The sequence below is a fragment of the Psychrobacter sp. GW64-MNA-CIBAN-0177 genome (assembly GCF_040309585.1).
GTDB classification, from domain to species: Bacteria; Pseudomonadota; Gammaproteobacteria; order Pseudomonadales; family Moraxellaceae; genus Psychrobacter; species Psychrobacter okhotskensis.
In genome coordinates this window covers 1-57,671 of the sequence record NZ_JBEOOY010000019.1, presented here as the reverse complement: position 1 = coordinate 57,671, position 57,671 = coordinate 1, and the positions used below count along the sequence as shown (strand labels likewise).

47 protein-coding genes (1 of these 47 running past the window's edge) are annotated in these 57,671 nt (G+C 42.8%); 23 read left to right on the top strand and 24 right to left on the bottom strand.

What is annotated here, in order from left to right:
• The 8 genes from AAEY79_RS11315 to AAEY79_RS11280 form a co-directional block, all read right to left on the bottom strand.
• On the bottom strand, positions 1-1,815 hold the 5' portion of the coding sequence (locus tag AAEY79_RS11315) for an FdhF/YdeP family oxidoreductase (RefSeq protein ID WP_201576392.1). The gene continues 528 nt to the left of window position 1, outside the view; the window shows 1,815 of its 2,343 coding nt (coding positions 1-1,815); it begins with the start codon at positions 1,813-1,815; its stop codon lies off the left edge, out of view.
• Positions 1,816-2,273: 458 nt separating this feature from the next.
• Positions 2,274-3,068: an ABC transporter ATP-binding protein gene (locus AAEY79_RS11310; RefSeq protein WP_025651418.1), complete on the bottom strand. Its 795-nt coding sequence runs from the start codon at positions 3,066-3,068 to the stop codon at positions 2,274-2,276.
• 61 nt (positions 3,069-3,129) lie between these two features.
• The gene (locus AAEY79_RS11305) at positions 3,130-4,032 is read right to left on the bottom strand and encodes an ABC transporter permease (RefSeq protein WP_025651417.1); all 903 of its coding nucleotides are present in this window, start codon (positions 4,030-4,032) and stop codon (positions 3,130-3,132) included.
• A gap of 494 nt (positions 4,033-4,526) precedes the next feature.
• The gene (locus AAEY79_RS11300) at positions 4,527-5,564 is read right to left on the bottom strand and encodes an ABC transporter substrate-binding protein (protein ID WP_173240394.1); all 1,038 of its coding nucleotides are present in this window, start codon (positions 5,562-5,564) and stop codon (positions 4,527-4,529) included.
• An 87-nt stretch (positions 5,565-5,651) separates the two neighbouring features.
• Entirely contained in the window at positions 5,652-6,701 is a 1,050-nt protein-coding gene (locus tag AAEY79_RS11295; protein WP_025651415.1) for an ABC transporter substrate-binding protein, read from the bottom strand.
• 479 nt (positions 6,702-7,180) lie between these two features.
• Positions 7,181-7,465, bottom strand: coding sequence for a hypothetical protein (locus AAEY79_RS11290; RefSeq protein ID WP_025668361.1), 285 nt, complete (start codon positions 7,463-7,465; stop codon positions 7,181-7,183).
• Between the two features lie 37 nt (positions 7,466-7,502).
• The gene (gene metG, locus AAEY79_RS11285; RefSeq protein ID WP_198015418.1) at positions 7,503-9,608 is read right to left on the bottom strand and encodes a methionine--tRNA ligase; all 2,106 of its coding nucleotides are present in this window, start codon (positions 9,606-9,608) and stop codon (positions 7,503-7,505) included.
• 388 nt (positions 9,609-9,996) lie between these two features.
• On the bottom strand, positions 9,997-11,412 hold the full coding sequence (locus AAEY79_RS11280; protein WP_350588287.1) for a GntP family permease: 1,416 nt from the start codon (positions 11,410-11,412) through the stop codon (positions 9,997-9,999).
• A gap of 346 nt (positions 11,413-11,758) precedes the next feature.
• Between AAEY79_RS11280 and AAEY79_RS11275 the strand changes: the two genes are divergently transcribed.
• The 8 genes from AAEY79_RS11275 to dcd all read left to right on the top strand — a co-directional run bounded on the left by AAEY79_RS11275 (position 11,759) and on the right by dcd (position 19,804).
• Positions 11,759-12,472, top strand: a complete 714-nt coding sequence (locus AAEY79_RS11275; RefSeq protein ID WP_201576410.1) for a CoA transferase subunit A — start codon at positions 11,759-11,761, stop codon at positions 12,470-12,472.
• Between the two features lie 177 nt (positions 12,473-12,649).
• Positions 12,650-13,279, top strand: a complete 630-nt coding sequence (locus tag AAEY79_RS11270) for a CoA transferase subunit B (protein WP_201576412.1) — start codon at positions 12,650-12,652, stop codon at positions 13,277-13,279.
• Positions 13,280-13,406: 127 nt separating this feature from the next.
• Entirely contained in the window at positions 13,407-14,207 is an 801-nt protein-coding gene (locus tag AAEY79_RS11265; protein WP_350588284.1) for a 3-hydroxybutyrate dehydrogenase, read from the top strand.
• Positions 14,208-14,550: 343 nt separating this feature from the next.
• Positions 14,551-15,903, top strand: coding sequence for a magnesium transporter (gene mgtE / locus AAEY79_RS11260; RefSeq protein WP_025651407.1), 1,353 nt, complete (start codon positions 14,551-14,553; stop codon positions 15,901-15,903).
• Positions 15,904-16,121: 218 nt separating this feature from the next.
• A complete protein-coding gene (gene apbC, locus AAEY79_RS11255) occupies positions 16,122-17,354 on the top strand; it encodes an iron-sulfur cluster carrier protein ApbC (RefSeq protein ID WP_025651406.1) in 1,233 nt (410 codons plus the stop codon).
• A 102-nt stretch (positions 17,355-17,456) separates the two neighbouring features.
• Complete coding sequence (locus AAEY79_RS11250) at positions 17,457-17,882, top strand: hypothetical protein (RefSeq protein ID WP_025651405.1); 426 nt, start codon at positions 17,457-17,459, stop codon at positions 17,880-17,882.
• Between the two features lie 23 nt (positions 17,883-17,905).
• On the top strand, positions 17,906-19,072 hold the full coding sequence (locus AAEY79_RS11245; protein WP_350588282.1) for a DUF2804 domain-containing protein: 1,167 nt from the start codon (positions 17,906-17,908) through the stop codon (positions 19,070-19,072).
• Positions 19,073-19,228: 156 nt separating this feature from the next.
• Positions 19,229-19,804 carry a dCTP deaminase gene (gene dcd / locus AAEY79_RS11240; protein ID WP_011513914.1) on the top strand — a complete coding sequence of 192 codons (576 nt, stop codon included), beginning with the start codon at positions 19,229-19,231 and terminating at the stop codon, positions 19,802-19,804.
• Positions 19,805-19,945: 141 nt separating this feature from the next.
• Here the strand turns inward: dcd and AAEY79_RS11235 are convergent, their stop codons facing one another.
• From AAEY79_RS11235 to AAEY79_RS11210, 6 genes are all read right to left on the bottom strand, one after another.
• Positions 19,946-20,383, bottom strand: a complete 438-nt coding sequence (locus tag AAEY79_RS11235; RefSeq protein WP_025651403.1) for a ClpXP protease specificity-enhancing factor — start codon at positions 20,381-20,383, stop codon at positions 19,946-19,948.
• Between the two features lie 132 nt (positions 20,384-20,515).
• Positions 20,516-21,130 carry a glutathione S-transferase N-terminal domain-containing protein gene (locus tag AAEY79_RS11230; protein ID WP_352288390.1) on the bottom strand — a complete coding sequence of 205 codons (615 nt, stop codon included), beginning with the start codon at positions 21,128-21,130 and terminating at the stop codon, positions 20,516-20,518.
• A gap of 205 nt (positions 21,131-21,335) precedes the next feature.
• Positions 21,336-22,049 carry a cytochrome c1 gene (locus tag AAEY79_RS11225; RefSeq protein WP_352288387.1) on the bottom strand — a complete coding sequence of 238 codons (714 nt, stop codon included), beginning with the start codon at positions 22,047-22,049 and terminating at the stop codon, positions 21,336-21,338.
• Complete coding sequence (locus AAEY79_RS11220) at positions 22,049-23,269, bottom strand: cytochrome b N-terminal domain-containing protein (protein ID WP_025651400.1); 1,221 nt, start codon at positions 23,267-23,269, stop codon at positions 22,049-22,051. The genes AAEY79_RS11225 and AAEY79_RS11220 overlap by 1 nt, the downstream gene beginning before the upstream one ends.
• Positions 23,270-23,276: 7 nt before the next feature.
• Complete coding sequence (petA, locus tag AAEY79_RS11215) at positions 23,277-23,861, bottom strand: ubiquinol-cytochrome c reductase iron-sulfur subunit (protein ID WP_025651399.1); 585 nt, start codon at positions 23,859-23,861, stop codon at positions 23,277-23,279.
• A 541-nt stretch (positions 23,862-24,402) separates the two neighbouring features.
• On the bottom strand, positions 24,403-26,346 hold the full coding sequence (locus AAEY79_RS11210; RefSeq protein ID WP_025651398.1) for an ATP-binding cassette domain-containing protein: 1,944 nt from the start codon (positions 26,344-26,346) through the stop codon (positions 24,403-24,405).
• Positions 26,347-26,587: 241 nt separating this feature from the next.
• Here AAEY79_RS11210 and AAEY79_RS11205 point away from each other — a divergent pair, with 241 nt between their 5' ends.
• The 3 genes from AAEY79_RS11205 (at position 26,588) to AAEY79_RS11195 (ending at position 30,139) form a co-directional block, all read left to right on the top strand.
• Entirely contained in the window at positions 26,588-26,869 is a 282-nt protein-coding gene (locus AAEY79_RS11205; RefSeq protein ID WP_025651397.1) for a SlyX family protein, read from the top strand.
• A 235-nt stretch (positions 26,870-27,104) separates the two neighbouring features.
• Complete coding sequence (locus tag AAEY79_RS11200; protein ID WP_201616206.1) at positions 27,105-28,316, top strand: OmpP1/FadL family transporter; 1,212 nt, start codon at positions 27,105-27,107, stop codon at positions 28,314-28,316.
• A 395-nt stretch (positions 28,317-28,711) separates the two neighbouring features.
• Positions 28,712-30,139: an outer membrane protein transport protein gene (locus AAEY79_RS11195; RefSeq protein ID WP_352288384.1), complete on the top strand. Its 1,428-nt coding sequence runs from the start codon at positions 28,712-28,714 to the stop codon at positions 30,137-30,139.
• Between the two features lie 559 nt (positions 30,140-30,698).
• Here the strand turns inward: AAEY79_RS11195 and putP are convergent.
• Complete coding sequence (gene putP / locus AAEY79_RS11190; RefSeq protein WP_352288382.1) at positions 30,699-32,201, bottom strand: sodium/proline symporter PutP; 1,503 nt, start codon at positions 32,199-32,201, stop codon at positions 30,699-30,701.
• Positions 32,202-32,719: 518 nt separating this feature from the next.
• The gene (locus AAEY79_RS11185; protein ID WP_025651392.1) at positions 32,720-33,592 is read right to left on the bottom strand and encodes a LysR family transcriptional regulator; all 873 of its coding nucleotides are present in this window, start codon (positions 33,590-33,592) and stop codon (positions 32,720-32,722) included.
• Positions 33,593-34,103: 511 nt separating this feature from the next.
• Here AAEY79_RS11185 and leuC point away from each other — a divergent pair.
• From leuC to AAEY79_RS11155, 6 genes are all read left to right on the top strand, one after another.
• Positions 34,104-35,522 (top strand): 3-isopropylmalate dehydratase large subunit, encoded by a 1,419-nt coding sequence (gene leuC, locus AAEY79_RS11180; protein WP_201567785.1) that lies wholly within the window; start codon positions 34,104-34,106, stop codon positions 35,520-35,522.
• Between the two features lie 24 nt (positions 35,523-35,546).
• Positions 35,547-36,011 carry a hypothetical protein gene (locus AAEY79_RS11175; RefSeq protein ID WP_201567787.1) on the top strand — a complete coding sequence of 155 codons (465 nt, stop codon included), beginning with the start codon at positions 35,547-35,549 and terminating at the stop codon, positions 36,009-36,011.
• 46 nt (positions 36,012-36,057) lie between these two features.
• A complete protein-coding gene (gene leuD, locus AAEY79_RS11170; protein ID WP_201567789.1) occupies positions 36,058-36,708 on the top strand; it encodes a 3-isopropylmalate dehydratase small subunit in 651 nt (216 codons plus the stop codon).
• Positions 36,709-36,834: 126 nt separating this feature from the next.
• Positions 36,835-37,551 carry a hypothetical protein gene (locus tag AAEY79_RS11165; RefSeq protein ID WP_025651389.1) on the top strand — a complete coding sequence of 239 codons (717 nt, stop codon included), beginning with the start codon at positions 36,835-36,837 and terminating at the stop codon, positions 37,549-37,551.
• A gap of 197 nt (positions 37,552-37,748) precedes the next feature.
• A complete protein-coding gene (gene leuB, locus AAEY79_RS11160) occupies positions 37,749-38,852 on the top strand; it encodes a 3-isopropylmalate dehydrogenase (protein ID WP_201567791.1) in 1,104 nt (367 codons plus the stop codon).
• 458 nt (positions 38,853-39,310) lie between these two features.
• Positions 39,311-40,582 carry a L,D-transpeptidase family protein gene (locus tag AAEY79_RS11155; RefSeq protein WP_201567793.1) on the top strand — a complete coding sequence of 424 codons (1,272 nt, stop codon included), beginning with the start codon at positions 39,311-39,313 and terminating at the stop codon, positions 40,580-40,582.
• A 403-nt stretch (positions 40,583-40,985) separates the two neighbouring features.
• On the opposite strand, the gene infA is transcribed toward AAEY79_RS11155, so the two are convergent.
• The 7 genes from infA to dinB all read right to left on the bottom strand — a co-directional run bounded on the left by infA (position 40,986) and on the right by dinB (position 50,100).
• Positions 40,986-41,207 (bottom strand): translation initiation factor IF-1, encoded by a 222-nt coding sequence (infA, locus tag AAEY79_RS11150; protein ID WP_010199824.1) that lies wholly within the window; start codon positions 41,205-41,207, stop codon positions 40,986-40,988.
• 121 nt (positions 41,208-41,328) lie between these two features.
• Positions 41,329-42,168, bottom strand: a complete 840-nt coding sequence (gene truA / locus AAEY79_RS11145; RefSeq protein ID WP_201584498.1) for a tRNA pseudouridine(38-40) synthase TruA — start codon at positions 42,166-42,168, stop codon at positions 41,329-41,331.
• A gap of 44 nt (positions 42,169-42,212) precedes the next feature.
• A complete protein-coding gene (locus AAEY79_RS11140; RefSeq protein WP_227675076.1) occupies positions 42,213-43,298 on the bottom strand; it encodes an asparaginase in 1,086 nt (361 codons plus the stop codon).
• A gap of 176 nt (positions 43,299-43,474) precedes the next feature.
• Positions 43,475-45,130: a FimV/HubP family polar landmark protein gene (locus tag AAEY79_RS11135; protein ID WP_352288375.1), complete on the bottom strand. Its 1,656-nt coding sequence runs from the start codon at positions 45,128-45,130 to the stop codon at positions 43,475-43,477.
• 58 nt (positions 45,131-45,188) lie between these two features.
• Entirely contained in the window at positions 45,189-47,123 is a 1,935-nt protein-coding gene (locus tag AAEY79_RS11130) for a FimV family protein (RefSeq protein WP_201584492.1), read from the bottom strand.
• 136 nt (positions 47,124-47,259) lie between these two features.
• Positions 47,260-48,465, bottom strand: coding sequence for a tRNA preQ1(34) S-adenosylmethionine ribosyltransferase-isomerase QueA (gene queA, locus AAEY79_RS11125; RefSeq protein WP_201567754.1), 1,206 nt, complete (start codon positions 48,463-48,465; stop codon positions 47,260-47,262).
• A 549-nt stretch (positions 48,466-49,014) separates the two neighbouring features.
• Positions 49,015-50,100, bottom strand: coding sequence for a DNA polymerase IV (dinB, locus tag AAEY79_RS11120; protein ID WP_101210894.1), 1,086 nt, complete (start codon positions 50,098-50,100; stop codon positions 49,015-49,017).
• A gap of 496 nt (positions 50,101-50,596) precedes the next feature.
• Between dinB and AAEY79_RS11115 the strand changes: the two genes are divergently transcribed.
• On the top strand, positions 50,597-50,842 hold the full coding sequence (locus AAEY79_RS11115) for a hypothetical protein (protein WP_201567755.1): 246 nt from the start codon (positions 50,597-50,599) through the stop codon (positions 50,840-50,842).
• A 769-nt stretch (positions 50,843-51,611) separates the two neighbouring features.
• Here AAEY79_RS11115 and AAEY79_RS11110 read toward each other — a convergent pair.
• A complete protein-coding gene (locus AAEY79_RS11110; RefSeq protein ID WP_201567757.1) occupies positions 51,612-52,511 on the bottom strand; it encodes an XRE family transcriptional regulator in 900 nt (299 codons plus the stop codon).
• Positions 52,512-52,748: 237 nt separating this feature from the next.
• Between AAEY79_RS11110 and AAEY79_RS11105 the strand changes: the two genes are divergently transcribed.
• From AAEY79_RS11105 to AAEY79_RS11085, 5 genes are all read left to right on the top strand, one after another.
• Complete coding sequence (locus AAEY79_RS11105) at positions 52,749-53,015, top strand: helix-turn-helix domain-containing protein (RefSeq protein WP_201567759.1); 267 nt, start codon at positions 52,749-52,751, stop codon at positions 53,013-53,015.
• 62 nt (positions 53,016-53,077) lie between these two features.
• Positions 53,078-54,400, top strand: coding sequence for a DUF1376 domain-containing protein (locus tag AAEY79_RS11100; RefSeq protein ID WP_201567761.1), 1,323 nt, complete (start codon positions 53,078-53,080; stop codon positions 54,398-54,400).
• Positions 54,397-54,951, top strand: a complete 555-nt coding sequence (locus tag AAEY79_RS11095; protein WP_201567762.1) for a hypothetical protein — start codon at positions 54,397-54,399, stop codon at positions 54,949-54,951. Before AAEY79_RS11100 ends, AAEY79_RS11095 begins: the two co-directional genes overlap by 4 nt.
• 2 nt (positions 54,952-54,953) lie before the next feature.
• Positions 54,954-56,483, top strand: a complete 1,530-nt coding sequence (locus AAEY79_RS11090; protein WP_352288369.1) for a hypothetical protein — start codon at positions 54,954-54,956, stop codon at positions 56,481-56,483.
• A gap of 62 nt (positions 56,484-56,545) precedes the next feature.
• A protein-coding gene (locus AAEY79_RS11085; protein WP_350541748.1) for an IS3 family transposase occupies positions 56,546-57,671 on the top strand; the annotation gives its coding sequence in 2 pieces (ribosomal slippage) (positions 56,546-56,804 and positions 56,804-57,671; 1,127 coding nt annotated over the 2 pieces). This gene is flagged as partial in the annotation.

Below are 57,671 nucleotides of genomic sequence, written 5' to 3'. Positions count from 1 at the left end.
GCGATGACGAGCCGCATGATATAAATGAAAGCCGCGCTCAGCCTCACGGATACGCACGTTGAAGTTCTCAAAGCCATCGATAGCTTGGGCGATATAATCACGAATCAAATCGAAGTCTTCTGCCATCGCTTGCCAAGGAATGGCTGAGTCAGAGCCAAACATCTGGGTTGCAATATCGGCGACTATCTGTGCTTCAGATTTTAGCGTATCGCTGATGGGCTTGAGGCTACCTTGAGTGGGTACTATCTGACACATTGAATCTTCAATTGTGGCAAACTGCTCACCTTTAGCCGTGATTAAGTGTTCGGTACGACCGACACAAGGTAGAATGAGGTTATTTTCACCCGGATACAGCATGGTTTCGTTTAGCTTGGTGCCAACAAAGACGTTAAGCTTATTTTTGGTCAATGCTCGTTGGATGTTATTTGAGTCAGGCGCTGCAACCGAGTAGTTGCCACCCATACTAAAGAAAGCCTTAATATCACCTTGTATCATCGCTTTTGCCCCTGCAACGACATCAAGACCGTTGTCTTGTGGCATTGGGTGCTCGAACACACGTTCTAGGCTATCAAGTAAGCTTTGCTTGGGACGCTCATGAATACCCATGGTGCGATCGCCTTGCACATTGGAGTGACCCCGCACAGGTGACGCACCCGCACCGTCAATACCTATCATACCCATCAACAGTAGCAAATTGGTAATCATAGCGACATTGTCATCGCCCTGCACATGCTGGGTTATGCCCATACCCCAAGTGCAAATAGTCGCTGGACTGGCGGCCACCAGCTTAGCAAGATTAATAATTTCTGCTTGAGAAATACCGCAACCAAGCTGAATATCTGCCCATGATTGTTCGGTCAACCACTGTTTCAATGGCTCAAAACCAGAGGTATGGGTTGTAATAAAGTCAGTATTAATTTTATCATTCTCAATCAGCCATTTAGCCAAACCCGTCAGTAGAGCCGCATCACCACCGATTTGAATTTGAACGACCTCATCGACCATGTCATCACTCTGTCCTGCCGCCATATGAGTTGGTTTTTGCGGGTTTCTAAACTTACTTAAGCCTTGTTCACGCATAGGATTTATCGAGATGATTCGACATCCTTGCTCGTGAGAGTGGGCAAGCATCTCAAGCATACGGGGATGGTTGGTTGCCGGGTTTTGTCCAAACATCAATATCAATTTGGCTAGCTCAAAATCCTCTAGTTTCACCGTCGCTTTACCGATGCCTAATTGCTTGCCAAGCATGACCGAGGTTGGTTCGTGACACATGTTAGAGCAGTCTGGTAGGTTGTTAGTACCAAAACAGCGGACGAATAACTGAAACATAAAGGCAGGCTCGTTAGTGACGCGACCTGAGGTATAGAACAGTGCTTCGTCAGGTGAATTAAGCTGTTCCAACTGCTCAGCGACATGCTCATAAGCGGCTTGCCAAGAGATGGGTAGATAATGATCTTGCGTGGCATCGTAGTATAGCGGTTCGGATAATCGACCGATATGTTCTAACTCATACCCTGACCAACCTTGTAGCTCTGTGACCGAGTGCTTGGCAAAAAACTGTGCATCTGCACGGGTAGACATGGTTTCACTTGCCAGCACCTTGATGCCTGTCTCACAGACATCTAGCGCTTTGTGTGACTTGTGATCTGGCCATGCGCAGCCTGGACAATCAAAGCCACCCTTGGGTTGATTGCTGTTTAATACGCTCAAGCTACCACGCAAAAAAGCCTTATAATCCATGAGTTTGCGAGTAGAGGCAATCAGAGCAGGCCAACCAGCAGCAGGATGAGTATAAACAGGGATTTTGCGCATGGCAGACCTCATAGATAAATAGCGATAAGAATAATAAGTAGGTTTTGATATAGGTATTGATATAGCAACTATATAATGACTGACCAAAACTTGGTAGGATCATTAACTATTGATAACAAAAAACGCCTGCTATTAAACAGGCGTTTTTATATTTAGCTCCAAAGTATCTGCTAGGGTCTGTTGAACATTCAAATATTAGGACTGCTGATCCCTAAAGTTGCCCCAAACCTTTTATCAAATCAGGCGTAAACCGACGATAATGTCGAGACCTTAGCTAGGTTTACAACAACGTTTGGGACGATTTTAGTATCAGCCTTTCAGGGCAGGGCTATTTTTTGCCAATACATGGCGAAATTATCTAACCTAGAATGACTAGGCGTCAAGAGTTTCACTGCGTATTGTCTAAAAAATAGCCACTGCCAGTGCCACATTTGAATGTTCAACAGACCCTAAATTATTTAACTCAATATTAAGCTATCATCTTCAACTTTTTCGCCGCGTGTTTGCTCAAACATATCAAGTAAATCATGCACTGTCATATCTTTACGAATATCACCAGCGACATCTAGTACGACTTGCCCTTGGTGCAGCATGACGGTACGTGTGCCATGTGCCAATGCTTGCTGCATTGAGTGGGTGACCATCATGGTTGTGAGCTTATTGTCAGTCACAATCTTATCCGTTAACTCTAAGACAAAAGCAGCGGTTTTAGGGTCAAGGGCAGCAGTATGCTCATCTAGCAATAAAATCTTAGAAGGCTGTAAAGAGGCCATGAGCAGACTGACTGCTTGGCGCTGACCACCGGATAGTAGACCCATACGGTCGGTTAGACGGTTCTCTAAGCCCAATTTTAAAACGGCCAGTTTTTCGCGAAACAAATCACGGTTATTCTGATTTAGCGCAAAGCTCAGACCGCGTTTGCCACCACGTTTATAGGCCAATGCCATGTTTTCTTCAATGGTCAGAGCTTCACAAGTTCCAGCCATTGGGTCTTGAAAGACACGCGCGACCCAATGAGCGCGTTGATGGGCAGTTTTCTTAGTGACATCAATACCATTTAATAAAATTGACCCACTATCGACGCGCGTGGTGCCGCTTACAGCGTTCAAAAATGTCGATTTACCAGCACCATTGGTACCAATGACGGTCACAAATTCACCATCAGCGATGTTTAGATTAATACCACGCAGTGCAGGGTTTTCGATAGGCGTGCCCGGGTTAAAGGTCAACCGTAAATCAGTGGCTTGCATCATAATCGTTATTCCTTATTGTCTCTTCAAGCTTAATACGGTTATTTACCGTCTGTATTGGCTGTCATTGAACGCGAACTTTGCGTGATAAAAACTTGGTTTTCGCTTTTGGTAATACCAAAGCCAATACCACGAGTAGAGCGGTAATCAAGTTTAAATCTTGCGGGCCAAAACCAATACTACGCAGCGTGTCGCTCGATAGCGCGACCTGAATAAACAGCTTGTATAGTACCGCACCGACGATGACCGCAAAGGTAATGAGCCAGATACGTTTGGCTGGAATGATAGTCTCACCGATGATAACGGCTGCTAGACCAATGACAATAGTACCAATACCGATAGAGATATCTGCGCCACCTTGGGTCTGCACAAACAACGCCCCTGCAAGTGCAATTAGGCCGTTAGAGACGGCCATACCGATAATGGTCATCCAAGAGGTATTAATGCCTTGCGCTTGGGCCATACGGAGGTTTGAACCAGTTGCACGCATAGATAGGCCAGTTTCAGTGCTATAAAACCAATCTAAGAATAACTTGGCAAGCAGTATGACCACACCAATAATCAGACAGCGCATCCAATAGCCGTTGCCATCTGTCACTAAGGTACTAAATACCGTGGTTTCACCCAGTAGTGGCAAGTTCGGCGCACCCATGATGCGTAGGTTGACAGAATATAGAGCGACCATCACTAAGATACTGGCAAGTAGTTGCAGGATGCCAAGTTTGACGTGCAACCATGCAGTGACGATACCAGCGACTGAACCTGCTAGCATACCAAAAGCGCATGCCAACCATGGATTGACACCAGCGACGATAGAGATGCCCGCGACGGCGCCGCCTAATGGAAAGCTACCATCAGCGGTCAAGTCAGGAAAGTCGAGGGTGCGGAATGAGATCAGCACACCAAGTGCCACTAGGCCATAAATCAGACCACTTTCAAGCGCACCAAAAAAAGCAATTAAAGACATAAGAGATCAATAAGTCATAACCAAGCGTTCAGCAATGCATGTTCTGATCATTAATTCATAAAATAAATAGCGTATAAACGCGCACTTATCTATAAATCTAACAGTCAGCTTTCGCTAAACGGCTAAGCGGTGAATTTAACAGATTAAGCAATCTGCGGTTAGGGTAAACCAAAACATATCACGATGAAAAACTATCATAAGCTACCTTGGTTCAAAGCTTTTATTCATAAATATTAGAGACTTAGATACTGCACAATGACTGTATAAGCAAACACGGCCTTATAAGCAATGCCTTAAATAAAAAGCCATTAAGCAACAACCAGTCAAACCAGCACTGCTTAAACAAGAAGCCCAGCCTACTGACTCATAGCTGGGTTTCTTGTTTAAGCATTTGGCATCATAGCCTGACGTTAAGCGATAAAATTTGATTATATTATATAGTCGAATTATCGTTTACCTAGCAGCTGCTAATAAAAGCCAAGTATAAAGGTGCGCTATTCTACCACTTCTTTTGCTTTATCGATAACTGCTTGTGGCAAAGTAACGCCTTGTTCTTTGGCATGATTTGGACTGACGTACAAATCAAGCATTTGCGGCGTATAGACAGGGATAGCGCCCGCTTTTTCACCATTTAGGATGCGTACCACGATTTTACCAGTTTCGCGGCCAAGATCGTAATAGTTTACGCCTAAGGCAGCAATCGCGCCGCGTTCAACCGAGCTGGTATCAGACGCAATCAGTGGGATTTTGCTTTCTTTAGCGACTTGATATAGTGACTCATAGGCCGATACGACATTGTTATCGGTTGAGGTATAGATCATATCGACCTTACCTTCGAGGCTACGAGCGGCCATGGCAATATCAGTACTACGCTGAGCAGGCGCTTCGAGGACATTGATACCTAGTGGTGTCAGTTTCTCTTTTAAGTTTTTTAAGATAATTGTTGAGTTAACTTCGCCCGGACTATAAACATAGCCGACGTTCTTTAAGCTAGGAATGATTTGACGCATCAATTCGATTTGTGGCTCATAAGGCAGTGCATCAGAGCCGCCAGTGACATTGGTACCAGAGCCATCTAGTTTTGTGACTAGTTTGGCTGCGATTGGGTCAGTGACTGCCGAAAATACTAAAGGAATGGTGCTAGTCGCCGCAGCTACTGACTGCGCTGATGGCGTACCAATCGCGATGATAACATCTGAATTGTCTGCGACGAATTGCTTGGCAATCTGTCCTGCAGTCGCTGTATTGCCTTGGGCGCTTTGGAAGTTCACCGTTAAGTTTTCACCGTCCTTAAAGCCGGCCTCATTAAGCTCATCGATGACGCCTTTGCGCACATCATCAAGTGCTGGATGCTCAACGATAGCAGTGATAGCCACCGTCTTCATTTCTGTGGCAGTATCGCCATTAGCGGCAGCATCAGTGCCGCTAGCATCTTGCGCTGGTTGATTACAGCCAGTCAAGATAGCGGTACAAACGCCGCCTAGTAGTAGCGCCTTACTAAAATTAAAACGTCCAAAATTTTGATACAACATAGGTCTCACTCCTGAAAATAATAATGTGTCCGTACATTATTTAATAATTAAAAATTAAGGGCAGCTGTCTATACAGATGGCTGACTGTTATTTGTCCGCACTCTGCGCTTTTTCGTCGACATTAATGGCATTTTTTAACAAGTCATCTGTCAAGCTCACCCCTTGCTCTGCCGCGTGTTTAGGGCTTGCGTACAAGGTTAAGGTATTCATCACTTCAGGCTTGATCGTATTGATCGCTTCGCCATTTAATACGCGATAGACCATTTTGCCCGTGGTACGGCCAAAGTCATAATCGTTGACACCTAGCGCCGCTGTCGCACCGCGTCTCACACTAAACTCGTCTGAGGCAATAACCGGAATATCAAGCTCATTGGCAGCACCAGCCATTGCTTCAAACCCTGACACAACGTTGTTATCTAATGAGGTATAAATGACATCGACGCGACCAGCAAGACTACGAGTCGCCATCGCAACGTCAGTTGGGCGATTGGCTGTCACATCTAAGATTTTCAGACCACGCGCTGGTGCGAGTTTTTTAAGCTGATTGAGCACCACTACAGAATTGATTTCACCTGGGCTATAGACGTAGCCAATGGTTTTTGCATTGGGTACAATCTTTAGAATGTTGTCTAACTGCGGCTCAATCGGTAACTCGCTTGATAGTCCTGTCACATTAGATTGGATAGGCACGTTGTTTTCATTAATGAGCTTCGCTGCGACAGGATCAGAGATAGCCGTATAAATAACCGGAACCGTTTTGGTTGAGGCCACAATTGATTGGGCAGAGGGCGTCGAGATTGCGACGATGGCATCGGGATTGTCTCCTGCAAACTGCTTGGCAATCTGTCCTGCTGTCGCTGTATTACCTTGGGCGCTTTGAAAGTTGACCGTTAGGTTTTGGCCTTCGACATAGCCATTATCAGCCAGCTCATCAATGATACCGCGGCGCATCTCATCTAATGAAGGATGCTCGACGATTTGCGTGATGGCCAAAGTCTTGGCGGGCTTATCGGTATCAGCGACTGCACTCTCACTATTGGAGGCAGTGTCGGTAGAGTTTGAGCAGCCAATCAATCCAAGGGTGGCGCTGATAGCAGCACCATAGAGGCTTAAGCGTAAAGTAGAAGCAATAGTCATTATTATAGTAACTCATCGGTTATATCAATCATAAAAACCACACCAACATTCTCGGATTCGTTAAAACTACTCAGGGTAGTGTTTGGATTCGTCTTCGCTGTGTTTGATTTTTACAGATAGTATTGGAAAATGCAGGTTAGCCGAGTCAATGCTATGTTGATGCCAAGATAGCAGGCTAACAATAAGGTAATCGTTCCGTCGATCATTATGTTCATATTATGACAGTAATGTAAGTTATCGCAATAAAAAATTAAAGCGTATTCGTCACCCGTATTATTCAGCCATATAAGGATGGTTTTACTGAGCAGCTTCTGCATCTTTATGCTAGGGTCTGTTGAGCATTCAAATATGGTACTGGTAATCGCTTGCACTTGGTTTGCTTGTATCGAAATTATTGCCATTCCACTATCTATATAAATGACATAAAAAAAGACGCTACTTAGGGCGTCTTTTTTTATATTTAATCTATCGCTTAACTGTCAATCGAAGACCCGCCATAAACTACGAAATAGCCAGCCAATCACATAAAGAGGAATCTCTAGTATGTCGATAAAGTACAACCAATCCCAGATACTCGAAGGCTCTGAACGACGGTTACGCCGTGACTGTTTGATATCTGTGGTGATAATAAATAACAACGCGCTGATAACACCACTAGCAATGGCTATAAATAGTGCCGTTATATCTTCGATAAAATACCAGTAAACCAGCAAGCCTACTGTTAAATAAAGGAGAATATCTGCTAACAATCTCAGCAATACCACTATCATTCTCCAATATTTCGTGCATCAGCCATGTTAATTAAGCAAGCACATCACCAATGACGCAATCATCAGGCAAGGTAACGACCGTTAAGCCTGTCTTTGGATTGCCAGTTGATAGCACCATGCCTTCTGAGACACCAAACTTCATCTTACGCGGCGCAAGATTGGTCACGCAAATGACCTTTTTATTCAGTAATTGCTCAGGCTCATAAAACTTACGGATACCGCTGAATACATTGCGCGGCTTGTCTTCGCCAACATCTAGGGTGAACTGCAATAGCTTGTCCGCGCCTTCGACATGGTTACACTCTAAGACGTGCGCGACTTTCATCTCAACTTTGGCAAAGTCTTCGATACCGATATAGTCAGCCTGCTCATTATCACTACCAGTATTAGCCTCTTTCGCTGAGGGAGTGTTTTTCTTTGCTGACGTATTATCAGCATTAGCAACTGGAGTCGCAGTTTGAGCCAAAGATTCCTTTGACGCTTCAACCATCGCTGCGACGTCTTTTTCTTCGATACGCTGCATCAACGGTTTAAACTTATTGATTTTATGACCAAGCAACCATTGGTTACGGCTGGCAAAGCTTAGATCGTCAATGTTCAAAAACGCTTTAGCGTTGGCGGTTAGCTCAGGCAATACTGGCGCAAGATAAACCATTAATTGACGGAAGATATTAATCGCGACCGAGCAAACATCTTGAACTTCTTGCTCTGCGCCTTCGACCTTAGCAAGCGCCCATGGTTTTTTCTCATCGATATATTCATTGGCTTTATCAGCACATTGCATAATCAAACGCATGGCACGCGAGAACTCACGGTTTTCGTACGCGGCGGCAATTTCATCACCCGTTTTGGTGATGTCTTCTAATAAGTCTGACTCTACGCAAACCTCCGACAGCATACCGTCGTATTTTTTCACTAAGAATCCAGCACTACGACTGGCAATATTGACCACTTTACCAACTAGATCAGAGTTAACCTTTTGCATGAAATCTTCTAAATCAAGGTTGATATCCTCGACTTTATCAGACAATTTACTAGCAAAATAATAACGCAAGTACTCAGGATGTAAGTGATCAGCATACGTTTCGGCTTTAATGAAAGTACCACGCGACTTACTCATTTTTTCGCCATTGACCATCAAGAAGCCATGGGCAAAGACGCCGGTCGGCGTACGCAGCTCGCTACCCGCTAGCATCGCTGGCCAAAATAGCGCATGGAAGTAAACGATGTCTTTACCGATGAAATGATAAACCTCGGTCTTATGCTCGTTTTCTTGCATCCAATAACGATCAAAATCTAATTCGTTTTCAGTACCTTTGCGCTTATCACACAAGTTTTGAAAGCTCGCCATGTAACCGACCGGTGCATCGAGCCAAACATAGAAGTACTTGTCTGGCTCATCGCTTGGGGTATCTGGAATTTGGAAACCGAAATAAGGTGCATCACGTGAGATATCCCAGCTGGTCAGGCCAGCGTCAAACCATTCTTGCAATTTATTAGCGACCGATGTTTGCAAGCGATTGTCACTACGTGTCCAATCTTTTAAGAATTGCTCAAATTCTGGTAAATCAAAGAAATAATGCTTAGAGGTTTTTAGAATGGGTGTGGCATCAGACAACGTCGAGTATGGATCTTTGAGATCTGTCGCATCATAAGTGGTACCGCACACTTCACAGTTATCGCCATATTGATCCAGCGCACCGCATTCAGGGCAAGTACCTTTGACAAAACGATCCGCTAAAAACAACTGCTTTTCAGGATCAAATAATTGCTCAACGTCTTTAGTACTGATATGTCCAGCACTACTAAGACGACGATAAATCAGCTCAGAAAAATGCTTGTTTTCTTCTGAATGGGTGGTGTGATAATTGTCGAAGTCAATCAAAAACTTAGCAAAGTCCGCTTCATGCGAAGCTTTAACCGAGGCGATTTGCTCTTCGGGTGTTACACCATTGGCTTCTGCTTTGAGCATGATAGCCGTACCGTGTGCATCATCCGCGCAGACATAAGTGACCTGATGGCCTTGCGCTTTCATCGCACGCGCCCAAATGTCGGTCTGAATATATTCTACAAGATGCCCCAAATGGATATAGCCATTGGCGTAGGGCAGCGCACTGGTTACTAGAATCTCACGCACTTTTGTCACCTATATTTTTATATAAACGGGTTGGTTATCAAACGTCTTGAGCGCTTTATGGCGAGCGGACGCGATATTGTCAATACTAAAGCTTTTAAAATTTCTAAAAAAGGAAAAACCAAAAAAGTGTGCCTATGATACCGTAATTCGGCCAAATTTGTGACATTCCTCAGTAATTAATACGTTAATCAATATAATCATTGGCTCTATTATGCCGATAGATTTCTATGCATTTATCAGGTGTCAATAACCTATTTTATTTAAAGAACATAGTCGTAAAGCGGCGATAAAAAACCCACCAAGCAATCTGCCAAGTGGGTTTTGAGTTTGCACATTAAAACTCATCGATATTCAAAGCTCAAGAAATTGCTTGAAGCTTAAACGGTTTCTAAAATGAGCCAAACATCGTCCCTAGAATAATAACCGCGACTACCGCAATTAATGGAATAATCATCGTGACCATCGCAAGATTCAAGTAGGATTGCTTATGGGTCAAGCCACAAATCGCGAGTAGGGTGATGACCGCACCACTATGAGGGAGCGTATCCAAACCACCCGCTGCCATGACAGCAACACGGTGCATCAGTTCTGGATCAATACCAGCGGCAACCGCCATTCTTAAATAATCTTCACCCAACGTCGATAGGGCAATACTCAAACCACCAGAAGATGAGCCAGTAATACCAGCAAGGGTGGTCATCGCGACCGCTTCTGAGATAAGTGGGTTATCAGGCGTTAGGTTTAAGATGCTGTCACGAATAATAAGAAAGCCTGCCAATGAAGCAATGACCGCGCCGTAACCCACTTCTGAGGCGGTGTTAAAGATGGGCAACATCGAATCATAAGTACCACGGTTGATGGTTTTTTGTAGATTATTCCAATGACCGATACGCATGACTATCAATACGATAATAGCCACTACCAATGAGATAATAATAGACCACAGCCCCAGCGAACCGGCGATATTTAAATCCGGGAACTGAGCTTGTAAGCCGCTAAAGTCTAGTGAAGGGAACACTGCATAAGTTAATAAAGCGTTTAAGGCGATAACCAATACCAGCGGAATCATCGCAACGGTAAATGAGGTGTGATGCGTATCTAGCACTTCGTTTTGTTTTTTTACTGCACCAACGCCGCCTACATCCTCTTCGTCATGCTGACCATAGCCTTCACCTGCTGCGTTGGCTTTTCTGGCCCGTGACTGTAACCATAACCAACCACAGATAAACATGATCGTACCGCCAATAATACCCAAAATAGGCGCAGCAAAGACGTTGGTATTATAATAAGGAATCGGAATGGCGTTCTGAATGGCTGGTGTGCCGGGTAATGCCGTCATGGTAAAGGTAAATGACCCTAAGGCAATCGCTGCTGGAATTAAGCGCTTAGGAATGTCCGCCGCCTTAAACAAGTCTTTGGCGATTGGATAGATAGCAAATGCTACGACAAATAAAGAGACGCCGCCGTAGGTTAAAATAGCGCAAACTAAGATAACGGCTAAAATAGCTTTGCTGGCCCCAAGCTTTTCTACCACGGTTTTGGCAATCGCTGTTGCTGCGCCAGAATCTGCCATCAAACGCCCAAACAGCGCGCCTAGTAAGAAGATAGGGAAAAACTTGAGTAAAAACCCACTCAATGCACCCATAAAGATATCGGTGTAGGCAGGGATACTACTTAAGAAATCACCAGATAGGAATACCGCCAATATCGCCATAATTGGTGCTAAAATCAGCACGGAATAACCGCGATACGCAAAGAACATCAATAGTAATAAAGTAATGACAATAGCAAAGGTACTAAACATGATCGCCCTCCTTGGCAAAATTAAGGCAGCGAGTATGTAGGGCATATTAATATCGGTCAATAAAATGAATCAAAATAGATATTATTTAATAATTTATCAAATATAAGTCTGTCTTAAGACGACATTGTCCTACCATCTATGCCGCTACTGCGCTGGCCTGTATGTTCTTGTTGTTATTCTCTTCTCGCTAAGAGAATAATATGTTAACTTAGCATAAGAATCTTATAGATGATATATCGATAGAAATTGTATTAATATAGATATTGAAATATTGAGTAAAGTAACCCATTCATAATCATTGATGATAGAAGTTAATAACAAAAAATAGACTTGCAAGGAGATAAGCATGAGTCATTCTAAAGTATATAGCAGTGCTGAAGAAGCACTAAAAGGTATCGTCAACGATGGACAAACCCTCGCTATTGGTGGTTTTGGTCTGTGCGGTATTCCTGAAGCATTAATCGAAGCATTACGTGATAGTGGGGTAAAGGATTTAACTTGTATCAGCAATAACGCTGGTGTCGACGGCTTTGGTTTAGGCTTGCTATTACAAACGCGCCAAATTAAAAAAATGATTTCATCCTATGTCGGTGAAAACAAAGAGTTTGAGCGTCAATACTTGGCAGGCGAGTTAGATGTTGAATTAACGCCGCAAGGTACTTTAGCGGAAAAACTACGTTCAGGCGGTGCTGGTATTCCTGCTTTCTATACCGCAACTGGCGTTGGCACACTGGTCGCTGAAGGCAAAGAAACCCGTGATTTCGATGGACGTACTTATGTGCTCGAACATTCATTACGTGCTGATGTGTCATTAATCAAAGCGCAAAAAGCAGATAAAGCAGGTAATTTAATATTCAATAAAACGGCTCGTAACTTCAATCCAGACTGTGCAATGGCAGGCAAAATCACCATTGTCGAAGTTGAAGAAATCGTAGAAACGGGCACACTTAACCCTGATGAGATTCATCTACCGGGTATTTTTGTACAGCGTATTGTATTAAATAGCAATCCTGAAAAGCGTATCGAAAAAACCACGACCAAAGCAGTCGAAGGCGCTTAGAAGCAGAGTTTGTCAAAACCTTTTAAAAGATGACATTAATAATAGAGTATTGTAATACTATTCCTAAAAATTTGAGTGGCAAGAAAAACGAGTGAAAGTGCTACATTTAGTAGACTAAGCGAATTTGACACCATTAATCATATTTGTTGGGGTGGTCATAAAAATAAGGAAATTACCATGGCATGGACAAGAGAACAGATGGCACAGCGGGCTGCACAAGAATTAGAAGATGGCTATTATGTCAATTTAGGTATCGGTCTACCAACGCTAGTCGCCAATTATATCCCTGAAGACGTGGATGTTTGGTTGCAGTCAGAAAATGGTCTATTAGGTATTGGCGAATTTCCAACGGCAGAAAACGTCGATGCAGATTTGATCAATGCGGGTAAGCAAACCGTGACCGCAGAGGCGGGTGCTAGTTATTTTGGTAGTTCAGAATCCTTTGCGATGATTCGCGGCGGGCATGTTAATCTGGCTATATTGGGCGCGATGGAAGTGTCAGAAAAAGGCGATTTGGCCAACTGGATGATTCCCAAAAAGATGGTCAAAGGCATGGGCGGTGCGATGGACTTAGTCGCAGGTGTACAACGCGTGATTGTATTGATGGAACAGGTCAATAAACACGGCGATCCAAAAATTCTTGCCAATTGTGAGCTACCATTGACAGGCAAAGGGGTGGTTGATCGTATTATCACCGAGCTTGCAGTATTAGATGTCACCGACAATGGTCTAAAACTGGTCGAGCTAGCAGAGGGTGTCACTTTTGAAGAACTACAAGAAAAAACGCCAGTGAGCATTATTCAATAGCATTGCTCAATAGTTTTGATGTTATAACGACTGTTTACTGCTTTATTTAATAGCCACTATATTCTAGTGGCTTATTTACTGGTTGACCTCATCACTTCCCATCACTACCTATTATTAAGGACAATATATGGCGACCCAATTACAACAGGATTTGACGGGCAAAGTGGCCTTGGTCACAGGTGCTGCCAGCGGTATCGGACGTGATATCGCTGAAACTTATGCCAAAGCAGGCGCAGCGGTAGGTATTGCAGATATCAATATTGAAATGGCTCAGAAAACCGTTGATGCTATTGAAGCGGCAGGTGGACGCGCACTTGCCATTGCCATGGATGTAACGTCTGAGGCTGCCGTAAATAATGGTGTACAAAAGCTAGTAGATACCTTTGGCGGTATTGATATCTTAGTCTCTAATGCCGGTATTCAGATCATTGATCCGATTAACAAAATGTCGTTTGATGACTGGAAAAAAATGCTCGCTATTCATTTGGATGGGGCATTTTTAACCACCAAAGCGGCTGTACAGCATATGTATAAAGAGGATAAAAGTGGCACCGTCATCTATATGGGTTCTGTGCACTCGCATGAGGCATCAATGTTTAAGGCACCTTACGTCACTGCCAAGCATGGTCTACTTGGGCTGTGTCGTGTATTAGCAAAAGAAGGCGCTGAGCATAATGTACGGTCGCATGTGATTTGCCCAGGGTTTGTCAAAACGCCGTTGGTCGAAAAGCAAATTCCGCAACAAGCGGCTGAAAAGGGCATCAGCGAAGAATCTGTAGTCAATGATATTATGCTGGTGAATACGGTAGATAAAGAATTCACGACGGTAGACGATATTGCCCAATTGGCGCTATTTTTGGCAGCCTTCCCAAGCAATGTATTCACTGGTCAATCTATCGTTGCCAGTCATGGTTGGTTTATGAACTAGGACGTGTCCTCAATTCCAGCGATTGTATCTAAATGGGCTAAAAATGGCTAAATTTTGCCAAACATCGTCAAATAGCTGATTAATATCCCGATATTATTTCCGCTATTTTCCTCACTTGACTGCAATTTATCTCATTTTTATGAGCATTTTTAAAATGAGAACACGCCTTAGCTGAATGACGGATTAATAGGTTTGTTCGGGCGCTTTGATTGGTTTAAGAATCATTGGCTTGCTAATAAAAGCCCATTGCCTTAGCATCTTGTTTATATTAATTGGAGCCAATTAGATTGGCTCTTTTTTGTGAGTATTTGCTGCACCGTTTTGGGTTGCACGGAGTAACATGATGAATAATAAAGACCTTGCAGAGACTTTTGCAACCAAACTAAGCCGTGCCATCGAGCAGCAGCAATTCGAGCAAGCGATTAATCAAGTGCAAGAGTTGCGCCCCATTGATATCGCGGATGTGCTTACGCTCATGGCATCTAAACTTGCTTGGCAGCTGCTAGAACGTTTGCCCAATCGTTCTACGGTATTTGCTTATTTAGAGCCTAATATTCAAGTCGCTATGGCGCATGAGTTTCCTCGCGAAAGTATGGCAATACTAGTGGGCGAGATGCCCGCAGATGAACGCACTGATTTATACAAACATCTAAATCAGGATCAGCGTGATGCCTTATTGCCAGCATTAGCACAGGCGCAGCGTGAAGATATTCGCAGGCTTTCTGCCTATGAAGAACGTACTGCTGGGGCGTTGATGACATCTGACTATGCAACGTTAGCGGCGCATATGACCGTCACTGAAGCATTAGCGGCGCTACGATTAGAAGCACCTGATGCCGAGACCATTTATCATACTTATGTAATTGATGATGAGCGTAAGTTGTCAGGGGTAGTGTCATTACGAGCATTAATACTAGCCGCTCCTGAACAATTAATTAATGACATTATGCTGAGCACTGTGGTCTCTTGCAATGTCAATGACGATCAAGAAGATGTCGCCAAAGTTGTGGCTCGTTATGACTTGATTGCCCTGCCAATTACTGATGACCATGGCGCTTTGGTCGGTATCGTGACCCATGATGATGCCATGGACGTTGCCAGCGATGAGGCTACTGATGACTTTCACAAGTCGGGTGGTGTCACGACGATGGTTGGCAGGCTTAAAGATGTCAGCATTAAAGTGCTGTATCGTAAGCGCGTATTCTGGCTAGTGTTTTTGGTATTTGGAAACTTGCTCTCTGGCTTTAGCATTGCTAACTTTGAAGAGGTGATAGCAGCCAATCTAGTGCTGGTATTTTTCTTACCACTACTGGTAGATAGTGGCGGTAACGCCGGCTCTCAGTCTGCTACGTTGATGGTGCGTGCGCTAGCGACGGGCGATGTCGTCATGCGTGATTGGCTCTCGCTATTAGGACGAGAAGCCATCGTCGCCCTGATGCTGGGTGCGACGATGGCCGTTGCTATCTCTATCATCGGTTATGTGCGCGGCGATGCTATTGTGTCACTGGTGCTCGCGCTTAGTATGATGTCCGTAGTCATGATTGGCTGCGTGATTGGCATGAGCTTGCCTTTTGTATTGAACAAAATAGGACTTGACCCTGCCACTGCCAGTGCACCGCTGATTACCTCAGTGTGTGATGCTTCTGGCGTGCTGATTTATCTGTTTATTGCTTCACAGTTTTTGTCTATAGGATAGCGCACGGCAAACGGTCGCAGTAGCGCAAATAGTAACACCTGATACCAAGCTCGGTCTTACTGGCGTTGTGGTTTTTTTATACTTGTAATTCAGCTACACTGTCACGATAAAAGGTTTGGCCAAAAAGCTTATGGGCTATAATATTTATCCTATGCGCTACAGTATTCACTGAGTTGTTTGACCATACCCACCCACTTGTATAGGCAGTAACGGTAGCTATGTTTAACTTTATGAAGAAAAAAACCACTCACAATGAAACCCCGCAGCAAAAAGCAGAACGCGATAGTGCCGTGGACAAGGTACTGCTCGGCTATGAAGTAGGCACTATCAGCATTGCCACTATGGTCACGGGTCTTGAGCGCGACGGCGATCAGCTCACTTTAGATTTGCGTCTACCTGTAAATAGTAATCCTGAAGCCATTCAACAAGAGCTTGGAAAGCTGCTCTATCCGCACGGTATCAAAGCGATCCATATGAACGTCCGTCTGCCAGCACCAGCGAAAGGGACAGGGTCAAGCTTACCGAAGGCCATGCCCAAGACCACCAATGCAATGGACGCCCAGAATCAGTCAGCATCAAAGCCTGATAGTGGCACTAAAACTGATACTGCTGCCGAACCGCCGATTACCAAAGCCGCGCCGACACAAGCATCATTGACAGCGCATCCGCGTATTCGCCATATTATCGTGGTGGCGTCGGGTAAAGGTGGTGTTGGTAAATCAACGACTACCGTGAATATCGCTTTGGCATTACAAAAGCTAGGCAACCGTGTTGGCGTGCTCGATGCTGATATTTATGGTCCTAGTATGCCAACCATGCTGGGCGTAGATAATGTCAGACCTGAGCTAGAAAATGAGCAGTTTATTCCTATCAATGCGCATGGCATGGCGATGTTATCGATTGGTAGCTTACTCGATGGTGACAATACGCCTGTCGCGTGGCGTGGACCAAAGGCTACTGGGGCGTTGATGCAGCTCTATAATCAAACCAATTGGCCGCAGTTAGATTACTTGGTCATTGATATGCCACCGGGTACCGGTGATATTCAGCTCACGCTAGCCCAGCGTATCCCCGTGACTGGTGCGGTGATTGTCACGACGCCGCAGCATATCGCCTTACTTGATGCGCAAAAAGGCATTGAGATGTTTAACAAGACTAATATTCCGGTACTTGGTGTGGTTGAAAACATGGCGCTGCATACCTGTAGTAATTGTAATCATACCGAAGCCATCTTTGGTACAGGTGGCGGTGAAAAAATCGCTGAGCAATACCATGTGCCGCTATTGGGACAACTGCCGCTTGCCAGTGGTATTCGTGCACAAGTAGATAAAGGTGAACCAAGTGTTTTGGCAGATGATGAGTTTGCGCCGTACTATCTAAACATTGCTAAAAATATCGAAGCCAATATTAGTAAGTTTGCAAAGCCTGTCGATGATAAGCGTATTTTTTAATGGTTTTCTAATGGCTCTTAATAGTGCTAATGGCTTTTATTAATAGCAAAATAGCCTAAGCATATAAAGTTTGAAAGGCTTGAATTTTAAACGGGGAATAGTATGAGCTTATTGATTTATCAACGTCATTTAGATGATACTCCAAAGCAATACAGGCTCTTAAAATTATTCCGCCCGCCGATATACGTGATTGAGCTCTCGAACAATCAAGCGAGTGCCGTTTGCTACTATAAAGATGGCAGTAGCAAACGCTATGAAGTCCATGCGGATTTTAGCAATCGCCGACTGGTGATTGCTGATTTTTTTAAAGCGGTACAAGCGATGACTGATCTACTGCTTAAATTTCCCAAACATCCATTTGGCATCAGTGCTTTTGCCATAGAAAATGTGACTGAGGAGCTGGCAGATGGATTGACATTCATAGAGATTAAAGCCATTAGAGAAACAGTTTGGGCAGCATCAGGACAGGCAAAAAGAAGGATTATAGGTACCACCGTCAGCTACCAAGGACAGGTAGTCTCTCAATGAACCATGGCTAGGATGCCTCAATCATGAATCAAAGTCGCAACGACCAAAACCAACAAGACTCATCAGCCAGCTCAAAACCAATGATACTTGATCAATTGATCCAAAACGGTCAGCCTATTTTTGGCATCTTTGCTCAAGTCAAAAGCATCAATTATCTGGATTATCACAGTTATCTTATTTCGCAAAAGTCCTTATCCAATTGGCGCAAAGAACTAAAAGCCAATCAATTCTGCTTTATTCAAATTATTCAGCCGCCGTATCGAGTCTGTTTAGCAGTAGCGACCATTAAGCTGGCGACCAGTGCCTTTGTATACCTTTATAACGATGAGACTGGTGAGCTGGAGGTATGTGAAGCCTTGCAACCTTTGACTCGCCATACGCAACTACAAGGTGATTGCTATCAAGGGCAAATGGTATTTACCCATGCCAAACTGACCGTTACTTTAGATTTTATGCCTGCACAAGTTAAAGTAGTGCTGGACAGCCAATACCTTGCACTCCATGCAACATTAGCACGGCAATCACAGCCACTTGCTATCTGTACACCAACGGGCAGACGCGGCTGGACGTTTACCCAAAAAGAGCCATTAACCGCTGTATCTGGACATATACTCGTTAAGGGCAATTCAAAATTTAATGCTGATGCTGATGCTGTTGGTGCTTCCGACACTCAGGCTCAGCAAATAGACTTTACTGACACCACTATAGCCAATCTAGATTGGACACTTGGCTATATGCGCCACGAGACCAATTGGTTTTGGAGCTGTATTAATAGCTATTTGCCAGACCGTCGTCATTTTGCCCTAAATCTAGCAATGGGCGTCAATGAAACAGGGGTTAGCGAAAATGCGTGCTGGCTGGATGGGCATATTTATTATTTACCGTCTGTGATGTTTGTCCGTGATGGTTTAAATTTGCCAGCTAATGAGCAAGATGATAATGCTAAAACCATAGATAATACGCGACAGCCTTGGCGTATTTATCATCAAAACCTCGGTTGGAGTAATGTAGATATTGATTTAACCTTTACACCGATTAGCGTCTATAAGAAAACCGATAACTTTGGTATGCTTGCCAGTATCTTCGAGCAATGGCTAGGCTTTTATAGCGGTGAGATTCGCATCAAAGATGAGGTGATTAAGATTGATAAGGTAATGGGGTTAGCGGAAGACCATTTTGCTAAATGGTAGATTGTAAAATATAAGGTGAGGATCATTAGGTTATGGAACGTATTCATTTTAAAGTCGCCATTGCTCTATAAATTGAGCCTTCAATTCCGTATAATCGTCGCTATCAAAATACGATTCATATCATAAATTTTATTTTATAGCTGCTAAGGAACAACAATGTCTATCAAGTCTGACCGCTGGATTCGTAAAATGGCTGAAGAACACGGCATGATTGAGCCGTTTGAAGCGGGTCAAGTACGTTTTAATGATGCAGGCGAACGTTTGGTTAGCTACGGCACCTCAAGCTATGGTTATGATGTACGCTGCGCGCCTGAATTTAAAGTTTTTACCAATGTTCATTCAGTGATTGTAGATCCAAAAAACTTTGATGAAAAAAGCTTTATTGATGTCATTGGTGACGAGTGTATTATTCCACCGAACTCGTTTGCGCTAGCACGCACCATGGAGTATTTTCGTATTCCGCGCGATGTATTGACCATTTGCCTTGGTAAATCAACGTATGCGCGCTGCGGTATCATTGTGAATGTGACGCCGCTTGAGCCTGAGTGGGAAGGGCACGTGACTTTAGAGTTTAGTAATACTACCAATTTGCCAGCGCGTATTTATGCGGGTGAAGGCGTGGCACAGATGTTATTTTTTCAAAGCGATGCCGATGATGTTTGTGAGACCAGCTATAAAGATCGCGGTGGTAAATACCAAGGTCAACGCGGTGTGACACTGCCAAGAACATAATCGCCAAGAGCTAATTGCCAAGAGCTAATTGCCAAGAGCTAATCGTTTGAAAGCTATTAATCTTTTAGACTGACAATAAAAAAGCTGGACGTATTCAATACGACCAGCTTTTTTATGCGTTACGGTTTATTCACTGCATCTTTATTTTAAGACTTTTAAGCCCGCTTTATTATCACGCTTTGGCTTGGGTGCGGCTGTTGGACTTTTCTTAGCAGCAGCAGTCGAATCTTCTTCAGGCTGATAGTTGTCATATTCATTCGGATCAAAAAACATCCCTTGCGAGTTCTCTTTGGCATAGATACCGAGCACCGCTGTCAGTGGTACCCAGATCTCTTGTGACACGCCGCCAAAACGCGCACTGAAATGTATATAGTCATTTTCCATACTCATATTACCAGTGGCGCGGCTGGCGATATTTAAGACGATACGACCGTCTTGCACGTGTTCGGTTGGGATTTGCACATTTTCAGCTGTCGCATCGACCATCAGATAGGGCGTCAGAGCATTGTCTTCTATCCATTGGTATAGCGCGCGTACCATGTAGGGACGGGTTGGCGTAATAGAGGTGGTTTCGCTCATCTGATGATTTCCTATACTAATGATTTTTTATAATTAAAAAATAGTTATTTCAGCAATTTATCAGAGGATAAATGCTACTGAATGTCTGTTTCACTGGTACTAATTTTAGGACAGTTTTTTAGACTTGTCTAATTAACGCACGCTTTTTTGGAAGCTACTACGCTCAAACACTCTCGTTTGGTATTCGAACAATGGACGGCTAATGGCGCGCGGCAGTTCGATATCCATCTCCTCAAGCCGCCATAATAAAGGAGCGAGCAGCACATCACACCAGCCAAACTCATCCGCCATAAAGTACGGCTTATGAGCAAACAGTGGGGATAAGGTAATCAATGAATCAGCCAATTGTTTTTTTGCCAATGCGGCTTGTGCTTTGTTAAAGCTGTCTGGATGCGTAAGCAGTCGCTTACCGAGGACCAGCCAATCGCGCTGAATACGCCAGGCCAGCTGTCGAAACTGTGCTCGCTCTTGCGGGGTGTCAGGTAGCAGTTTGTTGGCATGATAACGTTCTTCAAGGTATTCAAAAATAACGTTAATCTCATAGAGTGCAATCTCACGCTGCTGCAGGACAGGCAAGGTATGATAAGGGTTGAGCTCGGTCAGATCTTCAGGACGCTCAGAATGCAAACGTGATAAATAATAAGCGAGCTTCTTTTCTTCAAGCAATAGGCGCACCACATGACTGTCGTAGCCGTCATCAGCATATAAAATCAGCTGACTACTTGGAATGTCATTCGCATCAATCATGAAAGCCTAATGTTAATAGTGAAGGCTGTCATCGTAAACAAAGTCGCTGTGTTTATCAAGGCAACTCGCGTAAATGTTGCTGTTGAGCGCCTTATTTGTCTGCTTTCTTGAGGTTTTATTAGGATAGTAAAACAGTAGTGCATAAAAAAGCACTACCGAAGTAGTGCTTTATATCATGCTCAATTTTTATACCATCAACTTCTATTTATTTTACGTCTTTCCAGAACTCTTTATTGAGCAAGTAAACTGGGATGAGTAGGACCAATAAGAAGATAATGACGAAGAAACCAATCACTTGACGGTCGTGACGAGCAGGTTCGCCCATCCACGCCATAAAGTTAACCAAATCGCCAACCTCAGACTCAAACTCTTCTTGACTCAATGTCTCTTGCATATTATGCAAGACGTGAGGCATAGCAGCGTTTGCGAGTACTAGGTTATTAGCACCCCAAGGACGACTTGGATCTTCATAAAACGACAATAGGTAAGTGTAAACCCAATCATCACCACGCAGTCTAGTCTCTAGAGACAAGTCTGGTGGTGCGGCACCAAACCATGAAGCTTGAATCTCAGGGTCAATCTCAGCAGTGATATGATCACCGATTTGATCGGTTGTCACCATCAAATACTTTTCAACCAACTCAGGTGGAATCTCTAAATCTTTAGCAATGCGCGAATGACGAACGTACTTGGCTGAGTGACACCCAGCACAGTAGTTCATAAAGATCTTCGCGCCGTTTTGTAGTGAGCCCTTATTGGTAAAATCAATAGGAGCTGTACTACAAGCCAGGTGTTCATCAACGCCATCTGCATTGGTGAATGTACCGCAGCCACTGCCTGAAGCCATTGCCGTACCAGCAGTCAACGTCAATGCCGCGCCTAAGCCTAGACCAGCTAGGGATTTAATTAGCGTGTTCATTAGTGACCTCCGGTAACGCGTTCTGGTGGCTGTTTACACTTCTCAATCGCAGTGTAGAACGGCATCAGTAAGAAGAACAAGAAATATAGAATCGTGAATACACGAGCCATGATGGTTGCCGTTGGGGTAGCAGGCGTCGCACCCAAGTAACCCAATACAACAAAGCTAATAGCAAAGACGGTCAGCGCAATCTTAGATAATATACCTTTGTAACGTATAGAGCGCACAGGAGACCTATCAAGCCATGGGATCAAGAACAGTACGGCAATCGCACCACCCATCGCAATCACGCCACCAAGCTTGTCAGGAACCGCACGTAAAATAGCGTAGAACGGCGTGTAGTACCATACTGGTGCAATATGTGCTGGTGTTTTCAGTGAGTTCGCTGTCTCAAAGTTTGGTGGTTCAAGGAAGAAACCGCCGCCTTCTGGGAAGAAGAATACCACTGCAAAGAAGCAGATAAAGAACACAACAATACCAACCATGTCATGCACAGTGTAGTACGGATGGAATTCGATACCGTCTAATGGCACGCCATTTTTGTCTTTTAGCTTTTTGATGTCGATACCATCAGGGTTGTTCGAACCCACATGGTGCAACGCCACAATATGCATAAATACTAGGCCCACGAGTACTAATGGAATAGCAACAACGTGTAAGGCAAAGAAACGGTTTAGGGTAATACCAGAGATGATATAGTCACCACGTACCCATTCAGCAAGGCCATCACCAATAACAGGTAGCGCTGCAGGTAAGTTCAAGATAACCTGAGCACCCCAGAATGACATGTTGCCCCAAGGTAGTAGGTAACCGAAGAAACCTTCTGCCATAAGTGCTAGGTAGATACCCATACCGATGAGCCAAATAAGCTCACGAGGTTTTTGGTATGAACCGTATAGCAATGCGCGGAACATATGCAAATATACGACAACGAAGAACGCAGAGGCCCCCGTCGAGTGCATATAGCGAATGAGCCAACCGCCTTTGACATCACGCATGATGTATTCAACCGACGCAAATGCCCCTTCGGCACTTGGGTTGTACATCATGGTTAGCCAGATACCCGTCACCAATTGGTTGACCAGTACGACCATAGATAACACGCCGAAGAAGTACCAAAAGTTGAAGTTTTTTGGTGCGTAGTACTTGGACATGTGGTATTCATAGGTTTCGGTCGCAGGAAAGCGCGCGTCCACCCAGTGCATGATTTTTTTACCCATACTCATATTAAGCCTCCCCAACCGTCAAGATGGTACCATCCATGTTATATTCTGGGATAGGTAAGTTAAGCGGTGCTGGAACGCCACTAAAGACGCGACCTGCTAAATCATACTTAGATCCGTGGCAGGGGCAGAAAAATCCGCCATACCAGTCATTACCGCCTAAATCAGCAGCACCAACATCAGGGCGATAGTTCGGCGCACAGCCCAAATGCGTACACACGCCTTCAACAACCAACACAGCTGGTTCTAAAGAGCGCGTAGGATTCGCACAGTATTCAGGTTGTAATGATGCACTAGAGTCAGGGTCAGACAGCATTGGCTTGACTGACTCTAATCCTGCGATCATCTCTTCGGTGCGCTTAACCACATAAATAGGTTTACCACGATATTTGATGACAATCATTTGTCCATCTTCGATAGAACCGATATCTTGGGTAACAGCCGCCCCTGCAGCTTCAGCTTTTGCGCTTGGCGTCCAAGAACGGACAAAAGGTGTCGCCACTGCAGCTACCCCAGCTGCACCAATCGCGGCAGTCGAGGCAATAAGAACTCTACGGCGTTGTACATTAACGCCTTCGGCATGGCTCATTAATACTTCCTCCAGGTGAATGAAATGGGATTATCCCACACTGGGTTTGTGGCTTAGAGAATATTGGCTTAAAAATATAGATACAATATCAAGCCACTTTAGCTGTGCCTAATTTTGCTAATTGTTGCTATTCTAAGCTATTTTGGTCATAAAATAAATTATTGCGTTAAAAATAAAGCAACCTTGATAGGGCATACTATGCGGTTGAAGCGGATGATTCGTGCCAGATGGCGTGAATATCGACGTGTCATTACCGTTTTTATACCAGCAAGGTGAGTCAGTGTGATGACCTTATAATTAATAAGGGTATTCAACAATAGCGAATGATACTTGAAATTGAGGTAATGTTCACTAACTTTCAGTCCCTAATCTCTATGTAAGTAGTCGTAAAGCAATTATCACCACACTATTAATAGCATGTAATAGCATGATGATAATTTTTGTTCCCTTAAAGACCAACGTCACAATGAAAATTTAATCTCTCTATCCATTGCGTGTGTTTATTAAAGCATCTATTAAAGGTAGGCTTTAGCGATTCACATTAGCCTTCAAGTGTGCTCCAACGCTCAAGCTTACTCATCATCTCATCTTCAATCACCAGTAAACGCTCACTAGCCGCTGTTGCCGCATCGAAGTCTTTAGTAAACCACGAGCCATCAGCCAATTTTTCTTGTAGCGCATTTTGTTCAGCTTCAAGCGCCGCAATCTCTTTTGGCAAATTGTCCAACTCACGTTGTTCATTATAGTTGAGCTTTTTAGCAGCTGTATTGGGTTTGGCAGCTTGAGTAGGCTTATTAGCAGGTTTATTGTTCGTGGCACTGTTATTTGGCGACCTAGCAGCACGTGTGGCTTCTTCACGGTTTTTTTGTACCAGATACTCTTGATAACCACCGACGTACTCTTTGACGATGCCTTTGCCTTCTTCATCAGTATCGAACACCCAGGTAGAGGTGACGACATTGTCCATGAACGAGCGGTCATGGCTAATCAGCAAGATAGTACCGTTAAAGCTGCTGACCGATTCTTCTAAGAGCTCAAGGGTGGCCATATCCAAGTCGTTGGTTGGCTCATCAAGTACCAAAATATTGGCAGGCTTTAGCAACTGCTTGGCAAGTAGGACGCGGTTACGCTCACCACCCGACAATGCTTTGACTGGCGTACGTGCACGCTCTGGGGCAAACAAGAAGTCTTGTAAGTAGCTCATGATGTGAGTTTTGCGGCCACCCACTTCGACGAAGTCAGAACCTTCAGAGACGTTTTGCGCGACACTGGCTTCTAGATCTAACTGATCACGTAGCTGATCGAAGAAGGCGATTTTTAGGTTAGTGCCTAGCTCAACGCTACCTGTTTTGGTCACTTCATCGTCAGACATATCGAGTAGGGCTTTAATCAACGTGGTTTTACCAGCACCGTTGGGACCAACGATACCAATCTTGTCACCACGCATAATCATGGTACTAAAGTTATCAACCAGTACGTTGCCATCATATTCCAGATGCAAGTTTTTAACCTTACAAACCAGCTTGCCACTTTTTTCGCCTTCACCCATAGTGATGTTAACGTTACCGACTTGCTCACGGCGACCGCTACGCTCTTCACGCAGTGCTTTTAGCTCACGTACACGGCCTTCGTTACGGGTGCGACGAGCTTTGATGCCTTGGCGAATCCAAACTTCTTCTTGGGCCAGTTTTTTATCAAAGTTGGCATTGTTTTTTTCTTCAGCGAGTAACTGTAGCTCTTTTAGTTCTTGATAGCGTGCATAACCTTTAGCACCTTGAGTGACGTCATAGCTTGTCAGCTGACCACGGTCAAGCTCAACAATACGCGTCGCGAGCTTATTGACGAATGCTCTATCATGGGTCACGAATAACAAGGTCAATCCTTGCCAATCTAACAAGAAGCGCTCTAGCCATTCGATACTTTCGACGTCCAAATGGTTGGTCGGCTCATCTAGTAGCAAGACATCAGGCTTGGTAACCAGTGAGCGCGCGAGTAGCACACGGCGCTTACGACCACCAGATAGCGACGATAAATCATCTTCTGGATCAAGTCCCATGGTCGTAATCAGTCGCGTGGCATCACGCTCTAGATCCCAGCCATGTACTGCATCGATATCATGCTGCAAGTTCGCCATATGCTCACAAGCATCCATATCGCCATCGGCACACATATCGACCTGCTTATTATAGTCAATCAGCAGATCCGCGGTGCGACGGCTACCACCCATGACGATATCTAATATACGGCCACTGGTTTCGGGGACGTCTTGTTCTAGCATAGCGACACGCATACTACTGTTGGTAATAATCTCACCGCTGTCAGGCTGCAACGAGCCATTGATTAACTTAAACAGCGTGGATTTGCCTTCGCCATTGCGACCAATCAAACACACGCGCTCGCCAGCATCGATTGCAAAATCAATACCATCGAGGACGGGAGCGACGCCAAATGCGAGGTGAATATCTTTTAGATGTATCAGTGCCATAAAATATCTTAAGCTTATATAATAGTGAGGTAGGGGTTGTTGCAAAATTGGCAGCAGTATAACATGCCACCACCTGACTGTAGTGCGAGTAAATGCTTTATCAGCACTATTTTTCGCTTCTATCAATAGCAAATAGGCTGTCAATGTTATCGCTATTTAACGGCTACTATTTAACGGTCATCAATCACTAATATATATTCCTTCAAACACCTCACATAAATACAATCACTTAGAGAAAAATATGGATCAATCTGTACCACCAACGAAACCGTTACTCGACTCTCAAGGCGATACATCTGCCGACCAAAGCGAGCTACATGCTCAAGTGATCGAATTACAGATGAATATGTCTCATTTGGAGCTGACGGTAGAGCGGCTCGATGAAGTAGTCGCTCGGCAAGATAAGCATATCCAGACCCTGCAACGTCAGCTGCAGCTTATATATAAACAAGTTGAAAGCCAAGATACTGAAGGGGGGATTGCGCCGTTTGATGTGATGGCTGATAGACCACCTCATTATTAAATACCTATGAGCCTTTAAAGGCCACTAATTATATCTGTATATTTCAAGCTAAAATTATATCCACATTTTTAGATACAGTTACTAGTCGATGACTGTCTAGTCATAATTCGGTAATAATGTATTTTTACAGTTGTCTTAAGGTGAAAAAGCCATTAGTATCCTTCCCCTTAGCTGCTGCCTACTTATCAATCCCTCGGTATGGCGGTAAAACAATGCGGATGTTTGGAGATACACAATGCGGGCCACTTTTCACCTAAAAACCCTTACGGTAGCTGTTGCTGCTCTTTCTGTTGCTAGCGTCGCTAGTGCTGCTGGTCTTGATCGTTCAGGTCAGGATATCACCGCATTCTTACAAGATGGAACCTATGCCGAAACCGTTTATACTTATATCGATGCCGATGTGAGTGGCAAGGATTCATCAGGCAATAAAATTGATGACATCGCAGAAGATTATGACTTTTTTCGTTATGGCGTAAAAGCAGATATCAATGATACATTCAGTGTTGGTATCTTATACGACGAGCCTTTCGGTGCTGCTGCTGATTATAGCGGCGACAACAATTTTATAGATGCAAATGGTGAAGGTACCAATGTAGAAGTGCGTACAGAAAGCATTACTGGTATTCTTGGTGCAAAATTTGGCGAAAATAAAAGCTTTCAAGTCTATGGTGGTCCAGTAGCCCAACGTGTAAAAGCTGACGTAAAATTACGTGGTACTGCTTATAGTGCTGCTAACGGTTATACCACTCACATTAGTGCCGATCAGGACTATGGTTATCTTGCAGGTTTTGCTTACAGCAAGCCTGAAATTGCATTGAAAGCCGCCTTAACCTACCGTTCAGAAATCGAACATAATGCACAATCAGCAGAAATTTATCCTGTTGTCGGTTCTGGTCTTATCCCAGCTCCTGTTGTAACTGCATTGGGTCTTTCAACAACTAGAAGCGAAAGTATTGAAATTACCACACCTGAATCAGTCAACTTTGATTTTCAAACGGGTATTAATCCAACGACACTAGCAACGGCTAAAGTGCGCTGGGTACCTTGGAGTGACTTTGCTATCGTACCCTCGTTATACAACGATGTGAGTAAAGTTTCTACACAAGACGATAAAGGTTTGGCATTAGTTAGTTATGATGAAGACCAGTGGCAGGTTGAGTTAGGTCTTGCTAAGCGTCTAGCCCCACAGTTTGCAATTAGCGGTACGGTTGGTTGGGATAGTGGTGCAGGTAATCCTGTCACTTCACTTGGCCCAATTGAAGGCTATTACAGTGTCGGTCTAGGTGGTAAATATGACATCACTGAAAACTGGGCAGTGTCTGCTGGTGGTAAATATCTGTGGTTCGGTGATGCTGAAGGCCAAATCCCAACTAAGCAAGTTGTCAGCAAGTTTGAAGACAACGACGGTTTTGCACTTGGCGTGAAATTATCTTATCAAGCTAAGTAAACTATAAATTTCTAATATTTATATAAATTATATTTTATAGATAAAAAACGACCTTGAATGGGTCGTTTTTTTATGTTTGTAATAAAGAAAAATACAATAATCAATATCTTTTAATTTAAGAATAAAAACCTATGTTTTTCCATTTAAGTTCGCCAATAGTGTTAATTAGGAATTAATGATTGTATATTTAGCAAACTATTGTTTATTAAATTAATTTAATTTTTTGTACCGCTCAGTCATTAACAAGAAATAAAGCGTTTTAATCGTTGTTTTAATGTCAGAAAGTCATTACTATTCATTTTAGGACATCGTTTACATAATCATATATTTTGCGTAACAATGCTAAATGTTGATTATTACAACGATTAAACAACGAGGATGTTTGGAGATATACAATGCGCGCTACTTTTCATTTAAAAACTCTTGCTGTAGCGATAGCTACTCTTTCTGTAGCCAGTATGACTAACGCTGCAGGTCTTGATCGTTCAGGTCAAGATATCACTGCTTTTTTTCAAGATGGTTTGTACGCTGAGGCTGTCTATACTTATATTGATGCGGACGTCACTGGTAACGATAATGCTTATATCGGTACAGACAATGATGCCTATACCAAAGGTAACGCTACCGGTGACATTGCCGAGTCTTATGACTTTTTCCGTTATGGCGTAAAAGCGGACATCAATGATACCTTTAGTGTTGGTATATTATATGATGAGCCTTTCGGTGCTGCTGCTGCCTATGAAGGTGATAATAACTTTGTGGCAAACGGTGACCGTGATGCAGTTATTAAAGACGTTACAGGTAACCCAGCGTATACTGAAGCAGTGGTTGATAATGTTGTAATACCTCAGTTACAAGGTGCACTTACTCCAGGAAATCCTGGTAATTTGTCTCCTGAACAGTTAGCAGCAGCACGAGAAGGGTTGACTGGGCTTCTTACCGCAAAAGCAATAGCAGACGCAGAAGAAGCTACTGCTGGTGAAGGCACTAAAGTTGAAGTCCGTAGTGAGAGCATTACTGCCATTCTCGGTATGAAACTTGGTGAAAATAAAAACTTCCAAATCTATGGCGGTCCTGTTGCTCAGCGCGTTGAATCTGATGTGAAGCTACGTGGTCTTGCGTATGGACCCGCTACTGGTTATACCTCACGTATTAGCCCTGACCAAGATTATGGTTGGCTGGCCGGTATTGCCTATAGCAAGCCTGAAATTGCATTAAAGGCAGCATTGACTTATCGTTCTGAGATTGACCATAGCATGCAAATATCTGAAACTTATCCACTAGCAGGTGTGTTAGCAGGTGACCCAGCCGCAGCAACTCAAAGTGGTACTATTGACATCACCACGCCAAAGTCGGTCAACTTTGACTTTCAAACCGGTATTAACCCAACCACACTAGCGACAGCCAGAGTACGTTGGGTACCATGGAGCGATTTTGCCATCACACCACCATTATATAATGCCGTTAGTAAAAATTCATATGGACCTGATGGTTTAGCATTGGTTGACTATGATGATGATCAATGGTTGGTTGAGCTGGGTCTTGCTAAGCGTTTATCTCCAGCATTAGCCGTTAGTGGTAATATCGGTTGGGATAGTGGGGCAGGTGATCCAACGACGTCATTAGGACCTATCGAAGGTTACTATAGTGCAGGTCTAGGTGCTAAATATAACGTAACCGAAAACTGGGCACTCTCAGTCGGTGGCAAATACCTATGGTTCGGCGATGCTAAAGGCCAACTACCAAGTAAAAAAATTGTCGCTGACTTCGAAGACAACGATGGCTATATTGTTGGTGTAAAAGTCTCTTATCAAGCGCAATAGTATAAAGGTGGGGTAGTCTAATTATAGTAACCCTCATCTGAACTCAAGATATTAGTAAGAAGCGATCCATAATGGGTCGCTTTTTTTATGTATATATTAAAGGGATACAGCAAGCATAAAATAAGGCAGGCAAAGACTAAGTGCTATGCTAAAAATCTACAACCAGCGTAAGTAATCAGCCTTATAGTTCTAAAGGGTAATTATTCACTATATGGACGTTGCCAGTTTAAAATAGCTTTGGTATCAGAGAAGATAATATTGGTAAGCCGTCTGCTTTTATTCATGAGTGAAGTAGTTGAATGGATTGAGACGTATTGAAAGTACGCTCTATCTGATGGTATAGAAGATGGATTTGAATAATGTTACCAAATTAAAAATAGATAAGCTTTGTCAAACTTACTATGCCTATAAGTTGACGTGCTGGCATTCGTTCTCCACGCTACTTTAATTGTTGGAGAAAGGTATTATTTATCTAGAACAGACAATGAAAACCCTCGCTACTATGTTAATAGCGAGGGTTATGATGATAGTAAAATAGGTAGACAAGCTAGTAGCTAACTTACTTATTTAGGTTAAGCTCCATCTCTTCAAACTTCGCAGTTACTGAAGGTTTTGGACCGCCTGTCATGATGCTGACTACGAAGATGGCGATAGTACTCAATATAAAGCCTGGAACAATAGCATATAACCAACTATTAAGCGGCGTACCGTCTGCAGTAGTAAAGCCACCATAGATCCATAAGATAACCGTTAAGGCTCCAAGAACCATGCCTGCAACAGCACCGTTACGGTTCATGCCGCGCCACATTAAGCTGATAATCACCAGCGGTCCGAATGCTGCACCAAATCCTGCCCAAGCGTTAGAAACTAAGTTCAATACTGAGCTGTCGGGGTCAGAGGCGAGCAAGATAGATACGATAGCTACGGCTACAACCGAGATACGACCAACCAATACTTGGCGAGCTTCTGGCGCATCTCTATCAAAGAATAGCTTATAGACATCTTTAGTCAGCGAGCTTGATACCACCAATAGTTGCGAGGAGATGGTACTCATGATCGCGGCTAAAATAGCGGCTAATAAGAACCCTGAAACCAACGGTGTAAATAAAAACTGTGTAAAGACTAAGAAAATAGTCTCAGGATCATCCAAGGTCATTGCGGTTTTTTGTACATAAGCACGACCAGCAAAACCCGTCATTAAAGAACCAATTAAGCTGATAACCATCCAGCTCATACCGATGTTACGTGCCGTTGGGACGTCTTTGACCGAACGTATCGCCATAAAACGAACAATGATATGCGGCTGACCGAAATAACCTAAGCCCCACGCCAGTAATGAGATAATACCAAAGATAGTCATGCCACTAGTGACATTTAATAAACTTGGATCAATGTTTCTAACGGCTTCAGTCGTTGCTGATATACCGCCAAGATCGGTGAAGGCTACGACAGGTACGATCACCATTGCAAATAACATGATGACACCTTGTACAAAGTCAGTCATCGATACCGCTAAGAAACCACCAAATAAGGTATAGGCAACGACGACGCCAGCGGTCACCCAAAGACCCGTACTATATGATAAGTTGAGCGAGCTTTCGAAGAGTTTACCACCACCTACTAGACTTGCGGCGGTATAAACGGTAAAAAATAAGATGATAACGATTGCTGATATGACCCGCAACATGTGCGACTTATCTTCAAAGCGGTTGGCGAAATAGTCCGGTAAGGTAATGGCGTTGTCAGCGACTTCGGTATAAACGCGAAGGCGCGGTGCCACAATGATATAGTTCAGTAAGGCACCGAGTGTCAAACCAAGTGCGATCCACATACTTACGACGCCATCGGCATACATATAGCCTGGTAGGCCAAGGAGCAACCAACCTGACATGTCCGACGCCCCTGCTGATAATGCAGTGACTGCGGGACCTAAATTACGTCCTCCTAACATATAGCCTTCGGTATCATTGGCTTGCTTAAAATAAGCGTAAACGCCAATCCCAATCATCACTAAGAAGTAGGCGCCCAACGATATCAGCACGCCACTAGAAATCCCATTCATATAAACTGTCCTTAACCAACGTTGTTGGCTGTAATTATTTTTAACTATATAAGATTAAGTCTCACAAGATGATGTTTGCAAACAATATCGAAAGACAAAAAAAGCCATTAAGTAGGACATAATGGCTTTCGACTTTTAGTCAGTATTTTCTGTTAGTTTTATATGATTGATACTGTTTTAAGAATAATATTCATAAAATAGTGATTAGAGGACAACAAGTATTGCTTCGTCGAAATCTTGTCTATAGCCCTTATCTGCTAATTTTTCACAAATGCTACTCACTTATAAAATCAATCATTTAAAACCATTAAACCTACTGTTTACCATCATATATTACTCTAAGCCTTCAATATATGACTATCAGTGCTATTATGGTAAATTTATGTTATAAAAAAGCCACACGTATTATAACGTATGGCTGTTTAAAATGCGAACGGCTGACCTAGAGTTATAAATTAATGACCTTTATAAAGCCCGCTAATTTTAGAAATAACTATTCAACATCTATAAAAAATTATTTAATCAATAGGAGCAAGCAAGTCTAACAATGCGGTTACGCTGCTTGATTGGGTAAGCTTTGGATTAATAACCACCCCCAAATAACGCTGCAATTCAATATTATCCGCCATATCTATACGTTCTAAATCTTGACTGACCATCGTTTGCGGCAGTACTGACCAGCCAAGTCCCACAGAGACCAACATCCGGATAGATTCTAGCGGGTTGGTACTCATCGTCGCGTATGGTTTTAGATTGTGCTTGGCAAATTCCGCTAAGGTGATCTGACTGGTAAAAGTATTGGCAGAGGGCAAGATAGCAGGGTAGCGCGCCAATTGCTCGAGCGTCACATTAGATTTGGTCGCTAAAGGCGATAAAGTGCCGGTCATAAAATAGAGCGGATCTGACCATAAGGTATGATAGGTCAAACGCTTATCGTAGACGGGCGGCAAGGTTAAAAATGCGAGTGATAAATCGCCATCGAGCACGGCCTTATGCGCGGTTTCTGAATCGACAAAATGCACTTCTAGTTGTACCGCAGGATAGGCTTGAATAAAATGCTTGAGCACAGGAGCAAGGTGGTGCAAGCCGATATGGTGGCTGGTGCCAATAACGAGTTTACCCGACACAATATGCTTTGAATGCTGGAGGTTTATTTTAAAGTTTTCATAATCTTCAAGCCAACGTTTGGCGTGCGGCAGCATTTCACTGGCGGCTTGAGTTGGTACAATACCGCGCCCGACTGTATCAAATAAGGTGATGTTAAATTCATCTTCTAAGTTTTTGATGCGCTTACTGACCGCAGGCTGAGTGATAAACAGCTTTTCTGCTGCGCCTGAGATGCTGCCTGTGTGCATAACAGTGACGAATGTCGTCAAATTCGTGGTATTCAAACCGATTTCCTTAGCTACGTAACGAGCTATAAATAAAAGTTGGCTAGCCTAATCATAATGAATTAGAAATAAAAGTTTGTGACTATGCAAAAATCATCAATTATTATTATAGGATTAGCCTGCTATAATCACAAGACATCAAGACGTATTATGACATATTTATTATATTAACTTGGTAATTGACCGTATAACGCCTATATTGACGACCAATTTTATTGATTTACCCAAAGACCCCTCAAGTAGTATTGATATAGTTGCGTGAGGGACCAATTTAATAGACAGTGCTTTTTAATGGCTTTCCATAAAAGTGCCTTTGAAGAACAGGTTTGATAAATAGTCTTGATAGACAGTAAATTGAATTTAAAAAACGGCGGTAATACAATGCCACGTTATCGATAGAGTGATTGATTAGACAAGTATGACAATTAGATAAAAGCCTCTAAAACCTAGCTCGCTGTGGTGTGAGCAGGCGTATAGAGTCAGTAATTAGCAACTAATAAAGGATAGCAACATGGCCGGTCAAACGTTATATGACAAACTTTGGAATGCTCACGAAGTCACCAAGCGTGATGACGGTTCGAGCCTGATTTATATCGACCGCCATCTATTGCATGAAGTGACGAGTCCGCAAGCATTTGAAGGTCTGGAGCTGGCCAATAGAGCGCCATGGCGTCTGTCGGCTAACATCGCTAGTCCCGATCATAATGTACCAACGGTGACCAAAGAGCGTTTAGAAGGCGTGCCTGGTATTAAGGATAAGGTGTCGCGCTTACAAGTACTCACCTTGGATGACAATTGCGCGAAGTTTGATATCGCTGAGTTTACTATCAATGATGCGCGTCAAGGTATCTTGCACGTGGTCGGTCCTGAACAGGGTTTGGTATTGCCGGGTATGACGGTGGTTTGTGGTGATTCACATACTGCCACCCATGGCGCACTTGGCTGCTTGGCACACGGTATCGGTACCTCAGAAGTTGAGCATGTATTGGCGACTCAGTGCTTGATTCAAAAGAAATCCAAAAACATGCAGATTCGAGTCACTGGCAAATTGGGTGCTGGCGTGACATCAAAAGATGTGGTACTTGCTATTATCGCCAAAATTGGCACCGCTGGCGGCACGGGGCATGCCATTGAATTTGCTGGACAAGTCTTTGAAGACATGAGCATGGAAGGTCGCATGACCGTCTGTAACATGGCCATCGAAGCAGGTGCACGCGTGGGTATGGTCGCAGTTGATGATACGACTATCGATTACGTCAAAGGTCGTCCTTATGCGCCAACCGCTGAGCAGTGGGAGCAAGCGGAAGCTTATTGGCGCACTTTATACTCAGATGCTGATGCCGTATTTGATACTATTATTGAGATTGATGGTGGCGAGATTGCGCCTCAGGTTTCTTGGGGTACGTCACCTGAAATGGTCGTCGATATCACGCAGTCGGTACCGACACCTGAGCAAGCCGTGGATGAAGCGCAAGAAGAAGGCTGGTTGCGCGCTTATACCTATATGGGTCTAACAGCAGGGCAAAAAATCACTGATATCCAATTGGATCGTATCTTCATTGGTTCGTGTACCAACTCGCGTATCGAAGATTTGCGTGATGCCGCCGCTGTTATCAAGGGTCGTAAGGTGGCGGACAATATTAAAGAAGCCATTGTCGTGGCGGGTTCTGGGCAAGTGAAGTTGCAGGCTGAAGCAGAAGGCTTAGATGCTTTGTTCACGGAAGCGGGTTTTGAGTGGCGCGAGCCGGGCTGCTCGATGTGTTTGGCGATGAATGCAGATAAGCTTGAGCCGCAAGAGCATTGTGCCTCGACGTCTAATCGTAACTTTGAGGGTCGTCAGGGTAATGGCGGTCGTACGCATTTGGTCAGTCCAGCAATGGCAGCAGCGGCAGCATTAGCGGGTCACTTTGTAGATGTACGGACGTTTTAATTTAGAACGGCTGAGAGAACAGAGATGAAAATACTGCTCTTTTTATTTTGCATACTGGGTAGCTCTCAGCTAGCGATGGCTCGTGATTACTGTAATGGAAGATTTGCCTATTGTGTCGATGTGCCAAATCAATTGCAATGGTTGCCTGAAGCAGATAATGGTGACGGTCGTCATTTTAAGTTGCCCAACTCCAATGCCGATATTTTGGTCTTTGGCAGTAATACACCAAGTGTCTTCTTTTATACAGATAGTGATTATCTGAAAGAAAAGCAGCATCGATATAAAACAGGCATGACAGTTACTTATGAGCGGTTAAAAGATAAAACCTATACAGTAAGTGGTTATAGAGAGGATGGTCAAGTTTTCTATCATGTTATTAAGGTTAATAATGGTCAGGAAGTAGTATTACATCTGAACTATCCTGAGAGTGAAAAAACTAAAATGACAAGTATTGTTAAACAAATGGCACGCTCTTTTAAGCTTCATTAAGCAGCTAGAAAATTTACGTTAGTAATCGATATTTTAAGGAAAAACCATGCAAGCTTATAACACCCAAACCGGTATCGTTTGCCCACTCGATCGCGCGAACGTCGATACCGACCAAATTATCGCCAAACAATTTTTAAAATCCATTAAACGTACGGGCTTTGGCGTCAATTTATTTGATGATTGGCGTTATCTCGACGAAGGTTATCCGGGTCAAGATAACAGCACTCGTGTAATTAACCCAGATTTTGTCTTAAATAAGCCCCGTTATCAAGGCGCTACTATATTGCTGGCACGCAGAAACTTTGGTTGTGGCTCGAGCCGTGAGCATGCACCTTGGGCACTTTCAGAATATGGCTTTCGTACTATCATTGCCCCAAGCTTTGCCGATATCTTTTATAATAACTGCTTTAAAAATGGCATGCTACCAATCGTCTTGGATGAAGCCATTGTTGATACCTTGATGAAAGCAACGCTTGCCAATGAAGGCTATGAGTTGACCGCCGACCTCGAGCGTCAAGTGGTTATTACCTCAAGCGGTGAAGAGTATGCTTTTGAGGTCGATGAGTTTCGTAAGCATTGCTTGCTAAATGGTCTTGATGATATCGGTCTTACTTTGCAGCAAAGCGATGCGATTAAAGACTATGAGCATAAAATGATGCAAAAAACGCCTTGGATATTTAATGACGTTAGAGCATAGAGCGTGACTGATAGACCAGTGGCTATAAAAAACCGATGAACAATAGTAATGCAGCGTTGAGTTATGCTGATGAACTGGCTAGAATGAAGGGTAACTTATCTTCCATATTAAATAGTAGCCGTCATTATGAATAAACAACGTTATGCTGTCTGGACAAGTATGGCTGTCGCTGCAAGTTTATTGTTAACAGGCTGTCAATCATTGACGGGCTATAAACAAATAGACAAAGCAGATAGTGCTAAGGTGCGTGCAGGGAACATCCAACCTGTTGCGGGTGAGGTGAATATTTCTTGCCTAGGTACTTATCATTGTGAAATTGTGCAGATTGACAAAACTTTAGTCATTGCTCCGGATACCCACGAGCCGGTCAGTCCTGACATGCTGGTTACCATGCCCGTTATCGAAGGCGATAAGTCGGCACAAGAACAGATGAGTATTGATATGGCACCGCTGCTGAATAATAATGCGGTCAAAATCGTTCCACTGTCTAAATCTGGTATGCCAGGATTGACCAATTACTACGCACGGGTCAAACCTGCAAAACGCGAAGTACAGGTTAATTTCTATCCAGAAAATAACGTCGGCTATGTTGAGCGTTTTGCGATTATTCATGATTTCGTCGAACCAGGCACTTATCAGTTGCGAGCTTATCAAAAAAAATCTAGTGACAATTCAGGCAGTCTGTTAGACACAGCATCACCCGAGCCTTTATGCATCGAGCTGTCGCAAGATAAAAGTTTGCAGCGTCGATTCTGTAAGCAGTTGGGCGCTGAGCATCAAGGAGAGTTTGTAGAGACCAGCATTGTTGAGCAAAAATCTACGCAAGCAAAAACGGTGGCTTGATAGTGATGGCTAGCCTCTCGATTTGATTATTTTGCAACATTTAGCTAAATAAGAAACAACGACCTCTTTAGTACTGACTACCATTGATAATGGTGGTCTATTATTGCATTTGTCGCTAGAGGTCGGTTTTGTATAAAGCGGCAATACAGCTTTAGCACTACCAATCAATAAAAAACTATTTACCCAAAAGGATCTGTATGGCAACGATTTTAACATTAGCGGGCGATGGTATCGGCCCTGAGATCATGACTCAAGCGGTTGATGTGCTCGAAGCGGTTAATAAGAAATTTGCGTTAGGTTTGACCCTTGAATCTGGATTAATTGGTGGTGTGGCGTTTGATGCCACGGGTGAACCATTGCCAGAAGAAACGCTACAACGTGCGCGTGCAGCAGATGCGGTGTTATTGGGTGCGGTGGGTGGTCCTAAGTGGGATGGTATTGAGCGTAGCAAACGTCCTGAGCGTGGTTTACTTAAAATTCGTAGTGAGCTGGGTTTATTTGCCAATCTGCGCGTAGCCAAACTTTATCCGCAGCTTGTTAATGCCTCAAGTATCAAGCCTGAGATTATCTCAGGTCTGGATCTACTGATTGTCCGTGAATTGACGGGCGGTATTTATTTCGGTGAGCCACGCGGTATCCGAACCTTAGAGAACGGCGAGCAACAAGGCTATAACACCATGGTGTATAGCACCAGTGAGATTCAGCGTATCGGTAAGGTTGCTTTTGAATTGGCAAAAACACGCGCACAGGCTGCAGGTACGCCAGCCAAGGTTTGCTCAATCGATAAAGCCAATGTCTTAGAAGTCACTGAGCTGTGGAAGCAGACGATGATTGAGATGCAGCAAGCGGATTATAATGACGTAGCGTTATCGCATATGTATGCTGACAATGCTTGTATGCAGCTGATTAAAGATCCTAAGCAGTTTGATGTCATGGTGACGGGCAACATGTTCGGCGATATCTTGTCTGATGAAGCCGCTATGTTAACGGGCTCTATCGGTATGCTACCGTCTGCCAGTCTTGATGCTGCCGGTAAGGGTATGTATGAGCCGTGTCATGGTTCAGCGCCCGATATTGCTAGCCAAGACAAAGCCAATCCCTTGGCAACGATATTGTCTGTGGCGATGATGCTACGCTATACCTTTAAACAAGAACAAGCTGCACAAGCGATTGAGCAAGCGGTCAGTGAAGTGCTCGATGATGGCTTACGTACCCTTGATATCTTGGACAGCACTGAGGCAGGCTTGAAGCAAGTAGGCTGTCAAGAAATGGGTCAAGCAGTATTGGCTAAACTGGTATAAATAAACTGCGCTAATAGCTTCTTTACAATATATTTTAATCGTCTGATTTTTCTACTAAAACCCATAAATTGCTCAGCAGTTTATGGGTTTTTTATGCGCCGACGATTCGACATTACTGATGAGAACAATTCAGTCGTAAAATTCAGGATGCGGCACTTACAATACTGATCAGGCAGGCGTTGCATTAACACAGACACCGTAGGATAAGGCGTTTAGTAACACAAAGCCGTTATATGCTCACAACGGAATATGGCAATATTGGTAACTTCCAAATAAGCAGTAATAATGTTATTCCTCCAAAGACTGCTCATTAGCAATGTAAACGATAGATGTAAATAGTGGGTAAGAATAATAAGTACTAATAACGAAATTTCTAGAGCGTGTCCTCATTTTTAGCCTATTTATTTCAGATTGAGGACACGCTTTAATAAAACAAAAAATAATTTTAGGAGCATTACATGTATCAATTGACAAAAATAAGCACTGCGTTATTGGCGATTGGTTTATCAACCACTGTTTTCATAGGTCAAAGCGTAGCAGCAACCACTGAAAATATGACAGCGACCGATGAAAGCACGGCAGCAACCCCTGAAGATACGCAGGCAACCAATGAGACTACGACGACGAATACTGCTAATGTCCCTAACCAAGTCGCCACCAACAGAGATATCATCAACGGAGCTATTCCCAACAAACCTAACCCGAACATGCTTGGTAAGGCCGTGAGAGATGATGCTACTGATATGAGTCCAGTGACCAATGGGGTTAGCCAAAAGCTGACGGGCAACAGTAAGACCGCCGTATCGCTGAATAAATTTTTACCCACGATTAAGTACAGTACAGAAAATCTGCCAGCGACTGCTCAAAAAGTGAATGCAGCCAATTGGCAGGCGGGGGCAGATATCGATCGTAATACGGGCACAAAGTTGCAAGCATTATTAAATTGGCAGCACAGCGGCGTTGGTCCTGTGGATGGCTATTGGGGTAAAAACACCCGTAAAGCCATGCAAGCGTTCCAAAAAGCCAAGGGCTTGACGGTCACAGAGACATTAAATAACGAAACGTGGCAAGCATTAACCAAAAACGACCAACTGCTGGCGCAACCCGTATTGGTCAGCTATCAGTTGAGCGAGGCGGATGTCAATATCAAAACCACGACCATTCCAGCAGCAGCAAAAGAAAAAGCAAAGCTCGAGGGGATGTATTACGAAAGCGTGATAGAAGGACTGGCGGAAAAATTCCATATCAGTGAAAAGTATCTTAAAGCGCTTAATCCTAATGCCAGTTTTAGTGCTGGCGAAACCATCATCGTCTACAATCCGGGTAATCCGAACACCAAGGCTGTCAGCCGCGTGGTCGCTGATAGAACGACTGAAACGCTCTACGCTTACGATGCGCAAGACAATTTGGTCGCCAGCTATCCAACCACCGTAGGCAGCACGGCAACGCCATCGCCCACAGGCACGCACACCGTAGCAGTCAAGGTGCATGAGCCTAATTATACTTATACTGCTGATGATGGTAGTAAGGCGATTATTCCACCTGGCCCTAACAACCCTGTAGGAATGGTGTGGATTGGACTAAGCAAGCCCTCGTATGGTATCCACGGTTCGCCAGACCCTGCTCGTATCAGTCGCCAAGCCTCGGCAGGTTGCGTACGTTTGACCAACTGGGACGCGTTAGCGCTGCTAGGCGTCATTCAAAATGGGGCAACCGTAACATTTAAATAACGGTTCAGTATTAGGGCGTGTCTTCAATTCAAGCGCTTGTATCTATATGGGCTAAAAATGGCTAAATTTTGCCAAACATCGTCAAATAGCTGATTAATATCCCAATATTATTTGCGCTATTTTCCTCGTTTGACGGCAATTTATCTCATTTTTATGAGCATTTTTAAAATGAGGACACGTCCTAGTAAATCTTAAAAGCCAGACAAAAAAATACCGCTGTTGAATAGCGGTATTTTTTTATGATAAAAACCAATAACTAGCATATGATAGGCAATAATGAGTAGGTTAGCAATATCATTATTATTATCCGTTAAACCACTCAAGAATTTATATCAGTGCAAACCGTTTATTAATAAAACGTCTCGATACAAATGCCGTTATAACCATTCTAGGAAATAATAATTTAGTTTTTGCCACGATAAGTGATACGACCTTTAGATAAATCATAAGGTGTCATTTCGACCTTCACTTTATCACCCGTCAAGATACGAATGTAATGCTTGCGCATCTTACCGGAGATGTGTGCAATGATTTCGTGTCCGTTTTCTAAACGAACTTTAAACAATGTATTTGGAAGGGTGTCAATGACTTCGCCTTCAAATTCAATAATCTCGTCTTTTGCCATAATTTGTATCAATCAATTAAAAATAAGCCGATATTATACGTAAGTTTGCTGATTAAAGCAATACAGCCCTAGGTTTCTACTTGACAGTCTGTAACTGTTATGTATGTCCATTGAGGTTCATTCAGTCGGGCAAATTTAGCCAAATGGGCGTCAAAGAGGCGTTAGGTAATAGCTGCTGAAAGCGTTCAGGATAGTAGGCGTTAATAAAATACAAGCCATCACCAGAGGCGGTAGGCGGTGCAATGGTACGGTCTTTTTTGGCTAAAATATTTAAAAAATCGCTTGGCTCTAAGTCATGTCTCCCAATAGCATATAATGTGCCCATCAAGTTACGCACCATGTGATGCAAAAAACCATCTGCTTGGATATCAAAAACAATGAACTGACCATGAGCAAATAACCTAGCATGGCTAACGTTACGTACCGGCTGATTAGACTGACAAGCCGCCGCGCGGTAGCTGCTAAAATCGTGAGTACCGACGATATCGGCAGCCGCCAATTGCATCGCCGCCAAGTCGAGTGGCTCATAGATATGCGTTACTTGATGATTTAAAATAGCAGGGCGCTGTGCTTGATTTAGGGTGATATAACGATAACGGCGGGCAATGGCACCGAAACGCGCATGGAAGTCCGCTGGCATCGGTTGAATCCAGCGCAGGGCGATGTCATCAGGCAACAAGCTATTGACGCCGCGCAACCAGTTTTGCGTAGGCCGATAAGCACGGGTAGTAAAATGGGCAATCATATTGCTGGCATGCACACTGGCATCGGTACGACCAGCGGCGATCACTTCTACCGGTTCATTGGCGACCTTACTGATGGCAGTCTCTAGCGCTTGTTGGACACCGAGCACTTCTCGTTGACGTTGCCAGCCATGGTAATGAGTACCCAAAAACTCAACCGCAATCGCTAAGGTATAAATGGGTGAATCGTCAGACGCTATATGCTTAATCTCAGTCATGGTGTGTTCAAAATATATACAGTTGAGTAGGAGGTAGTGGTCTGTTAGCGTTTTTTAATGGTTGTACCAGCTTGGGTGACATTATTCAGCCAGCGCTGTCGACGCCTTGCAGGACTGTCATAGCGCAGCAGCAGCCATAATAAGCGAGCATAAATAGCGGGGATCGTTAAGCGCCCGCCAGCTATTACATGATAATCATACTGCCAACTACCAGCAGCGTAACTATCGCTCACCCCGCCAAAGGGCGATTGGCTGGCACAGATCACCATGTGGCCGCGCTCATAAGCCAGTTGTAGAGCAGCTGCCAGCGCGTCCGAATAGGGGACATTGCCTGCGCCAAATCCTAGTAGCATAATGCCAGAGGGTGGCTGCGACAATAATGCTTGTAGCTGATTGCTCATCACCTCGGTGTCATTAGGCAAACAGTATAAAGCATGGATGCGCACCTGCTCAGCGCGACCTTGAATAGCATCAATTATATCGTATTGGTCATCAAGCCAATGCTGTCGCCGCGTGTCTGGTAATGCTCTTATATAACTATTGGCAGGATAAGCGGCTCGAGAATGTCCGGTAAATGCCATTAGATCATGACTGTGTATCTTTTGCACCGTTTGTGCTGGCCATGACTCACCACCAAAGCAAATTTTAATGCCTGATTCGCCAGCCGCTGCGAGTTTTAAGGCGTCAGTCAGATTGTCCCATGCGTCACTATTGGCATCGACACTATAGTCATGCAACACTTCACTGTCTAGTAACGGGCGCATACTGCCAGTCACAACGATACTAATATCGCTACCGGCGAACGCTTCTGCTAAAAACGCCCCTAAATAACTTAAGGTGTCAGTACCAGTGATTAAGACAAAGCGTCTGTTACCTTGTGCATATGCGCTTAATAGGAGCGTATAAAAATGTACAAAGTCGCTAGGAGTCAGTTGGCTGCTGTCTTTAATTAATGCATTGTCAAGCCATGAAATCTTAGGTAGATGGCTCGCATTATCTTGCTTAGCCAGCAGTTGTTGCAATGTAGGCAAAAATATTTCAGCAGATAAAGGTGCTAAGGGTCGTCCGTAGCTACCAAAAGTACCACCAGCATAAATGAGGTGAATAGGGTCGGATAAGTTTTTTGTCATAACAGAGGATGGCATAGTATGGACGCAGTCAATGAATGTGAAAAAAAGAGAGGAAAGCTTAGGAATGATAGGTAGTATGATAATAGATATTATAAAGGTTAAATGCAAAAAAAATCAGCAAGTATTTATTCTAAATGATATAGAAAATACTTGCTGATACGAGAAGAGGTTATTGACTATGCGGTGCGGTCGAGTAGCACTTGAGCTTGCTGCTGCTGTTCGCTAGTACCTTGAGTGATGACTTCATTTAGCAAACGTTTGGCACTATCATATTCACCCAACTGTAAGTATTGACCAGCTAGATCTAAAGTGACTTGATTGCTATCCAAGGTTTTAACAAAGTCAAAGTCTGCGGCGAAACGTGAAGAGAAGTCTTCAGTTATTTCGACCTGATTGTCAGTAACAATCTCACTGTCTAGCGCGCTTAAGTCAGGTTCAGCTTCAACGGGTGTCGCTGCTGTTGGTGCATCTGCTAGCGAGTCAAAGTCAAAATCATCACCTATCAAAGTATTGTCATCGAACATCAATGGCATAGTAGGTGTAATGCTAGACTCTTCACGAGTATTTTCTACGTTATTATCATCGAGCTGAAACTCTTCAGAACTATTGTCTTCAAAGATGCTGTCTTCAAAGCTGTCACTTTCAAGGTCATTGTCTTTAAAGTTGTTCTCTTCAAGGACAAAATCACCAAGATCATTATCTTCCACAAGAGCAGGTTGTTCACTCTCTAAGACATCATCGGTAGGCAGTGATTCATCGATGTCATCTAACGATAAGGTAAGGTCATCTTCGCTATTTTGAGGTGCATCTATAGTGGCTTCATTAGTCGCTTGCTCAGCATCTGCATCCACAGCAGTCTCTAAGTCTGCAAAATCTAAGACAAAGTCTTCATCTTCTAGCGTGATGTCTTCAGACGCGCTATCAATAACAGCGGCATTGACAGAAGGCTCGGTATTATTATCGGTTTGTGCAGGCACATCAAGGCCAAAGTCGAAGTCGCTGATATCATCGTCTTGAATAGTAGGCGTAGCATTGCTAGCGTCTAGAGCCAGATTTTCTTCTTCAGCGATATCGACCTGACTGACCGGCATAATACTAGTAGCAGTTGGCTCGTCAACATCATCTTCTAAGTCACTAAGTGTTAGCTCAAAGGTGTCATCGACGTTTTCAGTGGTAGCGCTGACATCATTAAAATCATCAGATACTGCGGGTTTTTCAGTAGGCGTATCGAGTAAAGAAATCGCACTATCTTCGGCAGAAACGGTATCTTGGACAGTAGGTGTATTATTGACTTGGCTGGCAGGTAAGTCAAAATCTAAACTTTCAAAGTCAGTATTTTGAGTATCTTGCGCCGCGACTGCATGTTGTGCTACTTGATTCTGCTCTTCAACCAGCAAGGCTTTTAGTTCGTCAGCTTGTGCAATGCTTTTTGCATCACTATGACTTTTGATACCGTCATAAACTCTATAAAAGTCATCTGTTTGATTGATGGTCGCGTATATACCCAGCAGCTTAAGTGATAGCTGGCTGTCATTGGGTTTTTCTATGAGACCACGATTGAGGGTTTCGATGGCTTTGTCGTAGCGCTGTTGATCGATAAAACGCTGAGCAACCGACAGATTATCAAACTTGCCTTCGTTACTCGCGTTTTGCTGCGTAGGACGATGCTGATTGGCTCCAGAAGTGGTTACTGGGGCATTGGCTGCCAAGTTTTTACCAGCCTGTATAGGCGCGCGTGCCGATGGTTTTTGCGCTTTATTTTTGCGCATTACCAAGACAGCTATTAGTAAAATAAGCACCAGTCCGGCGATGATATATAGCATATTGTCCATAGTTACTCCCACGCCTACGATCACTGTTTGCAGTACACTGCGCTGATCAGTCAGGCAATTATTGATTGCGTAATTTTTTGAGACGAGCTTGAAGCTCCGCCAGTTTTTGGTTTTGTAATTGCAGTTTTCTAGTATAGCTGTCGAGTGTACTGTTGGTTTTTGACAGGCGCTGCGCTTGTGATGCCGCTTTCTGCCTAGAGGCTTTGAGCGTCGCTAAAGTTTCTGTACTGAGACCATTACCCGTGATGGTTGCTGCTTTGGCTTGAGTCCCATCGGCGTTGCCATTTTTATTGGCATCGTGACCGGGCGCGAGTACAGAAAAGCGCGCTGTTGGCAATGTCTGAGTGTTAGTAATGGCTGGCTTCTCAGGATTTTTGGCTGCTTGAGTTGTCTTAGATGGTTGCTCAGGCGCTGTCTTAGGCATTATTTTTGCCGCTGGTTTTGCTGCCGCTATTTCCTTACCGCTAGGGGTGTTTGCGCTCATTCGATATTGTCTTTGAGCATCAATAGCCGCTTCTAGATTTTGCTGTGATGGCACAACCTCATAGTTGGGTAAGCTCAGCTTAGCGTCTGCTTTGAGTTGATCTGCGTCTTTATTGATAAAAGCATTCGGGTTTTGGGCCTGAATCTGTTTCATGACCGTTTGAACGTCTAGATTGTTTTTCTGAGCAACCTGCTGGGCAATGACCCACAAACTATCGTTACGCTGTACTTGATAGTCAACTGGCGTGCTACTAGCGTTGTTAGTTCCTGTACCATTTGTAGCTGCGACATTGCTATTTACTGTTGGCGTAGCTGAAGCAATCTCGCTAGAGGGGATATGGCTTGGCGCTGTAGTAATAGCGTTGCTAGTATTTGCCGCGGGTATAGCTGCAGCGTTTGCAGCATTAGCGTTTGCAACATTGTTACTTGGTAGCGGCGATGTAGACGAGTTGACCATGATGCCATTATTGCTCTTATTACTAGGCTGTATCTGTCTTGTGATTTGAATATTCAGAATATCGAACTGTTTGTCAGTGATTTCAGCCGTCGTCTCATTATTTACCGCGACATTGTTAGCCATTACTTTATTAGCGATTACTTTGTTTTCGGTAGAATTGTTAGCTGCCTTGACTATAGCGCTGGTATCGTTACCACTAGCAGCCGTTGTCATAACGCTGTTGTCAGTATTTGCACGACCATTGTCCAAATGACTGACCGACTCACGGCTATTATCATTAGCGCCAACCAAAGCAACGCTATCATTGATACTAAAACTGCCATTCAAACGGCCATTATCCAAGCGGCTAGGGGCATAAACAGGGCTATTGCTTTGTAGCGTAGACGCAGTATTTTCCGGCAAGTTTGGCGTAACTGTCGGGGCTTGAATAGAGGTTTGAGCAGTGCGCACAGGCATTTTAGGCGCTGACAATGTTGTTGCAGTTGCTTTTGTTAATTCTGTTGCTTTAGGTGTTGATATCAGTGGTGGCGGCGCACCTCTTCTAACCGTCAACGGTTTGGCATTGGTGGCTGACATGACAGGTAAATTAGGTTTTTTTGCCCCTGTCACGATGTTTTTGGCGGCTTTAATCGGTACGCTCTCATCAAGAGGCATGAGTAATGTCTTAGGAATGACATTACGTTGACCCCCGTCATTAATGGCTAAGACCACATCGGCAAAAGGCTTAGAGACGGGCTGCGTGGTATTGATCAAAACCTGACCGCTGGTCGCTGATGTTGGTCTAAAGCTAACCGTCATCGAATCTGTTGGCGTCAGCCCCATTTGTTGATAAATAACAGGATTGGCCAAGCTGGCTGAAAAGTCGGCGGCTTTAATATCAGTGACCACAATGCTGGCAGTCAAGGGTTCGTGCTGTGCAGAGGTGACAACAGTCTTACCGATCGTTGCTGCTTGCGCGCTAGAAGATATAGCCACATAGCCTATGGAATAAAGTAACGCCATCGACACCGCACAATTTACAGTAGTCAAGCGATGAGATAAATGACAAGACATGTGCAGCCCTTAGAATGTGAGTTACCTGTGCTGTTATAACAAAATACGGTTTAGTTTACCAGTTTATTTCATAGACGTTGTTTTTTAGTAGCTACTGTACAGTAATGCTGACTGATAATATTTTAAGTAAAGAGTATTATTTCACTTTTTTATCAAGGAGCATCGCATCGCCATAGCTAAAAAAGCGATATTCAGCTTGGATAGCATGTTGATACGCTTGTTCGATAGCGCCCTTACCTGAAAATGCTGATACAAGCATCAATAGTGTGGACTTGGGCAAGTGAAAATTCGTCAGCAGTCGGTCTATGACGCCAAACTTAAAGCCAGGATATATAAAAATATCGGTGTCGCCTGACCAGCTAGAAAGCGCGTTGCCGTCAACTGCCGTTTTTTGATACGCAGTTTCAAGGACACGCGTCACCGTTGTACCAATAGCGATGACTTGCTTGCCATTCGCATGGGTTTGATTAATAAGATCGGCGGTTGGTTGTGGCAGATGTGCGTATTCGCTGTGCATGGTGTGGTTGAGTAAGTTATCCGTTTTAACAGGAGCAAAAGTACCCGCGCCAACGTGCAAGGTAACAAACGCTGTATGAATACCTTTTGCCGCAAGCCTATTTAATACCGTTTCATCAAAATGTAGGCTGGCTGTGGGTGCGGCGACGCTGGCAAGCTTGGCCGGATCATGAAAGACCGTTTGATAACGAGTATTGTCTGTGTCATCAGCGTGACGCTCAAAGTAGGGCGGAATGGGCAACTCACCATAAAGCTCTAAATGAGGCAGAATAGACGCATCAAAGGCTAAAATAAACAAATTGTCTTGGCGACCAATCATCACGCAGCCCATGTGACCATCAGCGAGCGCTAATCGCTGCCCCAGTTTTGGCGCTTTACTGGCTTTGACATGGCAAAGGGCCACATGCTCTCTAATAACTGGTTGCTCGTCCGTCGTCACTAAGTGCAGAGTCGCTATATCCAAATCCGAGAGTTCAATCAAACGCTCAATCAATACCTCCACCTTGCCGCCGGTATCCTTTTGACCAAACAAGCGCGCTTTCATGACTTTGGTATCGTTAAATACGATCAAATCGCCCGCATTTAACAAATCAGGTAATTGCGCAAATAAACGATCCTCTGCTTGACTGACCTTATCACTATTATTGTCAGCAGGCAGGTACAACAATTTTGAGGCTGAACGCTCTGACAACGGGTAACGAGCAATCAAGCTATCTGGCAGCTCATAATCGTAATCATCTACGCTCAAATAGTTTAAGCTATCATTGTTTCCATCAATATGAATGGCAGTATTACTATCGGCAACTACAGGGTGAGAATTGGTCATAATCAGTCTTTGAAAGGATAGAATTTTGGCGTAATTGTAGCAGAAATCAGAATATGAAAGGATAATTACTAAGGCATGTCCTCAATCTAAACGTAAGCAACTAAATGTTTAACACACACTACCATTCATCTCATTTTTATCAGTATTTTTAAAATGAGGATACGCTCTAAAGGGTGATTTCGTGTAAAAGCTATTTTGGCTACCCAAATAGCCTAAGCATTTTTATCAATCATAATTAATCCTATAGTTGTTCCACCAAAGAAATATTAGGGTCTGTTGAACATTCAAATGTGGCACTGGCAGTGGCTATTTTTTAGACAATACGCAGTGAAATTTTTGACGCCTAGTCATTCTAGGTTAGATAATTTCGCCATGTATTGGCAAAAAATAGCCCTGCCCTGAAAGGCTGATACTAAAATCACCCCAAACGTTGTTGTAAACCTAGCTAAGGTCTCGACATTATCGTCGGTTTACGCCTGATTTGATAAAAGTTTGGGACGATTTTAGCAATCAGTAGTCCTAATATTTGAATGTTCAACAGACCCTAGGTTATTCAAATAAATTTAACTGTGGTAATAATTGTGTGGCAGGGGTCAATGAAGAATAAGTCACCCCAACCAGCCTAATAGGCAGCTCGCGTGGAATGTCTAAAAACAGCTTATCTAACCAGTAGTGAGCATCTATAGCATTCACAAATGCAGTCGATAAGGTGTGTGAGCGCGTAATTTGAGTAAAGTCTGCGTATTTAATCTTCAGTGTAATGGTATAAGCAATCAATTGCTTCTTTTGCATTTGTCTAAATGCATCGTCATTTTGCTCGTAGATTTGTGCTTTTAGTTCGTCGTTATTGTTTAGATTGTCTCTAAATGTGGTCTCAGAGCCTACCGATTTATGCGTGCGCTCAGATTTGACAGGGCGCTCATCACGACCATGAGCAATGTCATGATAAAACTGGCCACGCTTACCAAACTCCTGCACCAATATAGCGGCTGGCGTGCGTCGAAGGTCGGCGCCATTGCTCACACCCATCGCATGGAGGCGCTTGGCAGTTGCTTTGCCAATACCATGAAAGCGCTCGATAGGTAGTGTACTAATAAAAGCATCAGCATCAGCTGGGGTGATAATCGCTGTACCGTTAGGCTTATTAATATCAGAAGCAATTTTGGCTAGCATCTTATTAAACGACACGCCTGCAGAGGCTGTTAATCCAGTTTGTTCTAAGATTTGCGCCCGTAACCAATTGGCCATCAAAGTCGCAGAACCTTGCTGGGCTTGCAAACCCGTGACATCGAGATAAGCTTCATCCAAAGATAACGGCTCAATATGCGGTGTCAAGCGGTGCATGATACTGCGGATATCGCTACTGACCGCACGGTAGACATCAAAGCGTGGTCGCACAAATACTACTTCAGGACAGCGTTTGCGCGCCTCGTAACAGGACATCGCCGAGCGCACACCAAATTTACGGACTTCGTAGCTAGCTGCAGCTACCACGCCGCGACCATTTGGGTCACCACCAACTACTAATGGCTTGCCACGTAGCTCAGGAAAATCACGCTGTTCGACACTGGCATAAAAAGCATCCATGTCGATGTGAATAATCTTACGCAAGCTTGGTTTGATAGAAGCAGTCATGACAACTATTTTACCTGATTTGGTGATTATTTTGGTATTGATTGTAGGAGGTGGGAACGAGCTACGATGATATGCTTGAATGAACAGATCTAAGAAAGTAACAGACATAAATAGCTCTGATTTAAACTTCTAGTGAGTTAGTGTGCCTCTATTAATAGGCTTATCTTTATCATCGCATGAAATTTTTCTTAACAATTATTCTAATAATTATTCTAATAATTGTGCGATGACTATCTGGTCATCGATAAATTAATACCGTTTATCATAAATAAATGCTTTTTATATTACAGTTTTCCTTCTGAAGTTTTACACTAGAATTTCAACAGAAGTAAACGACTGTTGAAAGGACAAAAAATGCCTTATCCGCTTAGTTACTAAAATAATGATAGGTGTTGTTTATAGCTCAGGCCATGCTTTTAGAGCAAGTAATGGCACAAGTCATCATCGTAAAAAGATGTCTTTTTAATGATGATACAAGACAATTAAGGAGCCGCTGATGAATAACGAATTAAAAGGGAGCGATTTGACAAGAGCAATGCTGACACGTGGTGATAAAGAGATATGGTGTGCAGTTTGTGATAACAGCGATGAGCAAGCAATGATGGATCATTATGGTAATGATTTTACCGCTTATATTGTCTCATACTATGACGGATATTTTTATTGTAGCAGCGGAACACCTTGGGGTTACGCAGTACCAATCAAAATAAGTGCCGTCATGCAATATGAGGTAGGAATATAAACATAATGACCAATCATGCTGGCACAAAAAAACCTCCAAAATAGGAGGCTTTATTGTTAATAAATAATGGTACCAGTGGTCGGACTCGAACCGACACGCTTTAAAGGCAACGGATTTTGAATCCTTTGGCTATCTCAAATAACTAGATATACTTAACGATAATAAGCAATGAGTAGAGATAAAATATATTTATAAACAATGACTTAGGGTTAAATTAACTATATTTAGCTATAACTAAAAAGATGTAACAATATTTTTCAAGTATCAAATAAGTATCAAAATTACTTTTAAAAATTGGTTTGTTTAACTAGTTTTAGATCTCGTCGTTAATTTTAATATGATGAAACGCATTTATGTAACGGACTTCGATTCAGTTAAGAGTACCAAAAAAGTTATCAGCAGATTGTACAAAATATTAAATTATATAGATTGTAATAATTAAACTTTGACCCAACCGTTTATCCCTAATTATTACATTGAATGCGCAGCATATCGAATCAGCTGCGTACATTTATTTATTGCTTAGCCAATAAGCTCTCTAGTACATAATTCTTTATTATACATTAGATACAAGCAGTCCTTAGTAGTCCAAATGCATTTAATATCACTGATCCTCTTCAGATTCGAGCGATTGTCATTAAACTATTGATTTAGCGCGTTTGGATAGTCGAGCTTATTATTTGCTTATGCTTCCTAAAGGTGCAGATGACCTTTTTTTAATATTTAGTACTCTTCATAAGTAGCTTTAAGGTCACGTTAAGACATTTCTTTACCAAGGATCCATATTAGTCCAAGCATAAACATAACCGAGAACCTCTAAGCTGTCTGTTTTGGATTTAGAAATTTTCTCATCTGGATATTCCTTGTTCTTACATTGTAGTAGCAGGCCACCATCAGACTGATTAAATAGTGCTCTTACCCCGTAAAAGCTATCCGTTCTTATCAAGTAAAACTTGCCGTTTTTTATAGTGCGTTTAGTTAAATCTACTGAGCACTGTGCACCAATAGTGATTATCGGCTGCATGCTATGGTCTTCTTGATTATAGAATAGGGTCTTACTTAAGTTACTGTTCGTCCGTTCAGCAATTTCAGATTGCGACCTTAATGGTTGTTCTACATGTTTAAAATTTTCTATAAAAACACTTAAATTGGGATATTTCTTTATCTGTTCTAAGGTCGACCTATTTTCAATAAAATCATCCGCTCTTTCCTCCCATTCTAGCCACTCTTCATACTCTTCGATTTGACGCTCTTGTTCAGCAGAAGGCTCGTATCGTTTTTCAAACTCTTCATGCTCACTAAAAATCTTATTCTCAAACTCTTCTTTTAAAAATCTAATACTATACGGAAGTCTAGGTTCTAAACCGAGCTCTGTAATGTAATGATCCCTCATACTTTCTTCGTAAGCGTTCATATAGTCCATAGCGTCGTCAATATCTTCATAAGAACTATAAGGATATTCACCATTCAATAACCAATATTCTGATTCACCTAGAACCTGTGAAAGGCGGAGTAAATATTCGCCACTTGGTTTGGCTTTACCAGCTAACCATTTTGATATGCTTCCTTTAGAAACCCCCGTAGTTTTAACAATATCTACTTGTTTAAGTCCTTTCGCCTTCATGCACTCTTTAATTCTATTAGCCATCTGTTTTAGATCTTCACTCACAAATTTCCCCTTAACTCATAAAAAGTTTCTTGTATTTATTTTATCACGAGAAACTTTTAAAAGAAATAGCATAAAATAGTGATTTCTTATGCCATAGCTACTTGTACCCTGCTATACATGAAAGTTACATTACTTAACAATAATAATTTAGGTTTCGATTGATTTTGATAGTTTCGAGAGTAAACTATACTTACTAGTATTTAGAAGTAATAATCTATATCGACAAGGAAAGAAGTTATGTATCGCAAAAAAACTTGGTCAGAATATACAGATGATGAAAAAGAGATTTTAAAACAAAAAGTCATTGAAGCTGCTCCAAATACTCCTTTTTCGCCTGAATTCGCCGCCGCCTACATAGGCAAATCATTGCACACGTTGCAGCATATGCGCTGTCATAAATCAGATGCTATTACATACAGCAAAGTCGGCCGACATATTTTGTATAGAAAAAGACATCTGGATGAATACCTTGATAGCTGCGAAAAATCATGTACATCGAGCTAATTTTTAAAAAGCTGTTAAGAAACTTAAAACTTAGCTTCATATTAATTGAAGGAATCTGAAAAATGCCAAAGCAAAAATACGAAACAAATGGCAGTAGTGGAATGCATTATGTGAATCATAATTTCGGTGATTGGGAGCTCGAAACACGTCATATGACGCGTATAGAGAAAAGCATATATTTAGATATGCGTACGAATTATTTAAAAGATGGTAAGCCGTTTACTTCTGATGTAGATCTATTGGCGCACAGGTTATCTTGTAACAGTGATGATGAAAGAAAGGCCTTAGAAATAATTTTAAAAGATAAATTTAAATTGGATAAACGTACTAAATCCTACAAACACACTATTTGGGAAACTATCCTGAAAAATTATAAAGCTCGCAATTGGAAGAACAGTACAAACGATACAGTAAATAATGATGACGTCACGATTCATAACAATAGTGTTATTCCAACCACTCCCTTAACTGATGCTCAAAGAAAAGCCAAGTCACGTGATGCTGAAAAGATAATGCGTCAGCAGTTATCAGACATAGGTGTAGATAGCACAGGCACTAAAGGCATGACTAAGTTGCGAAAATTATTTGACATACATCAGCATAAAATTAACTCAAACAACAATAACATTGCAACGTGTCACTCTGAGAGTCACGCAATAGTCACGCAAAAAGAAGCTATAACTATAAAACATGAACTAGAAAACAGAAAACAAGAAACATTTGAGAGAGAGGCGCACTCACAAGGTTCTTCTATTGTGTGCTCAGATGTTCAAACTGATTTTGTTGAGCAAAATGATACTAACCATGATTTATCCACTAGCGGTTATGATGGTATTGAAAAATGGCAAGCACCCTCAAAGAGCGTTATGCAAGTTGATCTATCTCAGGCAAGTGTGAAATTAGAGATGACAGATAATGAGTATAAGTTACACGTTGAAGATTTTAAAACTTATTACGCAGAGAAGGCTCAGAACGGCAAGCCTTTAGAAAGTGAAGGTATTCGTAAGCTAAGACTACGCCAATGGTTACAACGTGTTGCAGATCGCCAACTCACTACTAAAGAGCAGACTGATAAACGCTTCAATATCGATGATGAAGACTGGGAAAATGAGAGAAGTAGCAAATCAAATAAGAATGATAGCAGAGAGAGTACGACTGATGTTTATCACCCCAGTCATAAAAATTCATCAACTTCTAAAGTTAAAGCCAACCCTAAAATTAATGTAGTTCTTAACGGATTATGGAAATCAACTTTACCTAAAATGTCAGTTGATGAAACCTACTCATATATAGAACAGCATCACATGCCAGGCGAGTCGAAGGATGAGACGTATGATCGATTGATAACTGAAATACAAAAAGAAAATAAATTTGAGACAGTATGAAAACTACAAACTTAAAACCGAATCAAAAGCTTATTAATTTAAATAGAGACAAATTGCTTATACATCCGCAAGCTGAGCAAGCTTTAATAATTTGGCAAAGGCTCAGGCTCAGCTCATCTTCTGTAAGCATTAGATATCTAGATAAGTTTTATTGCCCGCCTATCAGAGTGATCAAAAACAGTAGTGATACATTATTTTTTATTAATGATTTTAAGAGAGTTGATGAGATATTAAGACTGCAAAGTACGGACAGTTATCCATGTCTCATCACACCAGAAAGTATTAAAGATATTCGAATGCTGGCATGGGCTGAGGTAGTGCAACTCGTCAACCTAAAAAATATTAATCACCCTGACTTATTTAAGGCGCTTAAGCAGAAAGCGCCCAGCTCAGTTATTTGTAAATTGATGCGCATAGATGTTTTATCCGTTGAGTCGTATTGTAAATTTGCCGGTATTAAAAAGGCAGACTTTGAGTATCAACAATGTAGAAAAGCTATTCAGAACAATGTGATAGGTATTCCAAAAAACATGGATTGGCTGGTGAACTAATTATGATGAATTTAAATAAGAATGAGTTGGATATAGTTCTTGATAAGCTAGTACCTGAAGGGTCTCCTGATGTTGTAAGAATACAAGATTTGATTATTTACGTTTTGGGCTTTAGACCAAATTTTGCTTTGAATATAAACTTCGCTATAGATATATTTGAGGTTAATTTTACAGAAGGTGAATGCTCTGACATAGCAACTAGAATTATTAAAGAGCAGAAAATTGAAGAATGGGCTGTCTCTTATATGCTGATACTTTTTTATCAGAAGTATGGTGAGGTAGATAGAAAAAGCATTGCCTGGCAGTTTATGAGCATATATCTACAGATCATTGTAAGAATCACAATGCGTGGAGATGGTCATCTTGCTAAGGTGAGTCAGTTAGGTGTTAGAGTCAGAATGGGGTTAAATGCGAACAATCCACAATCTGAAATAGTAAAGGAGCTTATTGGTATACATGCCCAGCAGAGTTCATTAGAAAGTGTACTACATGCTATTCGCCAGTATGAGGTTTTAACTAAGCAGTCAGAAGCCTCAAGTAAGGTTGTTAATAAAAAGCTGGCAGGAAAGATTGGTCGTATTAGGCTCGCTTACGAGGTCGTAGCGGAAGATAAGGCGTTTATTGGCAAGACTTATTCTAAGTCTGATGACACTGACAATAATAGTGTTGGTTTAAACAAGGTTTTTCTTGATAGTGATGATGAACCACTTAGAGCCACTATATTTGGAATAAGTCACCAAAACGATAATGTGTCCTCCAATGAAAATTTAGCTGATGATGATCCAGAGAAGCTTTTAGATAACGATTTTAAGCCTTCTAGATATACTGCTAAGTCTGCTGAACTGCAGCAATGGAAACTCAAAAATAACTTTCGCCACGCTAGGCGCAATCAATTTGGCTTTCCAACAAGTTTACGGCAGCTAAGTTTACTGAGTATTCAAAAATTGTTTAATAGAGTTTGGCAGCTTTCAATGGTTACGGATGATTATAGTCGTTTTGGCTATGTAGTTATCTTAATGTCATTCCTTAGTGGACGTAAGATCCAAGAAGTCATTAATGAACTTGGCAAAGAGAAAAGCCAACGCACGTGGCTCAGCAGTAAAAAAATAATAGGTGAAAGCTACTACACTTTGAAGATTGTAGTAAACGTTACTATGAATCGCAGAAGTCATCTACTGCAACATCGCAAGAGTATTGATAACGAATTTATACTTCTTTTACCTACTCAGTTGCATTCCATTATTGACGCAGTCAATATCGAAAATACAGATATATCTGAAATACTAAAAGACCTACAAGAACAATTAGACCTGCCTGCACTCAGTTATCAACACATAAATTCAGCTCTATACCTCATCATAAAAAATAAGTTAAATGAGCCGTTGCACGCTGATTTAATCACTGGTGTTGACGTTAGACATAGCTCGCCTCTTTACTACACAAGCATTGATTCTAATAGTATTGAGAATACATATAGAAGTGCTATTTTGTTAATGAGAAAATATTGTCCTGATATGATTCAATCACAGTGAGCTATGCTGAAGAAACCGTACAACTAAACTTGGTAAACTAAGCGTATTCACAGGAGTTTACCATGACCAAGAAAATCAGAACTTACAGCACAGAATTTAAAGCAGAAGCCGTTAAGAAGATAGCAAACAATAATGGCAATATCTCAGCGACCGCAAAGCAGCTTGGCATCGCCATGCAGACCTTATCTAATTGGCATAACAAAGCCAACCAAGGCAAGCTTGTAGGAACAGAGCAGTACGATCCACAGCTCATAGCCGTGATTGAAGAGAACAAGCGCCTCAAACGACAGCTTAAAGTAGCCGAAGAGGAACGAGAGATATTAAAAAAGGCGACGGCGTACTTTGCAAAGCACAGCTAGTCAGGTACGCCTTTATCAAAGATAACCAGCACTTCTTTAGCATCACCACTATGTGCCGTGTGCTAAAGATTAAGCATTCAAGTTACTACGACTGGCTGAGTCGCGATATCAGCGAGCAGCAGATACATCGCAACCATTGCGAGCTACTCGTTAAAGCCGCTCACAGTGAAAGTAAAGAACGTTATGGTTATGAACGTTTGCATGCAACGCTCACCGAGCAAGGCCATGACATTAGCCTATACATGGTTAGAAGCATTAAAGAGGAACATGGCATCAAATGCCGTCGCCACAAGCGCTTTAAAGTCACTACCGACTCCAATCACAACAAGCTGATCTATCCAAACGTACTGGATCAGAAGTTTGATGCCAGTCGCCCTAACCAAGCGTGGGTCAGTGACATCACCTATATTTGGACACTTGAGGGTTGGCTGTATTTAGCAGGCGTTAAAGACTTATACACTAAAGAGCTTGTCGGTTACGCTATTAACAAGCGTATGACCGCAGATTTAGTATGCCGTGCACTCAACATAGCGATTAAGAACAAACGACCCAGTAAAGGGCTAGTCGTTCACTCTGATAGAGGCAGTCAGTACTGTAGTCATGCCTACCATAAGATCATCAAGCAGCATCAGCTTACAGGCTCAATGAGCGCTAAAGGTAACTGCTTTGATAACGCACCTATAGAGAGCTTCTGGGGCGTATTAAAGAATGAGTTAATATATCATCAGGACTATAAGACCAGATTTGCCGCCATTACCGATATCATTAGATATATCGAGTTGTACTACAACCAAACGAGAATTCAAAAGGGTTTAGGCTATAAATCGCC

Excerpts from the sequence above, each read along its gene's own strand:
- AAEY79_RS11175 (WP_201567787.1), top strand. The coding sequence starts at position 35,547 with ATGAAAATACTGCTCTTTTTATTTTGCATACTGGGTAGCTCTCAGCTA.
- AAEY79_RS11210 (WP_025651398.1), bottom strand. The coding sequence starts at position 26,346 with ATGGCACTGATACATCTAAAAGATATTCACCTCGCATTTGGCGTCGCT.
- AAEY79_RS11200 (WP_201616206.1), top strand. The coding sequence starts at position 27,105 with ATGCGGGCCACTTTTCACCTAAAAACCCTTACGGTAGCTGTTGCTGCT.
- AAEY79_RS11265 (WP_350588284.1), top strand. The coding sequence starts at position 13,407 with ATGGCGACCCAATTACAACAGGATTTGACGGGCAAAGTGGCCTTGGTC.
- AAEY79_RS11090 (WP_352288369.1), top strand. The coding sequence starts at position 54,954 with ATGATGAATTTAAATAAGAATGAGTTGGATATAGTTCTTGATAAGCTA.
- AAEY79_RS11230 (WP_352288390.1), bottom strand. The coding sequence starts at position 21,130 with ATGATTGATGCGAATGACATTCCAAGTAGTCAGCTGATTTTATATGCT.
- AAEY79_RS11300 (WP_173240394.1), bottom strand. The coding sequence starts at position 5,564 with ATGTTGTATCAAAATTTTGGACGTTTTAATTTTAGTAAGGCGCTACTA.
- AAEY79_RS11130 (WP_201584492.1), bottom strand. The coding sequence starts at position 47,123 with ATGTCTTGTCATTTATCTCATCGCTTGACTACTGTAAATTGTGCGGTG.
- AAEY79_RS11100 (WP_201567761.1), top strand. The coding sequence starts at position 53,078 with ATGCCAAAGCAAAAATACGAAACAAATGGCAGTAGTGGAATGCATTAT.
- AAEY79_RS11250 (WP_025651405.1), top strand. The coding sequence starts at position 17,457 with ATGAGCTTATTGATTTATCAACGTCATTTAGATGATACTCCAAAGCAA.
- dinB (WP_101210894.1), bottom strand. The coding sequence starts at position 50,100 with ATGACTGCTTCTATCAAACCAAGCTTGCGTAAGATTATTCACATCGAC.
- putP (WP_352288382.1), bottom strand. The coding sequence starts at position 32,201 with ATGAATGGGATTTCTAGTGGCGTGCTGATATCGTTGGGCGCCTACTTC.
- AAEY79_RS11275 (WP_201576410.1), top strand. The coding sequence starts at position 11,759 with ATGAGTCATTCTAAAGTATATAGCAGTGCTGAAGAAGCACTAAAAGGT.
- AAEY79_RS11115 (WP_201567755.1), top strand. The coding sequence starts at position 50,597 with ATGAATAACGAATTAAAAGGGAGCGATTTGACAAGAGCAATGCTGACA.
- AAEY79_RS11225 (WP_352288387.1), bottom strand. The coding sequence starts at position 22,049 with ATGAACACGCTAATTAAATCCCTAGCTGGTCTAGGCTTAGGCGCGGCA.
- leuB (WP_201567791.1), top strand. The coding sequence starts at position 37,749 with ATGGCAACGATTTTAACATTAGCGGGCGATGGTATCGGCCCTGAGATC.
- AAEY79_RS11205 (WP_025651397.1), top strand. The coding sequence starts at position 26,588 with ATGGATCAATCTGTACCACCAACGAAACCGTTACTCGACTCTCAAGGC.
- AAEY79_RS11195 (WP_352288384.1), top strand. The coding sequence starts at position 28,712 with ATGCGCGCTACTTTTCATTTAAAAACTCTTGCTGTAGCGATAGCTACT.
- infA (WP_010199824.1), bottom strand. The coding sequence starts at position 41,207 with ATGGCAAAAGACGAGATTATTGAATTTGAAGGCGAAGTCATTGACACC.
- queA (WP_201567754.1), bottom strand. The coding sequence starts at position 48,465 with ATGACCAATTCTCACCCTGTAGTTGCCGATAGTAATACTGCCATTCAT.
- AAEY79_RS11135 (WP_352288375.1), bottom strand. The coding sequence starts at position 45,130 with ATGGACAATATGCTATATATCATCGCCGGACTGGTGCTTATTTTACTA.
- truA (WP_201584498.1), bottom strand. The coding sequence starts at position 42,168 with ATGACTGAGATTAAGCATATAGCGTCTGACGATTCACCCATTTATACC.
- leuD (WP_201567789.1), top strand. The coding sequence starts at position 36,058 with ATGCAAGCTTATAACACCCAAACCGGTATCGTTTGCCCACTCGATCGC.
- AAEY79_RS11155 (WP_201567793.1), top strand. The coding sequence starts at position 39,311 with ATGTATCAATTGACAAAAATAAGCACTGCGTTATTGGCGATTGGTTTA.
- AAEY79_RS11220 (WP_025651400.1), bottom strand. The coding sequence starts at position 23,269 with ATGGGTAAAAAAATCATGCACTGGGTGGACGCGCGCTTTCCTGCGACC.
- dcd (WP_011513914.1), top strand. The coding sequence starts at position 19,229 with ATGTCTATCAAGTCTGACCGCTGGATTCGTAAAATGGCTGAAGAACAC.
- AAEY79_RS11095 (WP_201567762.1), top strand. The coding sequence starts at position 54,397 with ATGAAAACTACAAACTTAAAACCGAATCAAAAGCTTATTAATTTAAAT.
- AAEY79_RS11165 (WP_025651389.1), top strand. The coding sequence starts at position 36,835 with ATGAATAAACAACGTTATGCTGTCTGGACAAGTATGGCTGTCGCTGCA.
- AAEY79_RS11245 (WP_350588282.1), top strand. The coding sequence starts at position 17,906 with ATGAATCAAAGTCGCAACGACCAAAACCAACAAGACTCATCAGCCAGC.
- AAEY79_RS11270 (WP_201576412.1), top strand. The coding sequence starts at position 12,650 with ATGGCATGGACAAGAGAACAGATGGCACAGCGGGCTGCACAAGAATTA.
- AAEY79_RS11305 (WP_025651417.1), bottom strand. The coding sequence starts at position 4,032 with ATGTCTTTAATTGCTTTTTTTGGTGCGCTTGAAAGTGGTCTGATTTAT.
- AAEY79_RS11235 (WP_025651403.1), bottom strand. The coding sequence starts at position 20,383 with ATGAGCGAAACCACCTCTATTACGCCAACCCGTCCCTACATGGTACGC.
- mgtE (WP_025651407.1), top strand. The coding sequence starts at position 14,551 with ATGAATAATAAAGACCTTGCAGAGACTTTTGCAACCAAACTAAGCCGT.
- AAEY79_RS11105 (WP_201567759.1), top strand. The coding sequence starts at position 52,749 with ATGTATCGCAAAAAAACTTGGTCAGAATATACAGATGATGAAAAAGAG.
- apbC (WP_025651406.1), top strand. The coding sequence starts at position 16,122 with ATGTTTAACTTTATGAAGAAAAAAACCACTCACAATGAAACCCCGCAG.
- petA (WP_025651399.1), bottom strand. The coding sequence starts at position 23,861 with ATGAGCCATGCCGAAGGCGTTAATGTACAACGCCGTAGAGTTCTTATT.
- AAEY79_RS11295 (WP_025651415.1), bottom strand. The coding sequence starts at position 6,701 with ATGACTATTGCTTCTACTTTACGCTTAAGCCTCTATGGTGCTGCTATC.
- leuC (WP_201567785.1), top strand. The coding sequence starts at position 34,104 with ATGGCCGGTCAAACGTTATATGACAAACTTTGGAATGCTCACGAAGTC.
- AAEY79_RS11140 (WP_227675076.1), bottom strand. The coding sequence starts at position 43,298 with ATGACAAAAAACTTATCCGACCCTATTCACCTCATTTATGCTGGTGGT.
- AAEY79_RS11310 (WP_025651418.1), bottom strand. The coding sequence starts at position 3,068 with ATGATGCAAGCCACTGATTTACGGTTGACCTTTAACCCGGGCACGCCT.
- AAEY79_RS11280 (WP_350588287.1), bottom strand. The coding sequence starts at position 11,412 with ATGTTTAGTACCTTTGCTATTGTCATTACTTTATTACTATTGATGTTC.